Raw genomic sequence first — 57671 nt, forward strand, 5'->3', positions numbered from 1 at the left:
CAAACTGATGGAAAGCACTGCTCAGAACGTCATTGCCCTGGGCCCCCGACGCGCGTTGACCGGTCCAGCAGCCAGAGGAGACGATGAAGTTGTCACCTCGCAGGGCAAGGATGTTGCGGACTGGCACCCTGATGCTGGGGAGGTTTACCGAATTTTGAGCGACATGGCCCGGTCACTCAAAACGAGTGGCGTAACCAAATCTGATCGTTGAGTTTCGATAGTCAGTTTTCGAGAGATCGCATTGCCCCAGCAAGAACCAAAAGAAGATGGTGGAGCAGCGCGTGATCTAAAGGCCTGTTTCAATTTCAGTGGTTCCTCGTCGGCCTGGTCAAAATTCAGTGGTGTTTTCTAACTCAGCTATGTCGGAGTGTTCTGATCGGGGAACCGTTCTCTCGGGGCAGCTTTGCTGTTGACGTTCAGTACCTCTGTCGGGCCGACACTGAAAACTTTGCGGAATGTAGCGGAAAAGGCGCTGGTACTGCCGTACCCAAAATCCTATGCCACAACACCGACGGGCGTGTTTTTGGCAAACGCTTCCAAAACACTCCTCTGGGCCGGAACCTTCCAACATTCCTAGCAGGCTATTGACCCTCAAACTGTTTCAGGCGCTGCGTCAATAAAGTCCGACCCTAGGAACATCGGTTTTCAGACCGCGAGTTAACACAGGCTTTCGGTCCAAGAGCTTCTGCAAGCTCGCGCCAGGTCGCTGATTCCTGACGATCAAAGACGTTTGCGGGTGGGATATTTCCAAACTTCTCTTCAATGCTCAGCATGAGTATCAGGCTAAGGATGGAATCGAGAAACGGGTGTGTGTTGTCGGGATCAAAACCTGCGCGCGGGACCAACCCCTCGTGATCTGCGAAGTTTCGCAACACCTCAAGCATTGGGGACAGAGGTGACTCAGACACAGTAGCAGCCTTCGGTTGCCGCGTTGGCAAACCAGATGTGTCTGCCCCCCCATTTTCCAATATTGATCGAAGCCTTTTACGATCCAATTTCCCACTGGGAAGACGCGGCAGTTCCTCTGTGTGTACAAATCTCAATGGCGCGGCGGCGGGAAAGAAATTTTCGGTAATGGCCTGCCGCAATTCCTTTTCCAGAATGTCGACATCCTTGCGTTTGGTTTCAATGGCAATGGCAACCGCATCTGCCTCGCGAATTTGCGCGACGGTGACAAAGGCCCGCTCGATCCCTGCTACGTTTTCTGCGATTTCGGTAACGGCATTCAGCGACAGTCTACGCCCCCGGATGTTAACCACATCATCCACTCTTCCTAATACATCTAAACTCCCGTCAGGCAGAATGGTCACCCAATCATCAAGAAGAATGGGATCCTTGAGTGGATCAAAAACCGGCTCACCTGCCTGCAAATTCTTGAAATTGCCCAGGGTCCGGTCGTAGCCAACGGCCTTGACCCGGCCAATTTCGCCGGGTTGCAAGTCGTGACCGTCTGCATTGACTGCTTTTGCACCAGCCAAGAACATTCCACCCGGAGATCCCTGATACTTGGCAAAACCTTCGGCGGGAAGCTTTCCATGTGAAACTTCAATAAACTCCGAAGCGCCGTAGGTCGCGTTTAGTTCAGCTTTGGGAAAACGCTTCACTAAATCCCTGATGAGACGCGCGCGACTCGGTTCCCCCCAGGGGTAAAAGACGAACAATCCGGGCAAAAACTCGGGTGAGAAATCGGGGTTTTGCAACATACCGTGCAATACGCTGCACGGTGCGGATAAAGCTGTGGTGGACGTTGCGACCATAAGATCACAAAGCTGCTTTAGATCGGAGAACCCGGTGATTGGAGGCAGAACAATCGTGTGCCCCCCCACAAAAGCAGGCAGTGTTTCCAGCGCAGTTGCCGTGTCCCAACGCACAACTGTTAGCAAAGTTTGCGGCCGATCATAATCGAACACCCGCATCCGCGAGGCCATGCCCGCTGCCAGGACAACGCCTTTGGGCTCGCCCGAGCTGCCAGACGTGTAAACAACATAGGCGGGACACCGAAGATCAAGGGGTGGTAAAGCCGGGGCTTCGGCAAAACTGTCTAAAAGAAAGTCCAGAGCAGCTGCGTCGCAATCGTCGCCGATGATCACAGCGTTCACATTCTCAAGCTCTGGGTTTGAAGCTATCAAACGACTCCAAAGTGAAAACGTGACAAGAACCAAATCAGGGTCAAACGCTTTCAGGCGATCGACAAGCTGTTCGTTTGAATCCTCTGGCAGACCAACGCAAAGCAGACTTCCGGTTGCCGTCGAGGCCAGTTGCGTCACAATTGCCGCAGGGCTGGCCGGTAGCAGGCACAAAACCCGGTGTTGGCACCCAAATTTACGCACGGGGTCTGAGTGATTGGGGGCAATATCCTGAAAATGCAACAACATGCTGGACATGCGCAAACACAGGCTTGCCAAAACCCCATAGGTGATAAACCCAGACGCGGTTTGAATAGCGACATGGTCCGGGTCATGATTGGATAGCCAACACAACTTACTACGGCGCACCGTGTCGCTGCGCGTCCAGGTTTCCAAATCAACCAGTTCGCGCCTTGGCATTGCTCCTCCGTAAGCGGCGATCAAGTGCCGCTGAACCGGCATTTTCTGTGTCAAAACAAAGCTTCGGCAAGTGCGGGCCAGTTGCTGGGTAAGCCACAACCGCTGAACCAGATTTGAACCCGAACGAGGCGGCAGTTTGAGCGGGACGAGGTCAATGATCGGCACGCCATCCTCGTCAATCCATGTCGCAGCAAAGCAGACATCCGCACCGCTGGAAATCGCAAGTTGCGCCGGAAATCCGGGCAATTTGCCGGGGCGTAAAAGCCACGGTACCAACAACCGTTTGCCGGGGGCTCTTTCTCCGTCGAAGTATATTTGAAGCACTCCGCCCGCCCGCAAATGGTCCAGGTATCGGTTTGAGTAGGAATTGCGTTTCGTCACCCGCCGACCCGATAAAGTGATGTCGTAGCCTTCGCGACGCGCGGCGGTCAGAAAGTCCGAGGGTTCAGCAGGGTCGCCAACTTCGGGTGCAACCTCGACAAGTGTTTGTACCGGCTTCCCCATTCCCGCCAATGCGACTTGCAAACGTCTTGAAGCGAAAGTCAGGTTCTGAGAGTGAGGCGAGTACACTACGATCCCGTTGGCGTTTTCAGCATTTTTTTCCAGCCAGGATTTTGCCCGATCGGTAAGCGCAGAGCCGACACCGTATGCTACCCCTTTCGACGAGGTTGCATAGTCCTGATCTGCTGGAAATGCGGTGGGCATTGATTCTGGACCAACCACGCGCACACCCTGAGTTTTCGCCACCTCAATCAATGGATCATTTCCAAACGACACCCAACCCCTCGCAAGGCGTAACAGTTTGTCGAACAACCGCTTCTTGGCCGCGTTCCTTTTTGGCGGAGATATTCGACCCGACATCGCACGAGTAAGCGATGCTTCGACATGATAGGTTTTACCGTCTGAGATTGCCTCATCCAGCGCGTTAACCAGATGCTTTTCATCGACCCAATGCCAGTGTGACAAAATCACGAAACGCGCCATTGGTGGAAGGGGCGATGCAGAAATAATCAGCGTGGATTTGTAGCTGGCATCCAAACCATCGTTCAGAAAAACAACCAATGACAGGGCGCGCTGGGGATCCTTAGAAATGTCGCAAAGCAACGCATCGATATCTGAAGTGTTCCCTTCTTCGTTGGTTAAAAGGGCATTCACAATTTCCTGGTTGGCTGTTCGCCACTCCGTTTCAAAAGGTCGTTCAGAGCCGGGTTTTCCAACCGAAGCTTCGCCAGGACGGCCCGCCAGCCTGTGACCGCATTCCGAAATTGGATCCCCAGTCTCGTGCCTGATTAAGCGTGTCCGAAGCGGTTCATATTTCTCACGCAGTTCGGTCTTATTTTGCATCAACAATTTGCGCGCGCTATCGAATGCGCGCAAGCCAATAAGGCTTTGAACTCTTTGCACTATACGATCGGAGTTATCATCCGGCGTGCCGACAATCGCCTTGTTCACCACATTTGGGTATTGGTCGTTCAACGAGCCCGCTGCATCGTCAATCGCCTGTGACAATTTCCAACGGGGGACTTTTGCAAGACCCACATCCCGCATTGATTTCAGAACAAGTCGGCCCAGCCTTCTGCGCGGTGTTGCGCCAAACAAAAAAAGCAACCAACCGACTGCGCAAATCTGGTTTTGTCGTACCTGGTAACCGAAATCTGGGCTGGAGAGGTTTGAATTTGGGTATTCAGGCGAAGTCTCTGCTTGCCGATCCAAACCCACGGCAATTGCGCACAGGATTTTTTCTAACGTACTCGCGCTGCCATCATTCGGCGTCATCTGACTTTTCCTGCCCCAAATTAGCTGTTTGGTCGCGATCCCTTTTCAAACCCTTGGTTTCCACTTTGAAGCTAAGTCTTATTGCGTCGTCAGCCGGGGTCAAATGTGAAAAAAGCACAGACTGCGACCTACGACACCGGCTGGGGCCTTCTGCAAAGTGCATTGGGGCAAGGTAAGCTTTTCCCAGCCCCAACATTTTGCACGTATCAGTCGTTTTGTGCTTCTTAGACGAATAGGTTAGCGTCAAAAGGCGACCTACACTCCAGATTTAACCCGCGTCCACATGCGCGTCACGAAACGCTGCATCTCAGCGTCCCAAGGCATCTTCATATAGAGGTTCTTCATCCCTTCTTCAGACGGATAGAGGCCCGGGTCATTCAAAATCGCTTCGTTCAGAAACTCTTGCGACGCGAGGTTTCCGTTTGCATACCAAACATAGTTTGAAATAGCGGCCGCGTTTTCTGGCTCCATCAGGAAGTTGATGAACTTATGGGCCAATTCCGGATGAGGGGCATCCGCAGGGATCGCGATCTGGTCGAACCACATGCCCGAACCTTCTCGGAAAGCGCTATACTCAATTACAATTCCGTTTCCGGATTCGGCGGCCCGGCTTCGGGCTTGCAGGCCATCACCTGACCAGGCCATTGAAACGCACACTTCACCGGTCGCAAGGTCAGAGATATAGCCTGTCGAATTGAATTTCCTGACGTAAGGACGAACCGCGTTAAGAACCGGTTCAGCTTTGGCGATAACATCGAGATCGCGCGTATTCGGATCCTCTCCGATATAGGTCAGGGCAGCGGGGATAAGCTCGGACGGAGCATCCAGAAAATTCACGCCACAATCGGACAGCTTGGACACGTACTCCGGGTTAAACAGCAGCTCCATCGAATCCAGTGGGATATCGTCACCAAGCGCCTCGCGAACTTTTTCGACATTCACAGCAATGCCCGTTGAACCCCACATATAGTTAACTGAGTAGCTATTCTCCGGATCGAAGGTCGCGGTTCGTTGCTCGATAGCATCCCACAGGTTAACCGAGTTGGGCAGCTGGACTTTGTCGAGCGGTTGGAAGACACCGGCTTCTATCTGACGTTGCAAAAACGTGCCCGAGGGAAACACAACGTCATAACCAGACTTGCCTGCAAGCATTTTGGTTTCAAGCAAGTCATTGGAATCGAAGTTATCGTAGACGACTTCGACCCCCGTTTCGGTGGTGAATTTCTGCAGCAGAGACTCGTCGATATAGTCAGCCCAATTGTAAACATAGACCTTTTCCTCGGCGTACAGCGCGGTTGTGAAAAGCAAGGTCATCGACGCAGCCGTCAATATTGATTTCATTGTGTACTCCTAGGGCTTTGCAACATGTTCCCGGTGGGTTGTGAGAAACGCGGTCCACCCGTCTTATGGTCATGAGGCAGATCCAACAAGCCTGAAGTTAAAGCTGAGCCTTACCAAAGGACATATCCCCACCCCAGTTGGTGCGCCCCTTAAACAACAGGAATGTTGCACCCATAGCGTCAAACGATGTGGCGAGAATGAAGAGAAACTTGCCGCGATACTTGATCAGGTATTACTTGCCTCTGACTTCGGAGATGGTTGTCTCGCCGAGACGGTCGACTAGGCTTTGCTCGATCTCCTTCATGATACTCGAAACGCGACGGTGCAACGCATGTTCCACTGAACATTTGGGGGCATGGTCTTCTCTGCCAGAGGCGATCAGACTTTCGTCCAACGCAAGATACACATCCGCCAGGGTTATGCTGTCTGGTTCGCGTGCCAGACTCCACCCTCCTGCGTGGCCTTTTTCCGAAGTTAACAGACCCGCGTCACGAAGCCGTCCCAAGACGCGGCGTACCACCACCGGGTTCGTCCCTGAATGCTCGGCGATATCCGCAGATGTACGCTTACGATTCGGATCTCCGGCCATGTGGCCGAGCGTGTGCAGGGCGAGGGATAGGCGGCTATTGCGCTTCATTTGTCGTTCTTCTCCAGGCAGATATCACACGTAACAATAACTGTTGCATTCGTCTAGTAACTGCGTAAGTTACGTGAATCTCAATGCACCATTCGGAGCAACCCATGTCAGATACCCGACTTCCTGTCACCGTCCTTTCCGGCTTCTTAGGGGCGGGCAAGACCACCCTTTTGAACCGAATCCTGAACAACCGCGAAGGGCGTCGGGTCGCGGTTATCGTCAACGATATGTCCGAGGTGAATATCGACGCCGATCTGGTACGGGCCGATACCGAACTCAGCCGGACGGATGAAACTCTGGTAGAAATGTCGAATGGCTGCATCTGTTGTACCCTTCGGGACGATCTTTTGGAGGAAGTCCGGCGCCTCGCTGCGGAAGGACGTTTTGACTACCTGCTTATTGAATCCACAGGCATTTCCGAACCATTGCCTGTGGCAGCAACTTTCGATTTTCGGGATGAAGCGGGCGACAGCTTGTTGGACGTGGCGCGGCTCGACACCATGGTAACGGTTGTCGATGCGGTGAACTTGCTGAACGATTTCTCGTCCCACGATTTCCTACGAGACCGAGGCGAAACGATGGGAGAGGAAGACGAGCGAACTCTGGTCCACTTGCTTACGGATCAAATAGAATTCTCTGATGTAGTGATCCTGAACAAGGTTGATGATGCGGGGTCAGAAAAAGTTGGTGCGGCACGCAAGATCATCCGCAGTCTGAATGCAGATGCCGAGATCATCGAGACCAACCATTCGGAAGTTGCCGCAGAAAAGATCCTGGACACCGGCCTGTTTGACTTCGAGCAAGCCCATGAACACCCGATGTGGGCAAAGGAGCTGTATGGCTTTGCCGACCATGTGCCTGAGACTGAAGAATACGGGGTTGCGTCATACGTTTACCGGGCGCGACTTCCGTTCGTTCCCGAACGCATTTTGGACGTTCTCAACGGTGATCTGCCAGGGGTGATCCGGGCCAAAGGCCACTTTTGGATTTCGACACGCCCCGACTGGGTGGCTGAATTTTCACTCGCCGGTGCATTGTCCAGCGTCAAGCCACTCGGCACCTGGTGGGCATCAGTTCCCGAAGAGCGACGCCCCGCACATGACAGCGCCCGCGCCTATATGCAGGCCCACTGGCAAGAGCCGTGGGGCGACCGCCGTCAAGAGATCGTTTTCATCGGTGCTGGGATCGACTGGCAAAGTTTGAAGGCACGATTGGACAATTGCCTTATTCCAGCAGTTACGGCGGCAGGGCCGGACAATTTGCCGGACTTGCCGGACCCCTTCCCGATTTGGCGCCGGGCAGAGGATGCCGCATGAACTTCGTTAGAAAGCCCGTGAAAGACAAGGTCACCGGTGTGAGCTTCGCAGATGATCCGGCGGCACTCCGCACTTTTGCACAGCCAAACTGTGCCGCTTTGATTTGGCGCCGGCGAACCCCGCCGGATATGCAAAGCTGGCTTAACCAACTTGATCCCAAGGTTTTGCCAAGTGGGCGAGTCATTCTTCCACCAAGCGCCGTTAAGACGACCGTGGAGCAACTCTGCGATATCTCCGGCATGCCTAACGGGACTGAAAGAGCGTGGCTTCAAGATGATATCGCTTCTCTGGCCGACATTTTCTGTGAACTGATGAACGCCAACTTCTTGCGGCTGCGGCTGGATGTTGTCACCACCAATGCTTGCCGTAAATTTCATACCGATGCTGTCACCGCCCGGTTGGTCTGCACCTATCGTGGCACTGGAACACAATACGGCACCTCGACTGATGGAAAGGATCCCGCGCTTGTGTTTACCGTTCAGACCGGCGCTCCGATCCTGCTACGGGGAACACTCTGGCCCGAGCGCCCATCGTCAGGGGTGGTGCATCGCTCGCCTCCGATCGAAGGTACCAGTGAATCCCGTCTCGTCTTGGTTTTGGACCCAGTGGAAAATCCGGAAACCGAAGCATGAGACGTAACCTCGGGCAATGCAGCTTGCGCCGCAAGCATCGATCAACCGATCCGATGGATGTGTTTGACGGCCTTCCAGCCCCGTTGCGACAGTGGTTGTCAGAAGCTGCATTGCCATGGTCCCCGGTATCCGCGCGCCGCATCTGGTCAAAATCGCGGGCCAAGGGGCTTTCATCAGAAGAAACGCTCGTGTCACTCAGCCAGGCCGAAGCCCGAACGCTCGCGCGTGACCGGCAATCGACTGTTTTCAAATTAAATTCTCAAACATGAAGGAAAAAATGCCACCTCTAACACAGTATGCTGTCGCGACCCATGCGACACTGGGTGCCGCACTTGCAGCGAAAACGCATGCGGCAGACTTCGAAACCCTGAGCGTTTGAGTTCCGATCGAAAAGTTGTTGTTTCAAATCGTGATTGACATGGCCCCTAGTCTAAGACAAGCAAGGGCCAGATGGTTCCCGATGGTGCGCCCAAGGGATGAAAAGGGAATACGGTGCGGTTCGCCACTTTGGCGCCAAATCCGTGACTGCCCCCGCAACTGTAAGCGGTGAGCGACGCCAAAATCCACTGGTCATTGGGCCGGGAAGGATGGCCAAGCATCGACCCGCAAGTCAGGAGACCTGCCATCACATGTTCAACCAACCCGGGGCGGGGCGTCCTGGAAGGAGGCTTTGATGGCACGTCTGAAACGTGTGTACATGATCGGCACCTTCTGTCCGCGCTTGGCTTTAAGCGGAGCGGACTATGCCGGAAACACCTGACCATTTCCTTCTGATCTGCTCGACCTGTACCGGCGCATTGCCTGTTGATGTCATGCGCAATGCGTTGACCGGCAGGTTGCCAACCGGGTTCGCAGTGCGCACCGTTACCTGCATGGCGGGCTGCGCGCGACCAACGACCGTCGGATTTCAGGCCGCTGGCAAAGCTCAGTACCTGTTCGGCGATATTGAAACTGCAGAAGATGTCGACGCGCTGGCGGAATTCGCACATCAGTACCGCAACGTCGCAGACGGTTGGACCAACGCGACGGACCGGCCGCAACCACTATTTACAAAAACCCTTTCTCGTTTGCCTCGGATTCAATTGGGGGAACCATCATGACGACCTCATCTTTTCTGGTTGCGCGTGATCTCGAATATTATGCGCTCAATGGTGACGTTCTTCTGCAAGGCGTCTCGTTTGAATTGGCCGAGGGCGCGATACTGGCAATTGCCGGTCCGAATGGGGCGGGAAAAACCACGCTTTTGAACCTTCTGTGCGGGGCGGCTGAGATTGTATTGGGCAATGTATTGGTCAAGGAACGCAGCCTGAAAAATATGCCCGCAATGGAACGCGCCCGCATGATCGCTGTTGTCGGCCAGCAAGAACAACCGGATGGCAGGCTGTTGTTGCGGGACTATGTTGCCATGGGCCAGATTCCGATCTGGGCCGACCGTTCGGCGGATGAACATGCCAGAGAACTTAACAGAATCCTTGAGCTGACCGACCTTGGCGCGCTGGCAGACAAGCGCATGGCGGTACTGTCCGGGGGCGAACGTCAACGCGCGCATATCGCCCGGGCACTGGCACAGAACCCATCGTTGTTGTTCCTGGATGAGCCAACCAACCATCTCGATCCGGATGCCAAGGGTCGGATGCTGTCTCTGGTCGCCGAACTCGGCATCACGGTTGTGATGATTGTCCATGATCTTGTCATGATCCCGGAATTTGCCACCCACGTGGCGCTGATGAAATCAACGCGGCTGACGGGATTTGGCCCCGTGGCCGAAGTGCTGACCCCCGAGCGGGTCCGCGATACTTTTGGCGTTGAATACCTGTGCTTTCACCACGAAGGCCGCGTGATTCCAGCGCTGGATATCCGAAAATCCACAATCTCAACCTAAACCGAGGAACATTCCCCAATGAAACACATCTGGTCCGTGGCGCTGGTCACAGCCATGCAAGGCGGCGCGTCCGCCCACGAGGTCACCGTCGACAACTGCGGAGCGCCGCTGGTGTTCGAAGCCCAGCCCGAGCGTCTGGTTGTGCATGACATGAACATGACCGATATGGCCTTCGCGTTGGGCCTGCAGGACAAGATCGTCGGTCTGACCGGCATCACCGGCTGGTACAAAACCAGCCCGGAATTCGACACCCTGCGCGGCGATATCCCCGAACTGGCACCGAAATACCCAACGGTCGAAAACCTTGTTGCCGTGGAACCCGACCTGTTCTTTGCTGGCTGGTATTACGGCATGAAGCCGGGCGGAGATGTGACCCCGGATACGCTGGAGCCCTTTGGTATCAAGACCATGATCCTGACCGAAAGCTGTGTGCATCTGGACAAGGATCGCCCCGAAGCCAGCATGGACCTGCTGTTCAATGACGTCCTGCGCCTGGGTCAGGTCATGCACGTTGAAGACAAGGCCGAGGCGCTGGTCACGGGCTGGAAAGACGAACTCTCAGTGATCGAAGCGCAGACTGCCGACCTGGCGAAACCCCGCGTTTTCTTGCTGGACGGCCCGGCGGACGCGCCATTCACCGCAGGTAAGTTCGCCATCCCCGATGCTATGATTGCTGCCGCGGGTGGTGAAAACGTGACCCACGACATGGAAACAAGCTGGGGCCGAACCTCGTGGGAGGCGGTCGCCGCCGCAAACCCGGAATTCCTTGTGCTGCTTGATTATCAAACGGGCAATGGCGCTGCGGACACGTTCAAATTTTTGCAGGAACATCCAGTGATGTCGCAGACTGAAGCCGTGAAAAACGAGCGCTGGATCGGTTTGCGGTACGAGGAATTGACCCCCGGACCGGCAAATATCGAAGCGATTTCGAAAATGGCCCAGGCCATGCATCCAGGCCTCAACTGATATGGGCCGACTGGGCCTGACACTTGTGCTGGGGGCGGTCATGTTGGCCGCCCTCTTACTGATGTCCACCATCTATGGCACCACATCCATCCCTGTCACGGACACGGTCACGGCGATCTTGCTGGGAACGGGGCTGATTGAAGGAGAGATGTCGCCGCTGCACCGGATCGTCTTTGACCTGCGCCTGCCGCGCGCCTTGTTCGCGGCCGTGATCGGGGCTGGTTTGGGCATTGTCGGTGTGGTTTTGCAAACCACAACGCGCAACGACTTGGCCGACCCGTTTTTGTTTGGCCTGTCCTCGGGCGCGGCGGCAGGTGCCGTGTTCGTCATCACAGTGACCGGGGATATTCTGGGTTTTTGGACCTTACCGCTGGCCGCGTTTTGCGGAGGGCTTGTGGCGTCGGGTATCGTGCTGGCACTGGTTCACGGGTTGCGTACAAGCGCGCCCGAGAAACTGATATTGGCCGGTTTGGCCGTGTCCTTCTTGTTCTCTGCAATCACCAACTATCTAATTTTCGCAGGCGACAGCCGCGCCGCGCATTCGGTGATCTTCTGGATGCTGGGCGGTCTGGGCCTAGCCCGGTGGGAGACGTTCCCGCTGGTCTGCGCCGGATTGCTGCTTATTTTGGCCTACGCGCTCTATCGCGCCCGCTGGCTAGACGCATTGCTGACCGGAGACCTGACAGCTGCAACGCTGGGCGTGCCGGTGCAGGGGCTGCGGTTCAGCATGTTCTTTGTCGCGGCCCTTGCAACAGCTGTGTTCGTCTCGGTGGCAGGCGTGATCGGTTTCGTCGGCCTGATGGTTCCTCATATCGCCCGTGGGATCGCAGGGCCGTTGCACCGGCATCTATTACCCACCGCAGCGATTGTCGGGGCGGCCTTGCTGACAGGTTCAGATATTCTCAGCCGCCTATTGCTGGCTCCTCAAGAACTGCCCGTCGGGATCGTAACCACCTCAATTGGTTCCGTTTTCGTGTTCCTGCTTTTATTCAGAACGGCAAGAAACCAGAGGTAGCTTTCTAAGGCCGCCGACCACCCAACCCGGGCAAGACTAAAGCTTTTGCCCGGCCTGCTGAGGGATGCGCATTATTCCACCAACAATCCAATTTGTTTCAATGACCTCACAGATACGGAAAATTCTGTCTCGCGCTTGTCAGCGGGTGTGATCCAAATCGCGCGCAGGCTTACTAGTTCACTCGGATCGGCGCCTTTAAGTGTTGTGAACGCCGCGTGAGGTTACCTTGCGGCAAAGCAGGTCAGTGAAACAACTACGGGAGCCCGCTTCGACATGAATATGGCAGAGTTTTCAGGAGTAGCCTTTCAATTGCTTGAAATACTTACGTACTCTTTTGTCCTTTGTGTCGGCCTGGCGGCGCTTTGGGTTGTGGTTTTATATGTTCGCGACCGGACGCAAACCGAAAGCACGCTGCGCCGCAACTACCCGGTCATTGCGCGGTTCCGTTACGGGTTCGAACATGTCGGTGAGTTTCTGCGGCAGTATTTCTTTGCACTGGACCGAGAGGAGATGCCGTTCAACCGGGCGGAACGATCCTGGGTTTACCGGGCGGCCAAGGATGTGGATTCCACTGTCGCCTTCGGATCAAGCCGGGATTTGAAGCCGTCGGGAACCGTGTTCTTCGCCAACTGTCCATTTCCAACGCTGGAGAAAGACGCCGAGGAACCCGCCGAGGTCGAAATCGGACCTTTTGCGCGTCATTCCTATAAGACCAGTTCGATTTTCAACATCTCGGGCATGAGTTATGGAGCCATCTCAATCCCGGCGGTGCGTGCTCTGTCTTTGGGTGCAAAAAAAGCGGGGATCTGGATGAACACGGGCGAAGGCGGGCTGTCGCCATATCATCTGGAAGGCGGCGCCGACATCGTCTTTCAGATCGGAACCGGCAAATTCGGCGTTCGTAAACCCGAAGGCGGGTTTGACGAGGACAAGCTGCGCGAGGTTGCGGCGCATGATGCCGTCAAGATGTTCGAGATCAAATTAAGTCAGGGGGCAAAACCCGGCAAAGGCGGTATTCTGCCCGGCGTCAAAGTCACCGAAGAGATTGCCGAAATCCGGGGGATCGAACCCGGGCAGGACGCGATCAGCCCGAACCGGCATCCTGATATTGACAGCGTTAACGATCTGCTGGACATGATCGCCTTTGTGCGGGAAGTTACTGGCAAGCCGGTGGGCTTCAAGGCGGTGATCGGCGCGCAAGGATTCTTTGAAGACCTCTGTGCTGCAATTCTGCGGCGCGGTGTCGAAAGCGCCCCGGATTTCGTGACCATCGACAGCGCCGATGGTGGCACAGGCGCAGCCCCCATGAGCCTGATCGACAATATGGGGATGCCGATACGCGAAAGCTTGCCTCTGGTCATTGATGTGCTGAAGGCGCATGGTCTGCGCGACCGGGTCAAGGTCTGCGCCAGCGGCAAGATGATCAACCCGTCCGAAGTGGCCTGGGCCTATTGCGCAGGGGCCGATTTTGTCAACTCGGCCCGCGGGTTCATGTTTGCCCTAGGCTGCATTCAGGCATTGCAGTGCAACAAAAACACCTGCCCAACCGGGATCACCACTCACAATCCCAAGCTGCAATTCGGTTTGGATCCAACCAATAAATCAGAACGCGTGGCCAGCTATGCAATGAACATGAAGAAAGAGATCGGCATTATCGCCCATAGCTGCGGTGTGGCTGAACCCCGACTTCTCAGGCGACACCACGCGCGGTTGGTATTGGAAAACGGCCGCTCTTTACCGATGAGCGAGCTTTATCCCGAACCGCAACATGTGGCGGCGGCTGAATAACCCGCAATTGCTGTCTATAGTTCCCTTCAAACCCCATTTAGGTGAGTGTTTCCATGTCTGCCAAATCTACTCCGACCAAAGCCTCTGACCTGCTTGTTGCCGCCCTCGAAGCCGAAGGGGTCACCCGGGTTTTTGCCGTGCCTGGCGAAGAAAACCTTGATGTTCTAGAGTCTCTGCGCACGTCGTCCATCGAATTGGTGTTGACGCGCCACGAACAGGGCGCGGCCTTTATGGCGGCCACCTATGGCCGTTTGACCGGCAAGGCAGGTGTCTGCATGGCAACGCTGGGACCGGGGGCGACAAACTTCGCAACTCCGGCTGCATATGCCCATTTGGGGGGGATGCCCCTGATTATGATCACCGGGCAAAAGCCGATCAAGAAATCCAAACAGGGGCAATTTCAGATCATCGATGTGGTCGGTCTGTTTGATCCGATCTGCAAGATGTCCAAGCAGATCGTGCATGGCAACACGATCCCTGCCCTGATCCGCGAGGCGTTCCGCGTGGCCGAGGAAGAGCGCCCCGGCGCGGTATTGCTGGAACTGCCAGAAGATATTGCGGCTGAAGCCACCGATGCACCAGTTCTGCAGCCTCATCCGCGCCACTATGCTGTGGCGGATCATACGGTTTTGCAGGAAGCCGCTGAACTGATCCGATCGGCAAAGATGCCCCTGCTTTTGCTGGGGGCCGGGGCCAATCGCAAGGACGCGCGCAAAGCGCTCAGCCGGTTTGTGGCAGACACTCAGATCCCATTCTTTGACACACAAATGGGCAAAGGTGTCATTGATGAACGGTCTGAGCTGTTCATGGGAACGGCTGCGTTAAGCGACGGCGACTATCTGCACTGCGCCATCGACCGGGCCGACCTTATCATCAATGTCGGCCATGATGTCGTGGAAAAACCGCCTTTCTTCATGGAAGAGGGCGGCACCAAGGTGATCCATGTGAACTACAAGGCCGCGCAGGTCGATCAGGTCTATTTCCCGCAGATCGAGGTTGTCGGCGATCTGGCCAAATCAATCACGCGCCTGGCCGAAATCCTCGACGGTCCGCTGGAGTTTGATGACAGCTATTTCCGGCTTGTGCGCGAAGAGACGGAAAAACACACATCCGAAGGGGCCGATGATCCGCGCTTTCCGATCATCCCGCAGCGTATCGTTGCCGACACCCGCAAGGTGATGGGTGACAGCGATATAATCGCGCTGGACAACGGCATCTACAAGATCTGGTATGCCCGAAACTATAAAGCGTATGAGCCCAACACCGTGCTGCTGGACAACGCGCTGGCGACGATGGGGGCGGGGTTGCCCTCGGCGATGATGGCGGCGATGCAGTATCCTGACCGCCGGGTCATGGCGATCTGTGGCGATGGTGGATTCATGATGAACAGTCAGGAACTGGAAACCGCCGTGCGGCTGGGGTTGAATCTGGTGGTGACCGTGCTGAATGACAGCTCTTACGGAATGATCCGCTGGAAACAGGCTCATGCAGGGTTTGACGATTGGGGATTGGAATTCAACAATCCCGATTTTGTGCAATACGCCAACAGCTATGGCGCAACCGGCCACCGCGTCGAACGCACCGAAGACTTGGTTCCGACATTCGAGGCCGCCTTTGCATCGGGTGGCGTGCATCTGATCGACGTACCTGTCGATTACAGCGAAAACCAGCGCGTCCTGATCGAAGAACTGGAAGCCAAGGTATGCCTGATATGAGTACCAGCCTGGATGTCGTGAACCCATTCAGCCTTGAGAAAATAGGCGCGATTGACCTGCGAACATGGGACGAGGTCGAGCCGATGCTGGATCGTGCTCACTCTCTGTTTCGGGACAGGTCCGCGTGGTTGCCCGCTTATCATCGGATTGAAATTCTGGAAAAAACCGCTGCTCTGATGCGGGCCCGGTTCGACGAATTGGCGCATCTGATCGCCGATGAAGGTGGCAAACCCTTGATTGATGCGCGGGTCGAGGTGACGCGCGCCATAGATGGGGTGGGTTTGTGCATTCACGAGATCGGGCAGATGTCCGGGCGGGAAATCCCGATGGACCTGACCGCCGCCGGAGCCGGGCGCTTGGCATTTACGACCCGCGAACCCATCGGGGTGGTTGTGGCCACCAGCGCGTTCAATCACCCGCTGAACCTGATTGTGCATCAGGTCGCCCCTGCTGTGGCAACCGGGTGCCCGGTGCTGGTGAAGCCGGCCCTCGACACGCCTCTGTCCTGCAAGGTCTTTGTCGACATGCTGCACGAGGCTGGCCTGCCGCAGGATTTCTGTCATTTTGTAGCCTGCGACAATGCAGTGGCGGAACAGTTGATCACCGACCCACGCACGGCTTTCTTTACCTTCATCGGATCAGCCCGTGTGGGGTGGATGCTGCGATCCAAACTGGCACCGGGTACACGCTGCGCATTGGAACATGGCGGTGCCGCACCGGTGATTGTGGACACCGATGCCGATCTGGACGCAATGATCCCGGTTTTGTCGAAGGGCGGGTTTTACCATTCCGGGCAGGTCTGCGTTTCGACACAGCGGGTCTTTGCGCCAATGGATATGGCCGAAGAGGTCGCCACGCGACTGGCCGAGGCTGCATCTCAGCTAAAGGTTGGAAACGCCACTGATGAAACGGTTGATTGCGGTCCACTGATCCGTCCGGGCGAAGTTGACAGGGTTGCAGAATGGGTAGACGAGGCAAACGCTGGCGGCGCGCGCGTTCTGACCGGCGGTACACGGTTGGGGCCGACTACCTACGCGCCCACCTTATTGCTGAACCCTCCGGCGGATGCCAAAGTCTCGACGCTGGAAATTTTCGGACCCGTTATCTGTGTTTATGGCTATGAAACTTTCGATTGCGCAGTTGAGGCCGCGAACGCATTGCCTTTCGCCTTCCAGTCTGCGGTTTTCACCCAGTCACTGGATCGCGCGCTGACGGCGGTACGCACGCTGGATGCCACGGCGGTCATGGTCAATGATCATACGGCCTTTCGGGTTGACTGGATGCCCTTCGCAGGCCGCCGCCAATCCGGTTACAACACCGGCGGGATCAGATACACGATGCACGACATGACACAGGATAAAATGGCAATTATCCGGCTGCCTCAGGATAAGTGACGGCCCTGTATATCCCGGTTCTGGCTCCATTCACTGCAAGGTATCTCCCTTTCAGGTCAGAGGGCGTTGGTTGAATTGAAAATACACGCTCGAATTGGTTCAGTGCCAGTCCAACTGACGCGCCCTATTGTTTGACCCGTAGGGTAGTTAGGTTTGAAAAAGTGCAGCTGCTTTGCCAGCCGTATACGCGTTCATTTATTGCCGACATGACGCGCGCGGACAGTTTCCAAAAGGGGGCGCGGGTTATTGTATCGATCAATCGCACCGTTGCGCACAAAGTAACCACGATCGACATCGGCAAGGGTATCGCAAAACACCCGCGTGTTTTCAAGCATTGCGCTGGTTCCCATTGCCTCAAGGACCCGGGCGTTGGTTGCGTCATCATCCCTATGGGGAATGGCAGGGTTGTCTCCGGCGACGCGCAGATGCACCGATGCTTTCAAGCCGTGGGGCGTAACCACCCGATCTGCGGCTTCTAATCTATCCGCAACCGGCTCGGTGTTGCCCAGCCGGAACACAGCACCCACAAGCCCGCAGGAATTCGGAAGGGTCGCGAGAATTTCTATCTGGTGCCTGTCCTGTGTATCGAACCCGTGATTTATCACATGAAAATACGTACCATCAGCTTTGATATCCTCTTTCGTGCGCATCCGGGAAATGTAGATCGGCAAGCCGGTTTTTTCGTATGCCTTAGACAGCGCATCAACAGATCCCTCCACGTCGCGCCAATTCAACGTGATCTCCCAATCAAACAAGTTGTCAGCGACGGACGCGATCAAATTCAGGTGGTTTTCAGGAATACTGTAACCAAACAACGTGATGCGAAAACCAAGGTGTTTCAGAAGGCCAATCCGGGCGCGGCGCATAGGGTCCAGAAGATCATGCAGAGGGAGACGCACGTCCCGGATGCCCATCTCTTGCAGCGCCAGAAGATGATAGTCATTGCGAACCGGTTTGCGATCGAATTCGTCCAAGCCACCGCTGGGAGGCACCTCTGATATCTCCGCCCAATTCTTACGAAGGTCAAAGCCTATCAGTGGCCGGGTGTTTTCCCTTGGGTCAGGGGCCAAAGGCTGCAGATCGCCGGTTGGTTTTTCACCGGGTGCCAGCTCTGCTCCGTTGGTACGCACAAACTTCGTGACGTGGCCGTTTTCATAAACACTCACCAAAAAATAGCCCAGTTTCGCAGCGTCATTGCGACCGAATTCACTGCCTTCCGGTGGAATTGCCCTCAGCATTTCTGAATAGTCCTGCCGGACAAAACTGGTCGCTGGCGCCAGGTAAAAATCCGTCTCGCCGTAACGATCGTACCAGAAGTTGTGGGCGTGACCTGAAAACATGGCCTCGATCCCATGCTTTTCGAGCAGCCCCAACAGCCATCCCCTACCCGGCTGATCGGTATTGTCATAGTGGTCAAGTTCGTCGGGATAACACAAGTAGGCCGGGTGGTGCAGCATGAGCATAATTCGTTGCCCTTGCGCCGCGGCTAGCTCGTTTTCAACCCAACGTCTTTGATCCGCTTCATCCTGCAGCCCGGAATTGATCAATTGCGCGTTCAGCAGAAGAAAACGCACCCCACCCTTTTCGAAGCTGTGGTATTGGGCGCCAAACTCCTTTTCCCACGCTTCGATCATTTTGGGCGTGGTGGGGCTTGCTGGCCCGCCACTGATTGGCGTGTCGCCGATATCGTGGTTTCCCGGCAGCACATGGATTGGCATCGTCAGGTCCGACACAATTGCGCGGTAAGCTTCGGCGGCCTGCGCAAACAGCTCTCCAGTCTCAGGCACGGGGTGAAGCAGATCACCGAGGTGGACAACAAAGTCCACCTCTCTGCGGTTGATATCTGCGACTACAAAACGAAACCGGCGATTGGCGCGGGCGTTCACGGGAAAGGGCGAGTTGCAGCGATCTTCGTCTGGATTGACATGGGTGTCCGAGATCACCGCAAAGCTGTAGACAACGCGGCCCAGACCGGCCTTTCCCGTATTAACCATGATGTCTTCCTTGTATCTCGGGATTATCCACCAGTGGTCAGAACCGATGCCTGCCCTGTGCGTGAGGCACGAATGCGGGATCGGATCAGCACAAAGATCGACAACGCTGTCAGCAGCCAGAACAGCCAGCAAATCGCGTTTCTGACAAAAATTGAAAGACTCCCATCAGACAACAACAGTGACTGACGGAAGTTGTCCTCAAGAAGCGGTCCTAAAACGAAAGCGATCAAAAACGGCGCGACCGGGATATCAAGCCGCATCATGGCGAATCCAACAAGACCCATGCACAGCATTACCAAGATATCGAACAGGTTGTTGTTCACCGCATAGGCACCATAAACACACAGTGTAAACACGATCGGGTACAGAATGCGGTTCGGGATCAGCGCGACGCGGCTGAAGGTCTTGATCGCGACCTTGCCCACGATGAACAAATAGGCCGAGCTAAGCAGGATACCCATGAACAGCGCATAGATCATTGGCAGGTTTTCCGCGAAAAGAATGGGGCCCGGACGCAACCCATGGATCATGAATGCGCCCAGAATTACCGCCGTGATCACGTCACCTGGTACGCCCAAAGCCAGCAGCGGGATCATTGTCGCCCCGGCTACACCATTGTTCCCAGCTTCGGCAGCAGCGACGCCTTCAGGCTCACCCTTGCCGAAGTTTTCGGGGTTTTTCGAGTTTCTGCGTGCTTCGCTGTAGCTTAGGAAAGCCGCCGGGGCGCCACCAATACCGGGAATTGCCCCCAATATCACGCCGATGAAACTGCCGCGAACAACCGATTTCAGCGTTTTGCGGAAATCGGCAAAGCTTGCACCACTCCCCAATTCCTGACGCTGTGCCCCGGGTGGCCTTGCGCGCCGCGTCGCGCGATCCAAGATTTCGGGGATAGCGAAGAGACCAATCAGAACAGGAATAAAGTTCAGACCGGACATCAGCTCGTAGTTTCCAAAGATGAACCGGTTCGTGCCGTAGATCAGATCAAGCCCGACAGTGGCCAACATCAAACCCAGGCACGCAGACAAGATACCTTTGGTCAAGCTGGGTCCTGCAACACCTGCGATGATTGTCAAAGAAAAGACGATCAGCGTGAAAAACTCCGGTGGACCAAAACGCAATGCGAATGTCGCCAGAAAACCGGCGAACATGATCAGCGCTATGTTCGAGATCAGATCAGCCACACAAGATGCATAAAGCGCTATGTCCAACGCCTTTCGTGCTTGCCCCTTCTGCGCCAGCGGATACCCATCTAAAATGGTACAGGACGCTGCCGGGGTACCGGGTGTCTTTATGAGAATTGCCGTCAAAGACCCGCCATAAAGACCGCCCTTATACACTCCAAGCAGCAGCAGGATGCCGGTCACAGGCTGCATCGTAAACGTAAACGGCAGCGCCAGAGCCACGCCCATAGGTGTCGTCATCCCCGGTATCGCACCGATGATGGTTCCAATCAGAACCCCGATGCCGATCACCAGAATGTTTTCGAAGCTCAGGAAAAGCTGAAAGGCAGTGGAAATATTCTCGATCATGCTCAGCTCCTACTCAGCTAAACGTTTCGAATATGCCAAGGGGCATTGGCACACCTGCGACGTGCAAAAAGAACAGATAAAGAAGAATAGGAAGAAGGATGCTGATTGGAACGATGTAGTACCATTTTCGCTCACCAAAAAAGAGCATCATGGCAAGCATCAAAACAATCGAGCTGGCAACCACGCCCAGCGTCGTAAGCGCAAAGTAAAACAGGAAAAGTGCAAAGATCAAAATTACCGTTCGTAGCGTTCCCGGCAGCGTCTCCAACTTGTAGATTGCATCTGCTTCCGCGTCCTCATCCGCATCCACCTCGGGTGTTTTGAGGAAGTATGATTCCGCCACCAAACTCAGCGCGAGAAACACAACGGCGAAAGCAATGACGCGAGGCCAGAACTCGGGTGACAACGCCGAGATCTCGACATTGCCCGGAGAATCCACCCCTGACGGTATGAGTATTACGATTGTCAGAATCCCAAGGACCAAGAACAGTGCCCCCGCGAAAAAATCTCTCCGTTTTGATGGCTCCACGGTCAGTTTCCTCCCTTCAGCAAATTCAAATCCAACTTAGCGTTTGCGATGTTTTCGCTGAGCGATAACAGCCGAGCCGCGCCCATATGCGTCATCTCGCTGGATTTGATCTTGATTGGTTGCTGCAGATCCGACTTGAGGGTGTCGATCTGCTTTCGAAACGCTTCAAGGTAGATGGGCGATTGGGCCAGCGGCCCTGCAAGCAACACCAGTTCTGGCTGCAAAACCGTCAAATTTAGCGAAAAACAGTTCGCTGCCCGCGCGCCAAATTCTTCCAAAACCGATCTGTAATCGCCGTCCGTTTCGTCCGCGCCCGAAACGACCTCCCAGATTTTTCGCGCCCGGTCCCGATCGGAAAGCGCATTGAAAACGTCCGAAGAAAGCAATTTCTGCAACAGCGCTTTCCCGCCGCACAAATCTGACAACGTCACGGGCAGATTGGACCCCAACCCGTCGGTGATCCTAGCTTCGGTCAGAACACCACCAACCCGACTGATCCCACTATAGGGCTGCCCATTGATCTGAAGTCCGATACCAAAGCCAAGCGCGCAGTAGATCACTACCACGTTTTCAATGTTGCGTGCGGTCCCAAATGCAGCCTCGGATTGACAGATTGCAGCGCTCGGCGTTTCCAGCGCAACCGGAACTCCAAGCTCTTTCTGGACCAGATCCCGAACACCCACTTCGTCATCCCACCCAAGTGTCGGGGCCGAAATGACGGTGCCACGCGCCTTGTCCAGATTTCCTGCAATCGTAAGCCCAACACCAAACAACCTGTCTCTGTCAGGAACATGTTGTTCAATGAGCTTTCGGGCCTGATCACAGCATGTCTTCAGAAAGCCTTCGCCTTCGGACAGGCCTTCACCACCAGCATCCCAGGACGCAATTCTGTTGTTTGAAAGATCGGCCAGTGTAACGACCTGCTGATAGGCGTTGATACCTATTCCGATAACGTATCCACCAGTGCGGTCGACAGACAGTCTCTTGGTGCGCGGGCCCCGCCGCCCCTCTGATTTGGCGTCGCCAACTTCCTGCACCAAGCGCGCCTCGATAAGTTCGCGCGTGATCCGGGACACGCTTGCCGCGTTCAATTCCAGCTTGTCGGCAATTTGCGACCGGGAAATTGTACCAGACCCCAATATCTCACTCAGAACCCTTTGCCGGTTTCCGCGCCCGATTTCTTCCAGTGATGAACCTGCCATTTTGAGCCTCCCATTTCATATTGACTTAATTATTTACTTACTGCAAGTAATTTATTAAGGTGAATTCATTCGATTCAGGGAGACGCTATAAAATGAAACTGAAAAATACAGTAGTCGCTACGCTGAGCTGCCTTGCCCTGCTCGCAATCCCAACTGTGGCATCTGCGCAGGAATATCCAAGCAAGCCAGTAACATTGGTCGTTCCGTACGGCCCCGGCGGTGCCGCTGATCTGGCCGCCCGCACTATGAGTACAGAAGCCCCCGAGTATCTGGGTGAGAACATTCTGGTCGTCAACAAAACCGGCGCTGGCGGAGTCGTTGGCTCGACTCAGGTCGCAAAATCACGCCCGGACGGCTACACTTTGCTTATGGCGCGCGTGGGCTCTCAGGCCACGGTTCCTGCGATCAACCGCACAATACCGTACAAGTGGGACGACTTTACCTTTCTCGGCCTGATTGAAAAGAACCCGTTTGTCTTGGGCGTAAGTGCAGACTCGCCGTACCAAAACTTTGACGAACTGAAAGCAGCAATCGAGGGGGGCGAGCGCCTTTCTTATGCGTCTGCCGGAGTTGGCACTTTGTTGCATATGGCAATGCTGATCATGCTGGATGATCTTGGGGTAGATTCCGAAACCCTGATCCATGTGCCCTTCAAAGGGGGCGGAAAGGCGACCGCTGCCGTTGTTGGCGGGCACGCCGATTTGATCTTTCACAACCTTTCAGGTCTGTCCGGCGCAATTGAGAGCGATCAAATTCGCCCATTGCTGACCACCACGCCGGAACGGTTCTCAGCCATACCGGACACCCCGACCGCGCAGGAGCTTGGTCATCCAAATCTGGAAAATGTCGTCGGTTGGACAGGCGTATGGGGCCCAAAAGATCTGCCGGAGGACGTTGTAGCAAAATGGGTCGAAGTGCTGGGCGCGATTTCCGCCGATGCAAGCTGGGTTGATACGACTGAAAAGCTGGGCTCGGTCCCTATTGTTCTGTCGCCAGACGAAACAAAATCGTTTGTCGAGGGTCAGGTCAAAACCTTCAGTGACACCGCCGAAAAGCTGGGAATGGTAATTCAATAAGCAGCTCGGCGTCCCGGGCGGCCGCTCCTCCCCTTGGCCGCCCGGGACAATTTTCTTTCACATTTGGGAACCCACAATGGCACGTCCGAACATCCTTTTTATTCAGGCCGACCAGCTTGCAGCAAATGCGTTGAAAACATACGGAAACAAGACGGTGAAGGCGCCAAACATCGACCGCCTTGCGCAGGCAGGTGTCGTGTTTGAAAACTGTTATTGTAACTTGCCCATGTGTGGTCCGTCCCGCGCGTCGATGCATGCCGGAAAGCTGCCTTTCTCCATTGGCATGTATGACAATGCCAGCGAATTCCACGCCGATATTCCAACATTTGCCCATTACTTGCGCAGCATGGATTACCGGGTTGAAATGTCGGGCAAGATGCACTTTGTCGGCCCCGATCAGCTGCATGGATATGACAAACGCCATACGACAGAAATCTACCCGGCGAACTTTGCCTGGACCGTGGATTGGTCCAAAGGGCGTGAATACAAGCCCACGAACCTGACCATGGCACCCATTCTGGAAAGCGGCCCGGCAGTGCGCACCATGCAGATGGATTACGATGACGAGGTCGAATATCACGGCATTCAGGCGCTGTATGACCTGGCGCGCACGGGCGATGACCGGCCCTTTATGTTGACCGTTTCCTTTACCTCACCCCACTCTCCGTTCGTGATCGGACAGGAATACTGGGATCTCTACGACCATGATGAGATCGAGTTTCCAGCAGTGCCACCACTTGAGCTAAACGAGATGGATCACCTCAGCCGCAACTTACATTATTGCCAGTCGCGCCACGAATTTACCGTCACCCCCGAAGATCGTCGAATGGCGCGCCATGGGTATTACGGCATGATCTCGTATATCGATGATAAAGTCGGCCACCTTGTGGAAGTTCTAGAAAAGACGGGTCAGATGGAAAACACCATCATTATCCTGACCGCCGATCATGGTGAGATGATGGGTGAGCGTGGCATGTGGTTCAAACAACACTTTTTTGAATGGGCCGCCAGTGTACCTTTCATCGTCTACGCGCCAAATCGGTTCAAACCAGCGCGGGTGAAAAAAAATATCTCACTGATCGATCTTCTACCAACACTCACAGACCTTGCCGCTGACGGCGCGTTCCAGGATTTTGCGTCGCCCATAGATGGCCAATCCCTGGTCCCTGCCCTGAACGGAGACACATCTACACTGTCGGATGTCGCGATCTCGGAGTTTGCGGCCGATGGTTCAACCGGGCCCAGCCGAATGGTTAAAAAAGGGCCGTGGAAGCTCATGTGGCTCGAAGGTGAAGACACATTGCTCTATAATATCGACGAAGATCCCACCGAGGTGAGAAACCGCGCGAACGATCGTGACTGCACCGAGATCCGGGCCGAGCTTGAGGCTATCTTGTTCGACGGTTGGAATCCGGAGGAATTAAAAACAACCATTCGCGCCAGCCAGGTTCGCAGGCTTGCAATTCACAACGTGACGGGTGGGGATCCGACATATGTTCATACAGTTCGCCACGATGATGGTGAACGCTACATCCGCAATGCAGGGGCGGCAGACACCAAGGCGCGGGCGCGTCTACCTTACGTGGCTCCGGCAAAGCCAGATCAGGCGTAAATGCACCGCATGACTACACCCTTGTTGGCGCATGCACTGCGGGGTTCTTTTGCGTCGCATCTGCCTTCGGACCAAAATTCCGACCGAGCCAATTGAAATGGAACGCGCTGGCCACAGTAGATATCGAAGACAATCCGTTGATCCTTTAAAAGGACATCAGGGCTAACCGTCACAGATCAGCCCAAATTACACTTTGCTTTCCGGTGGCCGAAACCGGACGTTGCCACGCCTCTTTATTATTGGCGTCAGCGTCGTGGTTAGATGGGCAGAACATAAATGCGTCGTCCCGGATTCCTGGCCCGCAAGAATGTTGGAGCGCAAGTCATCCCTGTTGGTTAGGGAAGCACTGGCTAACAAAATGGCACGGATCGTCTGGGCGTTGATCGCGAAAAATTTGCAACAGAGCCCCCACCAAAGCCTTGGGTTTCCTTTCATAGTAGGTTCAGCAGTATCACTATTCTTATATCCTGGATTACCTCCCGGTCGCTTTATACGCAAAATTTATTGATTTTGCTCATTACTTTTACTTTACCATAATCCGACCGCCAAACTCGATGAGTACCGCTTTTCGGGATTGATATTTTTTTTGTCCGGAAATGAGATCTGAATACACCCATGACAGACCCCGCGTCCTATCTCCCTGCCTCCTCCCCTGCTCTGTCACCTGCAGATCAGGAGACGCTGGACGCTCTCTATGTTCGCGGAACTCTGTCCAACACCTTGCGGGTTTATGAGCGGGACTTACTCTACATCACCGCCTGGAAAGCGGCCCGCTTCGGCACCGTGCTGGAATGGTCAGAAAGCAACGCCACGGCGCCAGCCTAAATACTCGATCACACCCAGATGAATCAGGGGTGCGCCTTGCCCCACCGGCTGCGCTCGGGCTTTCTGAACCAGGTCGCGCTGGACGGCGCGCCGATCCAAGCCGCCATGCGGCAGTCCTTACGCCGGTCCGTGGCTCAGGTTCTGGCTCAGACTTACTATGATGATGTGGACACTGCAGAAAACCCGGCAACAGATCTGTTGGGATGACACGGCAAAAAAGAAACGCCGGGTTTCGACCCGGCGCTTCCTTGCCCAAGAATTCAGGTGTGAACCTTACCCGTGGGTAAGATCGTCTTCTTCCTGCAAATCGTCGATCAAGGTGGCAATCGCTTGTTCCAGCTTGGCCCGATCAACCCGTGTAAAGTCCAGATCATAGCGCAGCTCGATCCGCCCGCTCGAGGCCGAGCATTTCGCGACCCCTGCCCGCCCCGACACCTGAAATGTGGTTTTTGCCCGGCGCGTTTTACCAGCACCTGACGGTTCAGGCTTTTTCGTCGCGGTGCTATCTGCTTCTATAAACGTCCGCAAAATGGCAATTTCGCGCGGGCCGTCGCGATCCGGTTCGCTCATGATTGCGGTACTGACCTGTCGAACCAACCCGGGATTGGCGTCAAATTTTCGCTTTAATTCGACTCCCAAATTACGCGGAATTTCATTGGGGTGCATCAGCACCTTGTCCAACATCATCAGCAAACTGGCGAACGCGCGAATATAGCTGCGCTTGGTATAGCTGGCGGATTTGAACAGGACCGCAACGGCCTTGTCTACGTCAGCACAATCGTTTGACGGGTCTTCGGCGTACGCTCTGGCCAATGCACCCATCTCAGCAAACGAGATATCTTTGCGGATCAGGTTTTCATCTACCATGCGACGGTAACTGTCGTTAAGGTCTGCCGCTTCAGAGATACCTGCTGGAATACGCGCATAAAGCTCATCCCCCGTTTCCTCATGCAACGCACGATAGGCCGACAGGCGGCGCATGCCCTGTATCAGGTCGAACCGGCCATCCGCACGGCGTTCCAACCGGATGGGATTCGACAATCCGATATCCCGGATCGAGGCCTTCAATTCCTCCAACTCCGGATCGGGGCCGGGCTTGCGGTCACGGGTCAGTTTTTCGGTGACCACATCTGACAAGACTACATGTTCGGTCACCAAGCCATCCGACCGCAACCGGACCAGCTCATGCGCCAGACGATCATTTTCGGCACGAATTGTTTCTTCGGTCGATTGCTGGTCGCGCAACGCGTCCGCGTTTTCAGATATTGCGGTGGCCATCGGTCCGCGCCGCTTTTCCAGCACCTTGTCCGGAGCCTTGCCGACCGGAATGTCATCCATGGCCGGCATGTCGATGTCAAACATTCTGCGTTTACGGCTCATGCGTCATCCTCCAGCTTTTCCCAGGCCGATAGCATCACGTCCCGGAATTCTTCATATACATTGTCAAAGGTCGAGCGCGCGCGACGCCAGGTTTCGCGCGTCATCTCCCGGTAATCCATCTCATAGACAGAACTTAAGAAGCGGCCGGATTGCTCGACTGCGCGGGTCATCTCAACCGGGTGTTCGGCCACGTGGTCACCAAACACTTTCCTAAACGCATCGAACATCGCCAGGTGCAGGGCATTGCCCGGCTCGTAACGTGTCAGCAGAAAGCGCAGCTCACAAAAGGTTTTGGGCAAGCCGATCTTACCCGTGGGTAAGGTCTTGTCGAAACCATAAGCGAGGTCTTCCAACGCCTCGGCCAGCTGACCGATGAACGACGTGGTCGAGTCATATTCCCAGTAGCCGGGACCAGAGGGGACATAGAGCATGTCAGCTGCGAAAACGGCGTTCATGGATTGGTACCCAATCGCCGGGGGGCAATCGAATAGGATCAGGTCGTATGCATCATCCGGGATCTGATCCAGATAGCGCGATACGGCGGCAAAGAACGACCACTCGGGGTTCAGGTGCCGATACTGCGCGGAAGCAAATTCAACGAAGGCGGCGTTGGCACAAGACGGGATGACGTCAATAGTCGACCAAGAGCTTTGCTTGATGAAGTCCGCAATGCGCAAATCGCCCAGCCCCATATCGGTAATCGAGGGTGGCAATTCACGACGGGGCAGGGTGGTGCCGGATTCGGCGGCAGCAGGGCGGTTGTTCATCCGCTCGGTCTCACGGATCAAATCTCGGGCCATGATGCCCCAGACGGTGAAATCTTCGGTCACGTCGGTCAAACCCATCGAGTGGCTCAGCGTTGCCTGCGGGTCGAAATCCACCACCAGCACCCGGTACCCATCCAGCGCCGCGGCATGGGCCAGATGCAGAGCAACGGTCGACTTGCCCGCGCCGCCCTTGAAATTGGCCACCGCCGCCCGGATGGCGCGCTTGCCCACGGGGCGGGGTGGCATCAGGGATTTGCGGTTCACCTTAAGGCGGCGGCGCAGCTCGTTCACCTCTTCCAGGCTGAACCAACGCTGGCGGCCATCCGGCTCAACCTCACCACTGGGCAGTGACGGGTCCGCAGCCAGCTTGCCGCGAAAGGTCGACTGGTTGACGCGAAAGATCAGTTCGGACACCTCCCAGCTTGAAAAGCGGCGGAGGGTCTTTTCCATCTCGGGGCTGAAGGTCTGTTGGCGGATCCAGCCCTGCAATTTGAGGGACTGATTGCGCAATGCGTTCAGGTCTTCGTGCGTGTACATGCCTCAAGTCTCATTCTTTTGGACGCTATTTTATACGTTTTAACTATTTACGCTTGATTTGCGCTTTACGCAAAAGAAAATATGATAAGAGTGTAATCTTACCCACGGGTAAGAAAACAAGGCGTTACACCGCATGATCCGATTCGGCTGGCATCCGATTCGCCCCCAAGGGTTTCCAGGGCAGCGATCCAAGATTTAGGGGGGCGCTAAACCCTGAAATGCCCCATATAGGGGGTCAAAAGTGGATATTAAGGGGACACCTTAGACGTCCCCCATCACCAATACTTCACCTATTTTCATTTTTAAATTGAATTGGATTGGGGGCCGCAGCGATTCAAAATCAGACTCCGCTTGACAGAATCGTCGGTTTGGACGCTAATCAGGTCATCAAGACGAAAAGCGTTGGCAAACAGCGTATTATTGGCGGTATAACCCGTCTGAGGCAGACAGAGCGGTGAGAATAGGAATGCAGGTTGCAAAACCGGTAGGGCGAAATGCGCCTGCCATAAAATACGACATTCTATCAGCGTTGACAGTTTACGCCCTGTCTGGCGACAAACATCGCCAGCGCAGCATTTTACGCATCATTGCCTTGATCACCACCCGGTACAACTGGCGCAACAATGAGTTGTCGATTGGGCGGGAAGAGATCGCGCGTCTGTGGTCAGTAAACGAACGCACGGTGAAACGTGAAATGGCAAAGCTGCGGTCGATGGGCTGGATTGCGGTCAAGCGAGCCGCTGCGCGCGGGCGAGTTGCGGTGTATGAGCTGGACCTGAAACAGGTGATGCTTGATACTTCGGACATCTGGCCCACCATCGGGTCCGATTTTCAGGCCCGAATGTCGGATGATCCCGAACCGGACACAAATATCGTCCCTTTCAAAGTCAAACCTGCACCATTTGAACCGTCGGACGAGGAGGTCTGGACGCAGGTGCAAGCCATATTGCACGGGCGCGATCCTGAACTATGGGCGAGTTGGTTCCAACATCTGACAGAGGCTGATAGGGCAGGGGGGGTCGTCACCCTGATGGCACCGTCGCGGTTCATGGCGGATTACATCGCCCAAAAATGGTCCGCGCGGTTGTTGGCCGCCTACGGCCGGGTTGACCCCTCGGTGCGCCGTCTGCGCTTTGAAACCGCTGAATAGACAGGATTACTGACGCTTGAATTTTCGACTGCTTTGAAAGACCTGAGGGTATGAAAGATTTCAATTGTCCCAATTGCGGGTCTTTGTGCCCGATCTTATTGGACGCGGCCAAGGTCGTGACCTGCTCATCCTGTGGCTCGACACTGTTATTCAAAGGGGACCATATTGCGCTTGCGGGCTATCAGGGTGTCATGCATGACGCTGCTGCTGTTCGGGATCGGGGACACGGTCTAGCTGGGACGAGTTCTGCGGGACGTCTCAGAAAGGCGCGATCTCCTGGGTTTCGGTGGATGAGGGTGACGTGGTCGAACAGATCCGCATTTCCGACGGACGGATGCCAAAGTTCCGACCGCCTTTCAAACCGGGCGAGACGCTGGAGTATGAAAACAACTCCTACACGGTTACCGAAGTGGAACAAGCCGAGTGTATTGCCCTGCGAGGGCGGTTCGACGAGGAACTGCAAGTGGGTGAGACTTATGACCTCGTCAATGCCACGGGCGAAGACAACAGATTGCTGTCGGGCGAATTTTGGGGGGCAGGGTCGATGTGGTTTCAGGGGCGCTGGTTCGATCCGTTTGGCATAAAGATACAGCAGACATGACAAGGTTGCCCGAGCTTACCTCGATCAATTGCACCTCATGCGGTGCCGGGCTGGACGTTTTTGGCGGTGGTCGGGTAATGGTCCAAATCTGCGAATTTTGCGGATCAGAGCTGGACGCGCAGGACAGTTATAAGGTGTTGCGCAAGTTGGTTTTGTCGCAAACTTTGTTCCACCTGTCAGACTGAGTGTCGTTTTGGTAGCGCATGCTCAGATAAGACAGGAGCAGACCATGACCATCTCATTCAAAGGTGCGCACTTTCCGAAAGACGTGATCTAGTACGCTGTTTTCTTCTATCTCCGATGCGACGTGCCAAATCGGGATCTGGAGGAAATCATGGCGGAAAGAGGCGTTGAACTGGATCACGGGACGCTGAACCGTTGGGTGAGCCGATATGCCGGTTTTGTAGCTGATGCTTCGCGGCACAAGAAGCGTCCTACCGACCGTTCGTGGCGCATGGATGAGACCTATGTTAAAGTGAAGGGTGAGTGGGTTTACCTCTATGGCGCCATCGACAAACACGGCAAAACCCTGGACTTCATGCTATCCGAACGCCGGAATAAAGCTGCTGCAACGAAGTTCTTCGCTTGTGCGCTTGAGATGAAGGGTTTGCACGGAAGATTGTCATCGACAAAAGCGGCGCCAACACTGCTGGCATCAAAGCTATAAACAAGATTCTGAAAGGCTTTGGTTATCCGATACCGATCGAGATGGTGAGGCAGAAGTATCTCAACAACATCATTGAACAAGAACATCGATTCATCAAACGTCGGATCAGGCCCATGTTGGGTTTCAAGTCTTTCGATTCAGCTGCATCTGCCCTGGCTGGCATCGAGCTGGTCAACATGATCCGCAAAGGTCAATTCACACCCGGACTCTCCCCGTTTCAGCAGTATGTTCAACTGCTAGGATAATCAAACCGCCTGCGTTGCCTTCTCGTCCTTCAAAGGAATTTGCGACAGAACCGTTTCGGGGAATGGGGGTTTGTGCTGGCCTCACCCGCGCCACTGTCGGGGCGAAGTTTGGGTGTGCCGGATGGGCTGAGTTATCTGACACCCGAAGTCTGGCAGGCCGTACAGGTGTTTAGTGCCGCTATGGACCGCGTTGCGGGCGATCCACCAAACGATTTAAGCAACTTAGATTTCTGTGTTTTCCAGACCGGTTATGCTGGCCTCAAGCAATGTCTTCAGCTTTGAGCGCCATACTTCAGTCAGGGCGTCTTCGCGTGTCACCAGTGAGATGTTGCGAAACAACGGCTGCGGCTTACACGGCAGGACAAGAACCTGTTCAGCGCCATACCGCAATACGTCTGTTTTTGGTAAAAGCGCGTATCCGATGCCGTTTTTAACGCAGTTTACGATGGCTTCGATACTATCAAGGATAATCACTTCCTTCGACTTCAATTGCATCTGATCACGGTATTGGGCGATCAGCTTGCCAATGCCCGACGACGGAATGAAATGCAAAAAAGGGTGTGATCCGGAAAGTCCGCTTAGTCCTTTTACCTTGCTGTCCAGCGGTGCCGCGATCACCATTTCCTCACGGATCACGGTTTCGCAGCAAAGATCATATGTCGCGTCTGCGATTTCAGTTACGATTGCGGCATCCAGTTGACCGTTCCGGACCTGTTCGCACAAAGTCTCTGACAATCCGGTGCTGGTTCTCAACATTGTTTTTGGAGCCAGTTGTTCTGCCGTTCCAAGAAACAGAGGCAGGATGCGAGCAGCAGCAGAAGGGACAAACCCGACCCGATACGTTCCGGTCAGTTGATCGGTAGGCACACATCTTGATTTCAGAACTGAGTAGGCATCAACTATTGTCTTGGCGTCCTGAGCAACCCTCACTCCGAGTGGCGTCAGTTTGGGCGGCCGATACCGGCGGTCGAACAACGCTGTGCCAAGCTCTTCTTCCAGCGATTTCATCTGCATGCTGACAGCAGACAGTGTCATGTTGCGCACTTCTGCGGTTCGAGAAAATGAGCTGTGCTGCGCAATCGCAACCAGTGTTTCAAAAGCTGAAATCTGCATAAATTCAATAAAACTTAATTTAAAGGCAAAGTAAATTCGATTGAAAATAACATGCGAGCTCTCACATAATTGTGAACAGAGAGGATCACCCAATGCTTGACCAAGGAACAAAGACGTATCAGGAAATCGCCCGCGAACTTGCTCCAGGATTTGCGGACCGGGCCGGTCACTGGGACGAAACTCGCACCTATTGTTGGGAAAACGTACGTGAACTGACTGACGCAGGGCTTATGGGCATGACAATCCCGCCCAGGTTCGGAGGGCTCGGCGCCTCATACCTTGACGTGGTTTTGACCGTCGAAGAAATCGCCAAGGCCTGCGCGTTGAGTGCCAGGATTGTCGTCGAGGCCAATATGGGCGGCATCAGCGCGATCATGGCCTATGGAACAGATGAGCAACGGGATTTTGTGGCCCCGCTTGTCCTGTCCGGGGACAAGCCCGCGATCTGTATAACTGAACCCAACGCCGGCAGCGCGGCGACCGAGATGCAGACAACGGCCCGGCGTGTTGGCGGGAAATATCTGATCAACGGCAGCAAACACTGGATCACGGGCGGCGGCGTTTCGAAGCTTTACCTAATTTTTGCGCGTGTTCTGGATGAGGACGGAACCGATCTCGGGATCACCGGTTTTCTGGTTCACTACGATCCTGAAAACGGTATCGCCCCCAAAGGGTTCGATGTGGTCGGTCGCGAACGGACCATGGGGCTGTGCGGCATGCCCGAAACTGAGCTTCGTTTTACCGATCTGGAAGTTGATGAGCGTTTCGCGCTGGTCACCCCATCGGGAATAAAACGTGGCTTTGCCGATCTGATGACCGCTTATAACAGCCAGCGTGTCGGGGCGGGAACGGTAGCCATGGGAATTGCAGCCGGTGCGCTGGAGCACTCAAAAAGATATCTGCGTGAGCGTCATCAATTCGGCCGCCCGTTGCAGGAGTTTCAGGGTCTTCAATGGATGTTTGCAGACATGGACACGGCGGTCCATGCGTCCCGTCTGATGTTGCATGAAGCCGCTGGATCCCTTGGTTCGACTGGGTTTCCCGACATGGCAATGGCAGCCAGGGCAAAAGCCTTTGCGTCTGAACAGGCGATCAAAGTCGTCAACGACTCCTTGCAGATATTTGGTGCGCGCGGATACGGCGCGCAGGAGCCAATCGAGCGCATGTATCGCGACGTGCGCATGTTTACCATCGGTGGTGGAACTGCGCAGATTCTGAAAACACAGCTTGCAGGTAGTTTGTTGGGCATTAAAACGCCACAGACCAGAGACGGGTACGCGAAGCTGGCCAGGGGTTGATAGCCTCAAGCCGCTGCGATTGCGCGTATTGATCTGTTCATTCTTGGATTGTTTTTTAGGTCTAAGAGCAAGTCTTCCAACTCTGGCTGTTTGAGTTCTTTCGCAGTTCCTTTCGGTGAAAGCCAGTGCCTTTTTCTTTCGTGCCTTTCCTTCCACCGGGCTTCACCTTATCGATGTAGAGCGGGTAGACGGTGGCTTTCACTTGGACACTGGTACCGTCGTTAAAAGTCTTAGCGTTCTCAAACTCACCGATCGGCTTGCGAGAAACTGTATCTTCCACACCAGCCTCCGCCAGCGCTTCAATTCCTACCGTGCACCAGTCTTGCTCGCCGTCCATCGGCCAGCCCTTGGGCATGATCCAGCGTCCTGTGTAGCGCGACGTGATAAGAAGTACTTGGGGGCGACCGCCGAACAATTGCAGAGGCAATGCTGCAACTTGTTTAGTACGCTGAGCCGTTATGCTTCTCGCCCTACGCAGGAGGTTGAAGTGAAGATGTGACCAACCCTTTCCGATTGCGACTGGAAGAAACATAATAAACGTCACGAATTAGCAATGCAGAATTCACTGGTTGTCGATATGCCAACCCATGCCTAAATCCGACAGATGCCTTTGAACCCGCCCAGGGTAATCAGATACGATTGCATCCACGCGCAGGTCGATCATCCTGTCTATTTCTTCGTGCTCATTCACCGTCCAAACGGCAACACATAGGCCCAGATCTTTTGCGCGCGCCACATTTTCAGCCGTTACATCCGCGAAGTACGGGCACCAAAGCGAACCGCCAGCTTGCTTGACCAAATAGGGAATTTCATCACAACGACCACGAAAGTCAGGGCAAACCGCTTTCGAGGAATCCTCCCCAACATCATCCGCGTTATCTGGAAGCTGTGTAAGGTAAGAAGACGGCATATCAGGAGCTTTTCGCTGACATTCCTCCAGAAGGTTCCAGTCAAAACTGTGCAGTACTGCGCGCGACGAAAGACCTTTGCCGCGAACTTCCTGTAGAACTCGCCCGACAAAGTTCTCCCTATGAAGCGGATCATGGGCCACGTCAGGATCCGACTTCAGTTCGAGCATCAGATAGGCATCGCCGTATTTTGGTTCACTCACCAATTCTAGCAAGTCCATCAGCCTTGGGACTCGAACGCCTTCCAATTGGGCCTGGTCTGGAAAGCGTTGGCCATAGGCAGAATGCCCGTCTAACCGTCCAATATCGAATTGCTGAATCTTTTCGAAAGTCAGTGACGAAACCTTCGGTTCCTCCCCGGTCAGAAACAGGCCATCTGCGCCGCGAAAGCTCGGTGCGTGCAGACGATGATTATGGGTTATGACCGGCACGTCATCCGCCGTCAGGACAACATCAAACTCAAGAAGCGGGACACCGATAGACAGCGAGAAATCAAAACCAATCATGCTGTTTTCGGGCAAAACGCCTCTTGCCCCTCGATGTCCCACGACCCGGATCAGGTTTTCGCCACCACGGAAGGCTTCGACTTGAGGAAACGTCATTAGCCGCCCAGCCTTTCACCAGTTGATTGGTCAAACAGATGCATGTGCTCTGGGGCGACCGAGAACCGCAAGTTCGGATGCCGGCCCTCGATCGGATGGACTCCCGGAAGGCTTATCGTGATCGCTCCGCCGACTCTCGCTAGTTGACCGTGCAACAAAGTGTTGGCCCCTAACGGTTCCGCCATCTGAATCGCCGATTCCAGCGGACCATTATCATCCAACAGCAGATGCTCTGGGCGTATCCCCAGCTTCAACGCGGTATCGGGACCTGCAGAACGGCCGACCGCAATTTCACCGATCTTGATCGTCCCGTTTTCACGCTGGGCGTCAAACACATTCATCGCAGGGCTGCCAATGAACTGTGCCGCGAACAGAGTTCTCGGTGTTTCGTAGACCTCTAACGGCGTTCCAATCTGCTCGGCGATGCCACCATTCATCACGATCATCCTGTCGGCCATCGTCATGGCCTCGACCTGATCGTGGGTCACATAGAGCGCCGTGATCCCCAGCTTTTCCTGGAGTTCGCGAATTTCCAGACGCATCTGAACCCGCAGCTTGGCATCTAGGTTCGAAAGCGGCTCATCAAACAGGAAAACTGCTGGCTCGCGGACAATGGCCCGACCCATCGCCACCCTTTGACGCTGACCGCCTGATAGTTGTCTGGGTTTGCGATCCAGCAAGGGTTCCAGCTGCAATAGTCTGGCGGCCTCGGTCACTTTTTGATCGATTTGATCTTTTGGCAACCCGGCGATCTTCAGCCCGTAACCCATGTTCTGACGCACCGACATATGCGGATAAAGCGCATAGTTCTGGAACACCATGGCGATGTCGCGATCCATCGGCTCTTTCTCGTTGGCCCGTTCTTCGCCAATCCGGATTTCGCCGGATGTCACGGTTTCCAGGCCCGCAACCATCCGCAACAGCGTGGACTTCCCGCAGCCCGAAGGGCCAACGATTACAATGAACTCACCATCCGCAATGTCGATATCGATGCCATGGATGACGTCCGTCGGGCCAAAGCTCTTTTTGACGTTCTCAAGGGTTACTGTTGCCATTTCTTACTTCTCGCTATCGACAAGGCCGCGGACAAAGAGCTTTTGCATCGACACCACCACGATGACTGGCGGGATCATTGCCAGAATGGATGTGGCCATGATGACTGGCCATTCGGCCACATCATCGCCAGAAGGGAACATCTGTTTGATACCCATCACAATGGTGTTCATTTCAGGGTCGGTGGTTATCAAAAGCGGCCAGAGATATTGGTTCCACCCATAGATGAACAGGATCACGAACAACGCTGCGATATTGGTCCGGCTCATCGGCACCACGATATCGATGAAGAACCGCATCGGCCGGGCCCCGTCCACGCGGGCAGCTTCGGCCAGTTCATCCGGGATCGTCAGAAAGAACTGCCGGAAAAGAAATGTTGCCGTGGCCGAAGCGATAAGAGGGAAGATCAATCCGTAATAGCTGTTGAGCATACCGAACCCGGCAACAACTTCGAACGTTGGAACGATACGCACCTCGACCGGTAGCATAAGCGTCAGGAAGATCAGCCAAAAGAATGTTGTCCGCCCGGGAAAACGGAAATAGACAATCGCAAAGGCTGACAGCAGCGAGATGATTATTTTGCCAACGGCAATCCCGATGGCCATCACCAAACTGTTGAACAGCATCGTTGCAACCGGGACATTCACGCCGGAAAACAGCGCGGCCTTGTAGTTTTCCCAGAACTGATCACCCGGCACCAACGGCATGGGCGGTGTCACGATTTCCGGTTGGGTTACGGTCGACGCGACAAAGGCCAGCCAGATCGGGAAAAAAATGATCAACACCCCGAGGATCATCATGGCATGGGTCAGCCAGATCCCCATCCCGCGTTTTTCGACCATTCCGTGTTGTTGGGCTGCCATCAGTAGTGCACCCTTTTTTCCACGTATTTGAATTGGATGACCGTCAGCAGGCCGACGACGATCAGCAGGATGACCGATTGCGCCGAAGACGAACCCAGATCCTGTCCCACGAACCCATCCGAGAAGACCTTGTAGACCAGAATGGTTGTTGCCTGTTGTGGTCCACCACCGGTAATCGTGTGGATCACGCCGAAGGTTTCAAAGAAGGCGTAGACAACATTAACCACCAGCAGGAAGAACGCGGTGGGTGACAAGAGCGGCAGCACTATGGTGAAGAACCGGCGCCAGAAACGCGCGCCGTCGATCGCGGCGGCCTCAATCACGGACCTTGGAACTGACTGCAATGCCGCGAAGAAAAACAGGAAGTTATAGCTGATGCGCCCCCAGGCCGAGGCGACAACAACCAGCCCCATGGCCTCGGTTCCGTTCAGGACATGGTTCCAGTCATAGCCGAGTTGGCCGAGGTACCACGAGACGACGCCGACGCGTGTGTTGAACATGAACAGCCACAGCACGCCTGCAACAGCGGGGGCAACGGCGTAGGGCCAGATCAGTAGCGTCCGGTAAACGCCCGATCCTTTGATCAGGCGGTCCGCGATGACCGCCAGAAACAACGCCGGGATCATCGAGCAGAGAGTGACAAGCGTTGAAAACACCGCTGTCGTCACGAAAGAGGCTCGGTAGAATTTATCGCTCAGCAGGAATTCAAAGTTACCGAGACCCACAAACTGGGACGACAGCCCAAAGGGGTCAGGTATGAATAGAGATTGCCAAACAGCCTGCCCCGCCGGATAGAAAAAAAATACAGCGGAAATGACGACCTGCGGGGCGATTAGCGCCAATGGCAACAGCCAGCCGCGAAAGGTGACGCGTTTTTCCATCCCTATAAACCACCGAATATAGAAAATGCGGGCCCGAAACAGGCCCGCATCGAGTTACGACTTATTGATTGGCGGATTCGAACCGGCGCAGCAGAGCGTCACCTCGCTCTTTCGCGCTGTCCATCGCTTCCTGAGCGGTTTTCTCGCCGGACCAGACGGCCTCGAGCTCTTCGTCGATGATGCCGCGAATTTGGTCGAACGACCCCAAACGCAGACCTTTCGAATTTGCGGTGGGCTCTTTCGCCGTCATCTGGATCACAGCGATATCGGTTCCCGGGTTTTCGTCGTAAAAGCCTGCGGCACGCGTGGCTTCACCAGCTTCGGCCGTGATCGGAAGATAACCGGTGTTCTGGTGCCACGCCGCCTGAACGTCCGAAGACGACAGGAAGCTGAGGAATTCGCCGACGCCTTTGTATTCCTCGGCGTTATGACCTTCCATCACCCAAAGGGACGCACCGCCGATAATGGTGTTCTGCGGCTCGCTTGTGACGCCTTCCCAATAGGGCAGCGGGCGAACATCGAATTCGAACTCGGCTTCGGAGCTGATGCCAGCGTAACCGGCCGAACTTTCGGTAAACAATGCGCATTCGCCAGCCCGGAAGTTTGCACCACCTTCATTTCTGCGTCCGGTATAGATGAACTTGCCATCCTTGGCCCAGTCACCCATTGCTGTCAGGTGTGCGACCTGCGCCGGACCGTTCAGCATCAGCTCGGTATCCAGACCGGCAAAACCGTTGTCCTGCGATGCGAACGGAACGTCGTGATAGGCCGACAGGTTCTCGAGGTGAATCCAGCTTTGCCATGCAGTCACCAGCGGGCAGTCCTCGCCGCCAGCCTTAAGCTGCTCAAGTACGTCGCCAACCTTTTCCCAGGTCGATAGATCTGTGTCCGGATCAACACCCGCCGCTTCGAAGGCATCGCGATTGACCCACAGAACCGGTGTGGACGAGTTGAAAGGCAGTGAGAGCATTTCTCCGTCCGTTGTAGTATAGTACCCTTTGACAGCGCCAATGTACGCGTCAGGATCAAACGACGCACCGCTTTCAGCCATCACTTCATAGACGGGTTTGATCGCACCTTCGGCCGACATCATCGTAGCCGTGCCCACTTCGAAAACCATTAGAATGTGGGGCTGCTCACCGGCGCGGAAAGCCGCAATACCCGCGTTCAGAGTTTCCGAATAATTGCCTTTGTGGCTTTCGACCACGACGAACTCATCCTGGCCGGCGTTGAACTCTTCAACCTGCGCTTTAACTAGCTCACCCAGTCGGCCGGTGAAGGCGTGCCAGAACTGAACTTCAGTTTGGGCCATCGCCGCCACGGGGGACAACGCAGTAGTTACGGCGAGAGCGCCGAGAAATTGCTTATTCATGATTCCTCCCATGCATCAGTGTTGATGCTTCGTTGAATACCGACCGCAACGCGTAATCAGCACACATGACGATTTCACGACGTTAACGTTACAAATTTATAATTCAAGCATTTAATTTTTGAGAAAAACATAACATTACATTATAAAACAACTAAGCAAACAACGAACCAGGATCAAAGTATGAGTCAAACTTTGAGGATCCGCCAATTGGAGGCGCTCATGGCAGTTTCCACAAACGGATCGGTCACTGCTGCAGCTACGGATCTTGGGATAAGCCAACCTGCGGTCAGCCGACTGCTTTCCGATCTGGAAAAATCGCTTGGCTTTCAACTTTTTGATCGCCGTGAAGGTCGCTTGGTGCCTTCGCAGGAGGTGCGTTATCTGCAACCCAGCGTAGAGCGCGTTTTGGAATTGATGAAGCAGATCTCGGACGTTAGTCAAGACATAACCCAACGCAAAGCGGGACACATCCGCATCGCATGTTTGCCCGGGTTCGCCACCAGTCACCTTCCCAACGTCATCGCCACGTTTTTACAAGATCGGCCAGGTGTAACCATGACGATCGAACCTGACAGACCGGAACGCATTCTCGAGTGGATGATCGGTGAGCAATATGATTTCGGAATCACAGATAACTTTAACGGGCATCCGGCCGTCGAAAGCAGAGACATCGATGTCCGTACAGTTTGCGTGTTTCCTACTGGACATGAATTGGAGCACCTCTCCGAGGTGACACCTACGGATCTTGCAACCGCCAAGATTATTCACACACGGCGCGACAGCAATTTTTTTGGACAGCTTTCAAAAGCCTTTCAAAGCGCCAACGTCAAACTGAATTCCCACATCGAAGTCAGGCAGTTCACGGCGGCATGTGAATTGGCTGTAAAAGGTGTTGGGATTTCCGTGGTCAGCGAGTTGGACGCCGTCCAATATGCAGACAAGGGATTGAGCTACCGACCGTTCAAACCGCTCTTGTCACATACGCTTTCCCTTGTGCGTCCGATTTTGAAGCAACCGTCACTGGTGACGCTAGAGTTCATCGAGCAGTTCCAAGAGAGCCTAGCCCCGTTCAAGGCAGGTAAACTCCATCACTGATTGTAGGGCGGTAAACGCTAACGTTCGCTGCCTGCAGGCCTAACATTTTCTATCTTCATAGCTTGAAACCAATTCTTGAGCATTTGGAATAGCCCCCAAGATCGACCTCGCCTTATCAACCACAGTGGCGAAAGACCGAGTAGTTTTGCCGTTGAGCTTGGATAATTTAGCTCCTAATCCTAGGACACTCTAGCGCCCGCTTCGTCCCGCATTTGGTGAGTTCATAACACTCTGTATATTGCCCGTGCAGCGAACGGCAGTAATGTGGGCTGCAAACGCAGCATTCGAACATAGCGCTCAAGGTCGGCAATGGGCCGACTATACCCGTCCGCTCTTAGGCGATTGCGGAAGACACAGCAATGAAGCGGATATCAGATCGATCCCCCCAAGAAGAGGTCGGATAGTAAGATGCTAACCCAATTGAGGCGTGTTCTTTCTAGGCGCGCGAGAGAGCTTTAACCCTAGCACTGCAATCAAGACGTATGGCCAGATGAAGAGAGCGATCTGTCCAATTGTGGAAGCTGATCGCTCTTTCTCCTTCTCAATTTCGTCGGTAATTTCTCCGCTTTTGGACCGAACATCGTCGATTTTTTGTTTGAGGACGGTTTGTGCCTCTTCAAGGGCAGTGATGTGCTCTGCCATAGAAAATTCGCCGCTAAAGACCGCAGACGCTGTTCCTATCGTCACGCTATACCCGCCGAGCTGTACCAAACGTTGGGATATTCCTCTCTCTTTCAGCACGGTTTGCTCGATATCGCCGAACCTTGTCGCCAGCGGATAGTTTTCGACAAAAATGGCCCGCTCTTGTTCGATTCTCGTTCTTGCTGCAGAGCACATTTGTTGAGCAAATACGCGCTCCATTTCTTTTTGATGGTCATCAATGATTGCATCAACACCAGAGGGCTCATCTAGGCCGAAGTCGGTAGCCCCAAAGTTAAAGCCGCTTCCAATTAAGCATGCGTCCAGTTCTGCTGCGTTCAACTCGATTTGAAGCGAACGAAACTCGGCAATTTCACGACTAATCTCGCGAACTGACTGCTCTTCGTTCTCTCGGATGAATCGGGCCGCGCCCGTTCCATTTTCGACATCGATCTCAAGCCGATCCACGGTCGACTGAGAGTCCTCTAGCTGAGATCTTAGTTCGGCCAGGTCTCGATACCCGAGAAACTCTGTGCGCTCCACTGACTGCGCGTAGAAACTGCGCGTAGAAATAGAGACAAGCTCCCAATATAGCCGATGTGTAGTAAGTTCGGTCGACGGCTTCTCCGTTCAGAGGGTTGGTTTTCGAGATCGCGAGAGAAGCCACAAAAACTGAAACGGCGACAATCACTAACGCAGTTGGGCTTCCCCCAAATAACGCGGTAAGTAGCGCGCCCATACCAAGAATTACTGCGACAAAAGCAATGCAATTTCGATAGTGAATCATGAAATTTCCTTGCTTAAAGCTCTTTTTCAAAACGAATTCGTGTGGTCTTTACCTGCGTGGTATTCGCGATGTTATTTTGACGGGAATGTGCGACTGTGTCATCATCTGAAACTGGCGATAGCCTCGCGAAAACGACTGCAAAGTCCGCTGTGAGCCCGCAGTCTAGAGTTTCGCGACCACCAATTTCGAGCATATAGAGCGAAGGTCGGCAATGTGGGTTGCTGGCGCAGCATTGAGCAACACCACTAAACGGTAGCTAAGAACCGCCTTGTTGGTGCGGATGGTTTTCCACGAGTCAGATAGTGCGGTGCATCCGAGGTCTGGAAAGAGCACAATCTGCCGGATGCTGCGCCTCGAACGAATGTCCGCTCAAAAGCTATGAACGATACCAACGCTCATGACCTGCCTAATGAAAGTTAAGGTCGATTAACTCGCAGATTTGGCGTGCTCAGCTGCCGTATCGGCGAAGATTCCAGCGAAGTCCGTCGCTTCGCGTTCCGTCTGACCGCCACTTTTCAGGAAGGCCTTGATAATCGTTTGAGTCTTTCGATTCAGCTGCATCTGCCCTGGCTGGCATCGAGCTGGTCAACATGATCCGCAAAGGTCAATTCACACCCGGACTCTCCCTGTTTCAGCAGTTTGTTCAACTGGTAAGATAATCAACCCGCCTGCGTTGCCTTATCGTCCTTCAAAGGAATTTGCGACAGAACCGTTTCGGGGAACGGGGGTTTGTGCTGGCCTCACTCGCGCCACTGTCGGGGCGAAGTTTGGATGTGCCGGATGGGCTGAGTTATCTGACACCCGAAGTCTGGCAGGCCGTACAGGTGTTTGGTGCCGATATGGACCGCGTTGCGGCCAAGCCCAACACGCTGCAGACCCATGTGCTGGCGGGGTACTACTTAGACGGGTGGGACTATTGGTTCCGCTGAACTGCGGCCCATACCGGACTTTGTGATCGCATTTTTCAGATGGTCACTTGAAGTCTTAGAAAAATTAGTATACCGCCGCATACAATTCGATACCGGCAGTGGTCAGCCCGCTGAAAACCCGGTAGGCACCCACACGAAACGCTAACAGCCGGAACAGCCATGAGCCTTTATACAGATTACCTCAGCGAGATCGAAACCCGCAAAGGACAAGGGCTGCATCCTAAGCCCATCGACGACGGCGCATTGGTGAAAGAGATCGTCGCCCACATCAAGGATGTGGCAAGCGAACACCGGGACGGGGCGCTGAACTTTTTCATCTATAACACGCTGCCTGGTACAACCAGCGCTGCCGGTGAAAAGGCCAAATTCCTGAAAGAGATTATTCTGGGCGAAGCTGAGGTCGAAGAGATCTCGGTTCCTTTCGCGTTTGAGCTGCTGTCGCACATGAAAGGTGGTCCTTCGGTTGAGGTTCTGCTGGACCTGGCACTGGGTTCGGATGCCTCGATTGCGGATCAGGCCGCCGAGGTGCTGAAATCGCAGGTCTTCTTGTACGACGCCGATACAGACCGTCTCAAGGCGGCCTATGAAGCTGGAAATATTATCGCGAAGGACGTTCTGGAGAGTTATGCCAAAGCAGAGTTCTTTACCAAGTTGCCAGAGATCGACGAAGAAATCGAAGTCGTAACCTATGTCGCGGCCGAGGGTGACATCTCGACCGACTTGTTGTCGCCGGGCAATCAGGCGCATTCGCGGGCTGACCGGGAGTTGCACGGCAAGTGCTTTATCTCGGATAAGGCGCAGCAGGAGGTCGAAGCACTGAAGCTGCAGCACCCCGACAAGCGTGTCATGCTGATCGCGGAAAAAGGCACCATGGGTGTGGGCTCGTCCCGGATGTCGGGCGTGAACAACGTGGCGCTGTGGACCGGTAAGCAGGCCAGCCCCTACGTGCCATTCGTCAATTTCGCGCCGATCGTTGCGGGTACCAACGGCATTTCACCGATTTTTCTGACCACCGTGGGCGTGACCGGCGGTATCGGTCTGGACCTGAAAAACTGGGTCAAGAAGGTGGATGAAGACGGCAACGCGATCCTGAACAATGACGGCAACCCGATCCTTGAAGAGAAGTATTCGGTCGCAACCGGCACGGTTCTGAAGATCAACACCAAAACGCAAAAGCTTCTGAGTGAAGATGGCGAAGAACTGGTTGACGTGCCTTCGTCCTTCACTCCGCAAAAAGTAGAGTTCATGAAGGCCGGCGGATCCTACGCCATCGTCTTCGGCAAGAAACTGCAGGCACTTGCGGCCGAGACGCTGGGTGTTGAGGCACCTTTGGTGTTTGCACCGTCGAAAGAAGTCAGCCACGAAGGTCAGGGCCTGACCGCGGTCGAGAAAATCTTTAACAAGAATGCCGTGGGCTCAACCCCAGGCAAGACCCTGCACGCCGGTTCGGACGTACGTGTGAAGGTCAACATCGTCGGTTCGCAGGACACCACCGGCCTGATGACCATGCAAGAACTTGAGGCGATGGCCGCCACCGTCGTGGCACCCAGCGTTGATGGAGCCTATCAGTCGGGTTGCCATACCGCGTCGGTCTGGGATGCCAAAGCTCAGGCAAATACGCCTCGTCTGATGAAGTTCATGAACGACTTCGGCCTTGTCACTGGTCGTGACCCGAAAGGGGTCTATCACTCTATGACGGACGTAATCCACAAGGTGCTGAACGATATCACCGTGGATGACTGGTCGGTGATCATTGGCGGCGACAGCCATACCCGGATGTCCAAAGGCGTGGCCTTTGGTGCCGACTCGGGCACTGTGGCACTGGCGCTGGCCACCGGCGAAGCCTCGATGCCGGTTCCGGAATCGGTCAAGGTGACCTTCAAGGGTAAGATGGCTGAGCATATGGATTTCCGCGACGTGGTGCATGCCACCCAGGCGCAGATGCTGGAACAGCATGGCGACAACGTGTTCCAGGGCCGCGTGATCGAAGTGCATATCGGTACGCTGTTGGCAGACCAGGCGTTCACCTTCACCGACTGGACGGCCGAGATGAAGGCCAAGGCTTCGGTCTGTATCTCGAATGACGAGACCCTGATCGGTTCGCTGGAACTGGCCAAGTCGCGCATCCAGATCATGATCGACAAGGGTATGGAGCATGAAAACGGGATGCTGCAAAAGCTGATCGACATCGCTGATGCACGCATTGCCGAGATCAAGTCGGGTGAAAAGCCTGCTCTGACACCCGATGACAACGCGAAATACTTTGCTGAGGTTGTTGTCGATCTGGATCAGATCGTCGAGCCGATGATCGCCGACCCGGACGTCAACAATGCCGACGTGTCAAAGCGTTACACGCACGATACGATCCGTCCGATCTCGTATTACAATGCCGAAAAACATGTTGATCTGGGCTTTGTCGGATCGTGCATGGTGCATAAGGGTGACATCAAGATTGTCGCCCAGATGTTGAAAAACCTGGAAAAGGAAACCGGTAAGGTCGAATTCAAGGCTCCGCTGGTGGTTGCGGCACCGACTTACAACATCATCGACGAGTTGAAGGAAGAAGGCGACTGGGAAGTGCTCGAGAAATACTCGGGCTTCGAATTCGACGACCTGTTCCCGAAACAGAAGGCGCGCACCGAGTACGAAAATATTCTCTATCTTGAGCGCCCCGGCTGTAACCTGTGCATGGGCAACCAAGAAAAAGCCGCTAAGGGTGATACCGTTCTTGCCACGTCGACCCGCCTGTTCCAGGGCCGCGTCGTGGCAGATGCACCGGACAAAAAAGGCGAGAGCTTGCTGGCATCGACTCCGGTTGTTGTCCTCTCAGCGATTTTGGGCCGGACGCCGAAGATCGAAGAGTACAAATCCGCCGTGGAAGGCATCGACCTGACAAAGTTCGCACCGCCCGTCGTGCCGGAAGGGACCAAGTCGGCCCATTTCTAAGTTCTGCACGGCCGGTTCACCTGTCGCAGGTTGGGCCGGCCCGCTTCTTTACCAGATATGACGTCCGGGATGCTCGGCTAGCTCAGTGCGGGTGCGCGCTCAGGAACAATGTCGTGCAATCCGGGCCAAGCAATAGAAGTGTCGCACAGAATCAGGAAGTGCCTGACCAGTCCGCCCCGCAAGCGCCGGTCAAGAACCCATCGCTTAGGCGCAGGGCGGGGTCCTCAGTCGTGATCGCTTTTGCAACACCGCCTTGGGGCAAGGTCTGATCCAGACGCTGGCGGTACAGTATACAAAGTTTCGCAAACCCCTTGGATTGTGGCGACAGACGCAAGGCTGACACTCCGACCCAGCGCAATTGGTCAATTTGATGGTCGGTGCAGGCATAGCTGTCGGATAAGGTCTGTACCCCGTTCATTGCCATGAAGGGCCTGCCGTCGCCGGTCAGAACCTCGAGCCCGTCGGGGTCGTCTTCGCAAGCGAATTGGCAGTTGTCCTTGGTGCGCCCATGTAGGCGAGCGTGATAGCAGCGGCCAGAGATGGCAAGCGGTAACCGGCCGTGACCCCAGACCTCGATCGCGATATCCAGGTCATTGGCAACCCGCGTCAATGCCTCAACTGATGCCAGGGGCAATTCCGGCGGCAGACAGACTCGATTTGCGCCGCGGGCTGCCAGCCAGTTCAGCGTGCCTTCATTGTAGACATTAACCAGCGGTCCTACCGTGAACGCGCAGCCCTTGGGCAGATGGGCCAGGGCGGTCAAATCATTGACCTCGACCGTCACACCCATTTCGGCCAGTTCGGCGGTCAGTTTGCGTTCGCGTTTCAGCGTGATCAGCGCAAGACTGGTGAGGGAAACCTGTTTCCCGGCCTCGATCAACGCGGCAATCGCATCGGGGATGCGGTCCTGGTAGAAGGGCAGGCGTTTGGAACAGACCAACTCGCCGATCACCACACGATCGACCGGAGACTGGGTCAGGTCCTGATAAAACCCGGTCCAGAAATCGGCGGGCCAGAAGAACTGGCTGGGCCCGACTGTCAGTTCCATCGCGTTATCTCCATGTTTTCTTGTAGGCGCCGGTTGTCATGGCCTGCCCCTCGGACAGGCGGGCCAGCATGGCCTCGGGCATCGGGCGCCCGGCCTCAAGCGCATCCACCGCCGCGCGGAAATTGCGCACCACTTGCGCGACATAGGATTTCGACCGTTGCCGCCCTTCGATCTTCAGCGCCGTAACGCCCGCTTTTTGCAATTGCGGGATCAACTGCTCGGCGTTCAGGCTGACAGGATCTTCGAACAGATGTCCGGTTTGGGATCCTGCGGTGAAACATCCCTTGCACAGGGTGGGGTAGGGGGCCGGTTCCCCCTTATCGACCCGGTGGATTAGATAACCGCCCAGACGCGCATCCAGAACGCCCTGATCTTCTGAGTAATCCACATGGCTGGCGGGTGAGCAGACCCCGTTCATATTTGGTGACAACCCGGTGGCATAGGAAGAGAGCGAACAGCGCCCTTCGGCCATCACGCACAGGCCGCCGAAGACGAACACCTCAGTCTCAACCTCGGTTTCGGCATTGATGGCGGCAATCTCGGGTACGGACAGAACGCGTGGCAGGACCACACGTTTGACGCCAAACGTGTCTGCATAGAAATTGATTACATCGGCATTGGCAGCGGCGGCCTGCACAGACAGGTGCCGTCGCAATCCAGGGTGGGTACGGGCGGTGTGGTCCAGCAGTCCAAGATCGGCCAGGATCACCGCGTCTACGCCGCAAGTTTCGGCATCTGCTACGGCGCTGTGCCAGATCGCCTCATCCCCTGCGCGCGGGAAAGTATTGATGGCAACCAGCACTTTTGAGCCGTGTTGATGGGCGAAACTTACAGCATCGCGCATTTCGCTGCGATTGAAATTGAGGCCCGGAAAGTTACGGGCGTTGGTTTCATCGTTGAAACCGCAATAGACCGTATGTGCCCCCGCCTTAACAGCTGCCCGCAAGGCGGCAGGCGTTCCTGCCGGGCAGACGATTTCCATCACCATACTACTGCGTCCTCGGGTCGGGTCAGGCAGAGGCCGGTTTGACGCTCGGCCAGGGCAATCAGCTGCTGTATCGGACGCGCGAATGGCCCGGAAAGTCTGGCCGCTTCCTGCGCCAGGTCCAGTTCGGCATCGTCCACGGCATTGCGCAGGGCGAGGGCGGCGCCGGTATCGCCCTCAACCACCAGATCGCGCGAGAAAAACAGCGCATCGCCATCAAAGGCCCCGTGTACCAGACCAAGCAAGGCCGCAAGCGGACCCGAGATCCGGGCCACTCCTTTCCCCCGACCGCGAGTCAGGGTCACCTTTGGTCGACCATCGTTGGGATTGAGACACAGAACAATCGGCAGGTCGACCGGGTCGAGTACAAAATCGGTCTGCCTGTATTCGCCCAGGCGCTGAAACAGGCCGGGTGAGGTGCGGGCGATCTTGCGCGCAAAAACCGTCAGCGACAGGGACAGGGGTGCAAGCGGTACCAGCCGCAGCGCCGCCGCCAGAGGGGCGGGGCAGTGCGGTATTGTTATGTGAGGATCGGACAAACTGACCTCCGGCGGTTTAGCAGGTCCTGCTGTCGTAGGCGGGTGCAGGTGCCCGTTAATTGACTGTTGTCAATTCTGCGCGACAAAATCGTTGTTAGGGGAAGGGCAGATTACCGGAGCTGTCCCATTCGCACCTTACCGAAATTTCCCACCCTTCGTGATTTTCTTGGTTGGAGCGAAAGCACCGGCCAATTCCAGGCGGTGTCCGAACCCATCTCTTTGCGCCACCAGATGACGGCCGTGCATCGCGCTGTTTTGGAAGCACAAGGGCCGGTTCTGCGGTTTGATCACCCGGTAACGGCGCAGGGCGACCGATTGGATTTTCCCGTCGTAGTCAATCTGTTCGGCACAGCCCGGCGTGTCGCCGCCGGGCTGGGCGTTACGCCAGATGGCCTGGATGAATTGGGGTCCTTTCTGGCGGCGCTGCGCAGCCCCGCGCCGCCGGATGGGTTGCGCGATGCCCTGTCACGCTGGCCGATGCTGAAGGCGGCGTTGGCAGCGCGCCCAAAAACCGTTCGGTCGGCGGCGGTTCAGGATGTTGTCCACACCGGGACAGATGTCGACCTGTCTGCATTGCCGGTACAGACCCATTGGCCGGGCGATGCCGGGCCACTGATCACATGGCCCGTGGTGGTGACCCGCCCGTATGACAGCGATGCCGGGGATGTCAGCCGCTACAATGCTGGCATTTACCGTGTGCAGGTTCTGGACCGGAGCCGATTAATCATGCGCTGGCTGCCTCATCGCGGCGGGGCGGGGCATCATCGCAGCTGGGTTCAGCGTGGTGAAAAAATGCCTGTGGCCATCGTTTTGGGTGCTGATCCGGCAACGCTGTTGTCAGCGGCGTTGCCGCTGCCGGAAACCGTGTCAGAGTTGAGTTTTGCAGGTGCCCTGAACGGCACACGACCCCGGATGATACCTGCCATATCTGTGCCACTGTTGGTGCCGGCCGACGCCGAGATTGTGTTGGAAGGCTGGGTTTCCCCGACCGATACCGCCCCCGAAGGACCGTTTGGCGACCACACCGGATACTACAACCCAGCCGAGCCGTTTCCTGTGATGCATGTCACCGCCGTGACCCATCGTGAAGCACCAGTCTACCTGTCCACCTATACCGGTCGCCCCCCGGATGAACCTGCCATCATCGGCGAAGTGTTCACCCGACTGTCTTTGCCTACCATCCGCGCGCAGATACCCGAAGTGCGTGACCTCTGGCTGCCACCTGCCGCTTGTTCGTATCGCATGGCGATTGTCAGTATAGACAAACGCTATCCCGGACAGGCGCGGCGGGTGATGATGGCGCTTTGGGGGATGTTGCCGCAATTTAGCTATACCAAGATGATCGTGGCTGTGGATGACGATATCGATCCTTCTAACTGGGACGACATCGCCTGGGCGCTGGCCACCCGCATGGACCCTGTGCGCGATGTGATGTTGCTGGAGAATACTGCCATGGATTACCTCGACTTTGCCTCGCCCCAACCCGGATTGGCGGGCAAGATGGGCATCGATGCCACCAACAAGATCGGCTCGGAAACCTCGCGCGAATGGGGTGAGGTCATGCGAGCTTCGGATGTCGATGCGGCCTTTGCTGCTGATCTGTTGGGCCGGATCATGCCGGGGTTGAGCCAATGAGCGCTGCCCGTGTCATATTGGGGGTATCCGGTGCATCGGGCGCAGCGCTAAGCCTTGCTGTGGCGGGCAATTTGTCGGGGTTGGGAGTTGAGATTGATCTGGTCGTCAGCCCGGCGGCCAATCTTACGTTGGCGCAGGAATGCGGCGCGGATGCGTTGGACGATCTGTGCAAGCTGGCCACCCGACACCATGCCACCGGCGACGTCGGGGCAAGTATCGCTTCCGGCTCAGTCTCGGTTGCGGGCATGATTGTTGCGCCTTGTTCGATGCGCACGCTTGCAGCGATTTCGTTGGGTCTGGACGACAACCTGCTGACCCGAGCGGCCAGCGTGCAGCTTAAGGAACGCCGCCCTTTGATCCTGCTCACCCGCGAAGCGCCGTTGACGTTAGCGCATCTGCGCAACATGACATCTGCAACGGAAATGGGGGCCGTGATCATGCCGCCTGTGCCCGCCTTTTACCTCAAGCCGCAAAATTTGAATGACGTGATCGATCAGATTGCTGCGCGGGCTGTTGATTCCCTGCGTTTGAGTTCCCCCACCGCCGCGCGCTGGAATGCGGGTGCGTGAACAGGGCGCGATTTGGATGTTAGGGAACCCATAATTCTGCCACTATGGTGCAATCTATTGGCGAGTATTGGTTTTTTGGGATTCTCTTATTGTGAACGCTCTTTTTCCTGACATTTCGGCAGCACCAGTCAAAACACCCATTTTTAATGTTGAGACCGAATTGAATGGCGCCGTTCGGGCAGAGCTGCGCCAATTGGAGGCCCGCAAGCAGTTTGCGCTGAACATGCTTTTTGCCCTGGCCTTGAGTGTCTGGGCTGCCATTTTCCTTGCTGAATCCGTGGGCACTTTCTTTATTTCATGGCATTCGAATCTGGGCCTTTCGGCGGCTGGTGAACAACCTTGGACCGCGTTGTTCGTCGGGCTGCTATGCTTGTTCTTTGCGCGGTCGAGCGCGTTGAAAGCAGGCAGTTTCTGGGCGATCTGGACGGGCCGCGCGCCTGTTATTCTTACTCCAACTGAGCGTGTGCCCGAGGCGGTGACTTATTCGATTGAGCAAGATCACGTTACCGCACAAGAGAAGGATTTCACTGAATCTTGGCATTTTGCGCATATCTCTAGACTTGAACGCAATGGGCGGTTCGTGATGTGGCGCAGCCCCGATATGCGGTTGCTTTTTATCCCCTTGCCGACCGAGCAAGATGCCCAACACCTGCTACGCAAACTCAAACAGGAAAGCCGATCGGGCAAAGGCAGTTTTGCGCTGCAAGACGCACCGGATGCGGCGTTGGTGCAGAATATCTCGGCCCGGGACGCGGTTGAGGCGCTTGAAGGAGTCGCAAGGAAAACAGGAACCAAATGCCCCAATAGGTTGGATTCTGTTTTCAACTATTTGACCTTCTTGATCCTCACCGGGTTTGCTGCGCTTGGCCTGTGGTCCCTTGTTTCGGGTAATACCGTGCAGGCAGGTTTTCCGCTGTTCAATCAGCTGTGCGTCGTGCTGTTGGTCACCGCACTGATGGCGCATGCATCGTTTTTTCGAAAGCATCTGCCCCGTCTGCGGTATCTGCACTTTGCTCGGTACGGGCTTGTGCGCGGCATCGCCTGGGGACCGACCGCCGTGACCTGCGACACGTCAGGGTTAGAGATCTGGCGGGAAGGCAGGGTTTTGCGCATCGGCTGGAACATGGTGCGCGCGGTATACTGCGAAAATTATCTGACTGTTGTTGAGCTGACCGACGATCAGGTTTTCGTCATCCCTGAAATCCCCTCGGCGACAAATCTGTTGGCTGCCCACCGTACATCGCGAGGATTGGGCGCATGGGATGGCGCCAGACATGCCACGGTACCGAAACAGGGAAAAAAGAAACGGTGGTGGTCGTTCCTGATCAGCGGCGTGGTCTGGTTGGTTGTTTTCGTGACGATCTTGGGATTCATCGGCTGGCTTCAATCCAAACCCGCCGCAGCCGAGATGCTGCGAAATCCAACCCTGCCTGCATGGTACGAAGAGGTTTCGCCACAGGATCGACGGGCCGCTTTGGCAGCAGACAGATCCGTGAGCCAACCCCTGTTTGATGAGAAAATGCGGGTCGAAGAGGCCGGGTATGAAATCGTCAGACAGGGATTTTTTGTTGTTCACGACCGGTCCAGTCTTGAGGATTTCGGTGAGGTTCGCCTGACGGTGGATCCGATTTTCGAACGCGCCACATTGCATCGGCTGCGGATACATCGGAAGGGAAAGACATTTGACCAACTCGACTTGCCGTTTCGAGAATTGAGTCTGGAGCGTGAACTCAAATCCGGCGTGATGCAGGGCGATATAGAATATTTCGGCCAGATCTCCGATCTGCGCGTGGGGGATGGCCTTGAGATCATCTGGTCGAAAAAAGCGACAACACCGGTTTTTCCTGATCAGTTCCACTATTGGGCAGACAAGCCCAGAGTCAGCAGTTGGACGGAGAGGCGGATAAGCATCGACCTGCCAGCGTCGACCCGTTTTGGTCTAAATCATACCGAAGACTTCTCGATCAACCGCTACGAAGCCAATGGGCGCACGGTCTTGTCGTGGGCCTTTGGCGAGATTGAGGAGGAAGACGGAAACCTGCATGCGGCAGAGGCCTGGGATGTCTCGAATGACGGGATGCAGCTGTCCACGTTTCTCGATTGGGGGCAGATCGCACAGCGCTTTGCGACAGATTACCGACCTCGTCCTGATCTTTTGCCCGATGATCTGATCGCGATACTTGAAGAGATCGCGGCGCAATCGGACGACCCCGAATGGCGCGCGACCCAGGCCCTGCGGCTGGTTCAGGACCGTGTGCGGTATTTCAGTGTTTCCATCGGGGAAGGCGGTTGGATACCCCGTACGCCGAATACGGTCTGGTCCACAGCTTACGGGGATTGCAAGGATAAGGCGCTGTTGCTGATTTCGATGCTGGCGCATCTGGGTATTCAAGCCGATGCGGTCATCGTGGATCATGAAATCGGACCTGCCTTGCCACGCATGTTGCCGTCGCCCTTTGTTTTTGATCATGCGATTGTTCGCATTCGCGATGTACAGGGCGATTGGTTTGTTGACCCCACCGACTTGTTGCAGGGCGGAGTCGGCCGGGCCATTTCGCTGACCGATTTCACCTGGGGGCTGCCGCTGTCACCGGACAGCACCGAACTGGTCGAGATTGTGCGGCATCTTCCAGCTGAGCCCACGTCCGAAGTTCTGCAAGAGTACACTTTGTTGGATGAAGGTCCGGTGGCTGCCATTCTGGATGTGACCGAAACCTGGCGCGGTGTGAACGCAGATTACAGGCGGTGGCTTTTTGATCGTCAGGATGAGGAAAAGCGGCACAAGAATTACGAAGATTGGTATGCGGATCGCTTTCCCGGTGCCACGCATCCCGATGCGATGGTTGTTGAGGATGATCTTGACGCCAACGTCATTCGGCTGGTGCAGCGATATTCCCTGCCGCGCGACGGGTTCGAAGAAGATGGCCTTTGGACGGACCTGAGCCATTTTGGCTATGTGGTTTCGGATCAGCTTTACGAGCTTGATGATGACGCGGCGTTGGCAGGGCAATCGCAGGTTAATAATCCGATCCACGCTGTACACACAGTGGTCATGCGCAATGTGCCGGCATCCTTGAACCAACCGGTCGGTTACAGCTTTGAAAACCGCTTTGTCGATTTTGAAACCAAGGGCGAGTGGAACGAAGCTGAGGCGTCCTTGCGCTATGAGTGGGTCCTGAAAACCAAGAAAACCACACTAAAACCCGGAGATGAAGACGCCTGGCGTGAGGCGGCTGATTACGTTGAAAATCATGACATTTACAACGTCAACCTGCATCAAAACCTGTTCGGCCTGGAATTGGATAAGCCGGTCTATCTGGGGATGAACGGAACCCAGCTGATGGTTCTTCCCCTGCTTGTGTTGGTGGCCATGATGATGTTTTTGATGTTCCGCAGCGGTGTCAGAGCTGAAGTGGCAGCCAGCCGCGCAATGATGGACGCGGACCGGCGCTAACGCCCGCCCCGCCCTTGTTATCCCTCTTGCCGGGAAGACAGGATCCAATCCCGCACAATCTCGGCCTTTGGTGTCAGGGGGCGAGTTTTGGACCACACCAGATAAAACCCCTTGCCCGTTTTCCAGGCCCATTCAGGACGCGCCGCCAGCATGCCCTGCCGCACCAGCGGAGCTACGACATGATGCCAGCCAAAGGCAAAGCCCTCGCCCGCCATCGCGGCCTGCAAAACCAAGGCATAATCGTTCAGCCGCAGACCGGTACGAGGGGTGACCTCGGCGATGCCAAAGGTGCGAAACCACTGTTCCCATGTGGGGCGTTCACGGACCGGCTCCTCTAGGTGAATAAGCCGTTGATTCAGAAGGCCGGGCACATTCTTGAGCGTGACGGCGGCGGCCATGACGCGAGGTGAAGCGACGGGATAGATCACCTCATCCGATATCAAATGCGCGTCGCAATCGGGCCAATTGCCATCGCCCAACCGCACGGCAAGGCTGATAGTTTCCACATTCAGGTCCGGCTCGCGATCGCTGGATTGCAGGCGCAGCTCAATATCGGGATGATTTTGCTGAAACGATGCTATTCGAGGCATAAGCCAGTAGTTGTTGAATGCCGAGGAAGCGCTGAGTGTCACGTGATCATTGCTGGCAAATTGCCGGATCGAAGCTGCAGAATGCGACAGCAGCTCGAACGCGCGGGTGACATCTGAAAACAGACGGTTTCCTGCATTGGTCAAAGTGATCCTGCGATGGCTGCGCCGAAACAATACGACGCCAAGTGAGGTTTCCAATTGCTTGATCGAGGCACTGACGGCGGGTTGCTGCACATTCAACTCCTCTGCCGCTTTGGTGAACGATCCCGTGCGTGCGGCAGCTTCGAAGACGACCAGATGGCGAGGAGAGGAGAGGAGGGACCAGGGTTTTTGCATAACTTCAGGTTATGCTAAACATCAATATTTTCAACCGTCACAGAGATGTGGTTGAGCGCTATGGTTCTTGAAGAAACATGGCGATGAGGGTTTCAATGGCACGGCGCGCTCGGACATCCAGAAAACGGCAGGACACACATATCGCTGTGCCCGCCTCACCCTTTATTCAGCGCCAGGCCCCGTTTTACGATCTGCTTGACGAGGAGCAGGTCGTTCGTCTGGAACGTCAGGTGGATTGGTTTTTGCAGGACGTCGGCATCGCCTTTCGTGACGACCCCGAGGCGCTTGCGCTATGGAAGTGCGAAGGGGCACAGGTCGACGGTGATATCGTGCGCGCCCCTGCAGATTGGATTCGCGCCCTTTGTGCCAAGGCACCGCGTGAGTTTACTCAGTTGGCCCGCAATCGGGATCGATCGGTTGTCATCGGCGGTCGAAATCAGGTTTTCGCTCCGGTCTATGGCGCCCCTTTTGTGCGTGATCTGAAAGGTGGGCGGCGTTATGGCGATCTGAACTCCTTTGAAGACCTGGTGCGCCTTACCTACCTGCACCCAAACTTGCATCACGGGGGTTTTGTGACCTGCGAGCCGTGTGATGTTCCAGTCAGCAAGCGGCATCTGGATATGTTGCTGGCCCACATGACGCTAAGCGACAAACCGCATCTGGGCGCAATTACCGAGATGAGCCGCGCTCAGGACAGTGTCGACATGGCCGAGATCGTATTTGGCGCGGATGTGATGGCGGAAAACTGTGTCATCATGGGCAACGTGAACACCAATTCACCGCTGCTGGTGGATCGGGTGGTGACGGAATCCGCGCGGGTCTACAGCAGCCGGGGGCAAGGTATGATGGTGGTGCCGTTCATCCTGTCCGGGGCGATGGGGCCGGTGTCGACCGCCGCCTCGGTGGCCCAGGCATTGGCCGAGGCGATGATGGTCTGTGCATATATTCAACTTATCCGTCCCGGTGCGCCTTTTGTACTGGGGAACTTCCTGTCTTCGATGTCGCTGAAATCCGGCGCGCCGACTTTTGGCATGCCCGAGCCGGTGATCTCGAATTATGCGATCGGGCAACTCGCGCGACGCGTGGGCCTGCCTCTGCGCTGTGGCGGATCGCTGACAGCGTCCAAGATCGAAGATGCGCAAGCCGCGTATGAAAGCGCGGATACGATGCATTCGACCATGTTGGCCGGGGCGAATTTCGTGCTGCAATCGGCGGGCTGGCTGGAAGGTGGACTGTGCGCCGGCTTCGAAAAGCTGATCATGGATGCGGACCGGCTTGGGTCTTATCAAAAGGTTCTGGACCTGGGGCTGGACACATCAGACGAAGCGCTGGCCAGTGACGCCTATGAGGAGGTTGGTCCCGGCGGTCATTTCCTGGGCTGCGGTCACACCATTCGTAATTATCAGGATGCGTTCTATGAACCCGCGCTCAGCCACAGTGAAAACGTCGAAAGCTGGGAGGATGAAGGTGCCAAGGACATGCGCACGCGGGCTTATGAACGCTGGAACCAGATGCTGAAAGATTATGAGGCACCTCCCATCGACGTGGCGTTGAAAGAAGAGTTGGAGGCATTCGTTGCCAAACGCAAAGAAAGCTTGCCCGACGCCTGGTACTAAGTTCCCCGACCTTTCACCTATGCCGGTCAACCAAGGAAAACACGTATGCCCGAGATTCAAAAAGACGAAACAGCCACCGGCAAACCGTTGCCGTCCCACGCCAAGGTCGTTGTAATTGGTGGCGGTGTCGTTGGCTGCTCGATCCTGTTTCATCTGGCCAAATTCGGCTGGAAGGACGTGGTGCTTCTGGAACGAGATGAGCTGACCTCGGGTTCAAGCTGGCATGCGGCGGGGCAGATTCACACGATCAGCTCGGACCCGAATATCAGCCGTCTGCAAAGCTATACCATTGATCTGTATAAAGAGATCGAGGAGACCTCGGGCCATTCGGTTGGATTGCATATCACTGGAGGTTTCTACGCGGCCTCGACCAAGGAGTGGTACGACTATCTGAAACGCGAGCGGTCCAAGGCGCGCTATATGGGCCTGCATCAGGAGTTCATTTCTCCGTCCGAGTTGGCCGAACGGCACCCGCTGGTCGATCCGAAACACTACTATGCAGCGCTGTGGGATGATCAGGACGGCGATCTGGACCCGTCGGGGGCGACCTATGCATTTGCCAAATCTGCGCGCGTTTATGGTGCGCAGTATTTCACCCATTGCGGTGTCACCGCGATGTCGCAGCGACCCGACGGCTCGTGGGACTTGAACACGCCCAAAGGTCAGATCAATGCCGAACACGTGGTGAATTGTGGAGGGCTGTGGGCGCGCGAGGTCGGGCATATGTCTGGCATTCACCTGCCGGTTCAGCCAATGGAACACCATTATCTGATCACCGAGAAAATCCCTCAGATTGCTGAGCGGATGGAGATCATGGGAGAGGCGGGGCGCCTGCCCGCCGGGATCGACTATGAGGCCAACATCTATTTCCGGCAGGAACGGCAGGGGATGCTGCTGGGCACGTATGAACCGAAATCAACCCCTTGGAAGGTGAGCGGCACGCCGTGGGATTTTGGGCATGAGCTGCTGCAACCTGACCTTGACCGCATTGCCGATCGGCTGGAGATGTCGTTTGAACGCATTCCTACCATTGGTGAGGCTGGGATCAAGGATATGATAAACGGTCCCTTCACGTTTGGTCCTGATGGCAACCCAATGATCGGCCCGGTGCCGGGGATGAAGAACTATTGGGTCGCAGTGGGCGTCATGGCGGGCTTTTGCCAGGGTGGCGGCGTCGGCCTGACCATGGCTGAATGGATGATCGACGGAGAGCCTTCGATCGACGTCTGGGCCATGGATGTGGCGCGGTTTGGCGAGTTCGCAACGCCAGACTGGGGCACGATCAAAT

47 protein-coding genes, 2 pseudogenes and 1 riboswitch (2 of these 50 cut by a window edge) are annotated in these 57671 nt (G+C 55.4%); of the genes and pseudogenes, 28 read left to right on the forward strand and 21 right to left on the reverse strand.

Going from position 1 to position 57671, the window contains the following annotated elements:
• Positions 1–211: the end of a Rossmann-like and DUF2520 domain-containing protein gene (locus ACR0AJ_RS16225; protein WP_480639204.1), read on the forward strand. Its footprint begins 644 nt before the window's first position; the window shows 211 of its 855 coding nt (coding positions 645–855); its start codon lies beyond the left edge, outside the window; the stop codon is at positions 209–211.
• Positions 212–629: 418 nt separating this feature from the next.
• On the opposite strand, the gene ACR0AJ_RS16230 is transcribed toward ACR0AJ_RS16225, so the two are convergent.
• The 3 genes from ACR0AJ_RS16230 to ACR0AJ_RS16240 form a co-directional block, all read right to left on the reverse strand.
• A complete protein-coding gene (locus tag ACR0AJ_RS16230; protein ID WP_480741348.1) occupies positions 630–3701 on the reverse strand; it encodes a class I adenylate-forming enzyme family protein in 3072 nt (1023 codons plus the stop codon).
• An 876-nt stretch (positions 3702–4577) separates the two neighbouring features.
• Positions 4578–5663: a polyamine ABC transporter substrate-binding protein gene (locus ACR0AJ_RS16235; protein ID WP_170351189.1), complete on the reverse strand. Its 1086-nt coding sequence runs from the start codon at positions 5661–5663 to the stop codon at positions 4578–4580.
• 232 nt (positions 5664–5895) lie between these two features.
• Positions 5896–6300: an RrF2 family transcriptional regulator gene (locus ACR0AJ_RS16240; protein WP_170351190.1), complete on the reverse strand. Its 405-nt coding sequence runs from the start codon at positions 6298–6300 to the stop codon at positions 5896–5898.
• Positions 6301–6404: 104 nt separating this feature from the next.
• Between ACR0AJ_RS16240 and ACR0AJ_RS16245 the strand changes: the two genes are divergently transcribed.
• From ACR0AJ_RS16245 to ACR0AJ_RS16290, 10 genes are all read left to right on the forward strand, one after another.
• On the forward strand, positions 6405–7616 hold the full coding sequence (locus ACR0AJ_RS16245) for a GTP-binding protein (RefSeq protein WP_170351191.1): 1212 nt from the start codon (positions 6405–6407) through the stop codon (positions 7614–7616).
• Positions 7613–8248: a DUF1826 domain-containing protein gene (locus ACR0AJ_RS16250; protein ID WP_480741349.1), complete on the forward strand. Its 636-nt coding sequence runs from the start codon at positions 7613–7615 to the stop codon at positions 8246–8248. Before ACR0AJ_RS16245 ends, ACR0AJ_RS16250 begins: the two co-directional genes overlap by 4 nt.
• Positions 8245–8517 (forward strand): DUF6525 family protein, encoded by a 273-nt coding sequence (locus ACR0AJ_RS16255; protein ID WP_170362608.1) that lies wholly within the window; start codon positions 8245–8247, stop codon positions 8515–8517. The genes ACR0AJ_RS16250 and ACR0AJ_RS16255 overlap by 4 nt, the downstream gene beginning before the upstream one ends.
• Positions 8518–8682: 165 nt before the next feature.
• A riboswitch (cobalamin riboswitch) is annotated at positions 8683–8889 on the forward strand.
• Between the two features lie 102 nt (positions 8890–8991).
• Complete coding sequence (locus tag ACR0AJ_RS16260) at positions 8992–9348, forward strand: DUF1636 family protein (RefSeq protein ID WP_480741351.1); 357 nt, start codon at positions 8992–8994, stop codon at positions 9346–9348.
• Positions 9345–10130 (forward strand): ABC transporter ATP-binding protein, encoded by a 786-nt coding sequence (locus tag ACR0AJ_RS16265; protein ID WP_480741353.1) that lies wholly within the window; start codon positions 9345–9347, stop codon positions 10128–10130. The genes ACR0AJ_RS16260 and ACR0AJ_RS16265 overlap by 4 nt, the downstream gene beginning before the upstream one ends.
• Positions 10131–10148: 18 nt before the next feature.
• Positions 10149–11096, forward strand: a complete 948-nt coding sequence (locus tag ACR0AJ_RS16270) for an ABC transporter substrate-binding protein (protein WP_480741354.1) — start codon at positions 10149–10151, stop codon at positions 11094–11096.
• A 1-nt stretch (position 11097) separates the two neighbouring features.
• A complete protein-coding gene (locus ACR0AJ_RS16275; protein ID WP_480741356.1) occupies positions 11098–12111 on the forward strand; it encodes a FecCD family ABC transporter permease in 1014 nt (337 codons plus the stop codon).
• A gap of 273 nt (positions 12112–12384) precedes the next feature.
• Positions 12385–13899 carry an FMN-binding glutamate synthase family protein gene (locus ACR0AJ_RS16280; RefSeq protein ID WP_480741358.1) on the forward strand — a complete coding sequence of 505 codons (1515 nt, stop codon included), beginning with the start codon at positions 12385–12387 and terminating at the stop codon, positions 13897–13899.
• Between the two features lie 53 nt (positions 13900–13952).
• A complete protein-coding gene (locus ACR0AJ_RS16285; protein ID WP_170351197.1) occupies positions 13953–15614 on the forward strand; it encodes an acetolactate synthase large subunit in 1662 nt (553 codons plus the stop codon).
• Positions 15611–17008: an aldehyde dehydrogenase family protein gene (locus ACR0AJ_RS16290; protein WP_480741359.1), complete on the forward strand. Its 1398-nt coding sequence runs from the start codon at positions 15611–15613 to the stop codon at positions 17006–17008. The genes ACR0AJ_RS16285 and ACR0AJ_RS16290 overlap by 4 nt, the downstream gene beginning before the upstream one ends.
• 191 nt (positions 17009–17199) lie before the next feature.
• Here ACR0AJ_RS16290 and ACR0AJ_RS16295 read toward each other — a convergent pair whose 3' ends face one another.
• The 4 genes from ACR0AJ_RS16295 to ACR0AJ_RS16310 are packed head-to-tail and all read right to left on the reverse strand — an operon-like array spanning position 17200 to position 22265.
• Positions 17200–19002 (reverse strand): metallophosphoesterase family protein, encoded by a 1803-nt coding sequence (locus tag ACR0AJ_RS16295; RefSeq protein WP_480741361.1) that lies wholly within the window; start codon positions 19000–19002, stop codon positions 17200–17202.
• A gap of 23 nt (positions 19003–19025) precedes the next feature.
• Entirely contained in the window at positions 19026–20534 is a 1509-nt protein-coding gene (locus tag ACR0AJ_RS16300; RefSeq protein ID WP_170379504.1) for a tripartite tricarboxylate transporter permease, read from the reverse strand.
• Positions 20535–20547: 13 nt separating this feature from the next.
• Positions 20548–21063 carry a tripartite tricarboxylate transporter TctB family protein gene (locus tag ACR0AJ_RS16305; RefSeq protein WP_480741363.1) on the reverse strand — a complete coding sequence of 172 codons (516 nt, stop codon included), beginning with the start codon at positions 21061–21063 and terminating at the stop codon, positions 20548–20550.
• Positions 21064–21065: 2 nt separating this feature from the next.
• Positions 21066–22265: an ROK family transcriptional regulator gene (locus tag ACR0AJ_RS16310; protein WP_480741365.1), complete on the reverse strand. Its 1200-nt coding sequence runs from the start codon at positions 22263–22265 to the stop codon at positions 21066–21068.
• A gap of 92 nt (positions 22266–22357) precedes the next feature.
• Here ACR0AJ_RS16310 and ACR0AJ_RS16315 point away from each other — a divergent pair, with 92 nt between their 5' ends.
• The 3 genes from ACR0AJ_RS16315 (at position 22358) to ACR0AJ_RS16325 (ending at position 25985) form a co-directional block, all read left to right on the forward strand.
• Positions 22358–23341, forward strand: a complete 984-nt coding sequence (locus tag ACR0AJ_RS16315; protein ID WP_480648369.1) for a Bug family tripartite tricarboxylate transporter substrate binding protein — start codon at positions 22358–22360, stop codon at positions 23339–23341.
• A 76-nt stretch (positions 23342–23417) separates the two neighbouring features.
• Positions 23418–24953: a choline-sulfatase gene (gene betC / locus ACR0AJ_RS16320; RefSeq protein WP_170351204.1), complete on the forward strand. Its 1536-nt coding sequence runs from the start codon at positions 23418–23420 to the stop codon at positions 24951–24953.
• Between the two features lie 861 nt (positions 24954–25814).
• Positions 25815–25985: a site-specific integrase gene (locus ACR0AJ_RS16325; protein ID WP_254440255.1), complete on the forward strand. Its 171-nt coding sequence runs from the start codon at positions 25815–25817 to the stop codon at positions 25983–25985.
• 66 nt (positions 25986–26051) lie between these two features.
• Here the strand turns inward: ACR0AJ_RS16325 and ACR0AJ_RS16330 are convergent, their stop codons facing one another.
• Both ACR0AJ_RS16330 and ACR0AJ_RS16335 read right to left on the reverse strand, forming a co-directional pair.
• Positions 26052–27158, reverse strand: a complete 1107-nt coding sequence (locus tag ACR0AJ_RS16330; protein ID WP_170351205.1) for a ParB/RepB/Spo0J family partition protein — start codon at positions 27156–27158, stop codon at positions 26052–26054.
• The gene (locus ACR0AJ_RS16335; protein ID WP_170351206.1) at positions 27155–28462 is read right to left on the reverse strand and encodes an AAA family ATPase; all 1308 of its coding nucleotides are present in this window, start codon (positions 28460–28462) and stop codon (positions 27155–27157) included. Before ACR0AJ_RS16335 ends, ACR0AJ_RS16330 begins: the two co-directional genes overlap by 4 nt.
• 466 nt (positions 28463–28928) lie before the next feature.
• Between ACR0AJ_RS16335 and ACR0AJ_RS16340 the strand changes: the two genes are divergently transcribed.
• From ACR0AJ_RS16340 to ACR0AJ_RS16355, 4 genes and pseudogenes are all read left to right on the forward strand, one after another.
• Positions 28929–29612, forward strand: a complete 684-nt coding sequence (locus ACR0AJ_RS16340; RefSeq protein WP_480664019.1) for a DnaA N-terminal domain-containing protein — start codon at positions 28929–28931, stop codon at positions 29610–29612.
• A gap of 286 nt (positions 29613–29898) precedes the next feature.
• The gene (locus tag ACR0AJ_RS16345) at positions 29899–30213 is read left to right on the forward strand and encodes a DUF4178 domain-containing protein (RefSeq protein WP_480664021.1); all 315 of its coding nucleotides are present in this window, start codon (positions 29899–29901) and stop codon (positions 30211–30213) included.
• Complete coding sequence (locus ACR0AJ_RS16350) at positions 30210–30398, forward strand: hypothetical protein (RefSeq protein WP_174818681.1); 189 nt, start codon at positions 30210–30212, stop codon at positions 30396–30398. Before ACR0AJ_RS16345 ends, ACR0AJ_RS16350 begins: the two co-directional genes overlap by 4 nt.
• 44 nt (positions 30399–30442) lie before the next feature.
• Positions 30443–31125: pseudogene (locus ACR0AJ_RS16355) on the forward strand (IS6 family transposase).
• A gap of 222 nt (positions 31126–31347) precedes the next feature.
• Here the strand turns inward: ACR0AJ_RS16355 and ACR0AJ_RS16360 are convergent.
• On the reverse strand, positions 31348–32331 hold the full coding sequence (locus ACR0AJ_RS16360; protein ID WP_480664023.1) for a LysR family transcriptional regulator: 984 nt from the start codon (positions 32329–32331) through the stop codon (positions 31348–31350).
• Here ACR0AJ_RS16360 and acdA point away from each other — a divergent pair.
• Positions 32331–33536, forward strand: coding sequence for a 3-sulfinopropanoyl-CoA desulfinase (acdA, locus tag ACR0AJ_RS16365; RefSeq protein ID WP_170351211.1), 1206 nt, complete (start codon positions 32331–32333; stop codon positions 33534–33536). The genes ACR0AJ_RS16360 and acdA overlap by 1 nt on opposite strands.
• Positions 33537–33597: 61 nt before the next feature.
• Here the strand turns inward: acdA and ACR0AJ_RS16370 are convergent, their stop codons facing one another.
• The 6 genes from ACR0AJ_RS16370 to ugpB form a co-directional block, all read right to left on the reverse strand.
• Positions 33598–33891 carry an NUDIX hydrolase gene (locus ACR0AJ_RS16370; RefSeq protein ID WP_480741368.1) on the reverse strand — a complete coding sequence of 98 codons (294 nt, stop codon included), beginning with the start codon at positions 33889–33891 and terminating at the stop codon, positions 33598–33600.
• Between the two features lie 207 nt (positions 33892–34098).
• Entirely contained in the window at positions 34099–35046 is a 948-nt protein-coding gene (locus tag ACR0AJ_RS16375; RefSeq protein ID WP_170351213.1) for a glycerophosphodiester phosphodiesterase family protein, read from the reverse strand.
• Positions 35046–36101 (reverse strand): sn-glycerol-3-phosphate ABC transporter ATP-binding protein UgpC, encoded by a 1056-nt coding sequence (ugpC, locus tag ACR0AJ_RS16380; protein ID WP_170351214.1) that lies wholly within the window; start codon positions 36099–36101, stop codon positions 35046–35048. The genes ACR0AJ_RS16375 and ugpC overlap by 1 nt, the downstream gene beginning before the upstream one ends.
• Before the next feature lie 3 nt (positions 36102–36104).
• The gene (gene ugpE, locus ACR0AJ_RS16385; protein WP_170351276.1) at positions 36105–36941 is read right to left on the reverse strand and encodes a sn-glycerol-3-phosphate ABC transporter permease UgpE; all 837 of its coding nucleotides are present in this window, start codon (positions 36939–36941) and stop codon (positions 36105–36107) included.
• 20 nt (positions 36942–36961) lie between these two features.
• Complete coding sequence (ugpA, locus tag ACR0AJ_RS16390) at positions 36962–37843, reverse strand: sn-glycerol-3-phosphate ABC transporter permease UgpA (RefSeq protein WP_170351215.1); 882 nt, start codon at positions 37841–37843, stop codon at positions 36962–36964.
• A gap of 61 nt (positions 37844–37904) precedes the next feature.
• Complete coding sequence (gene ugpB / locus ACR0AJ_RS16395; protein WP_480741369.1) at positions 37905–39215, reverse strand: sn-glycerol-3-phosphate ABC transporter substrate-binding protein UgpB; 1311 nt, start codon at positions 39213–39215, stop codon at positions 37905–37907.
• 180 nt (positions 39216–39395) lie between these two features.
• Here ugpB and ACR0AJ_RS16400 point away from each other — a divergent pair, with 180 nt between their 5' ends.
• Positions 39396–40310 carry a LysR substrate-binding domain-containing protein gene (locus ACR0AJ_RS16400; protein WP_170351217.1) on the forward strand — a complete coding sequence of 305 codons (915 nt, stop codon included), beginning with the start codon at positions 39396–39398 and terminating at the stop codon, positions 40308–40310.
• 411 nt (positions 40311–40721) lie between these two features.
• Here ACR0AJ_RS16400 and ACR0AJ_RS16405 read toward each other — a convergent pair whose 3' ends face one another.
• Positions 40722–41417: a hypothetical protein gene (locus ACR0AJ_RS16405; RefSeq protein WP_170351218.1), complete on the reverse strand. Its 696-nt coding sequence runs from the start codon at positions 41415–41417 to the stop codon at positions 40722–40724.
• Between the two features lie 855 nt (positions 41418–42272).
• Between ACR0AJ_RS16405 and ACR0AJ_RS16410 the strand changes: the two are divergent.
• The 3 genes and pseudogenes from ACR0AJ_RS16410 to ACR0AJ_RS16420 all read left to right on the forward strand — a co-directional run.
• Positions 42273–42395: pseudogene (locus ACR0AJ_RS16410) on the forward strand (IS6 family transposase); the annotation flags it as partial.
• 72 nt (positions 42396–42467) lie between these two features.
• Complete coding sequence (locus ACR0AJ_RS16415) at positions 42468–42665, forward strand: hypothetical protein (RefSeq protein ID WP_480741371.1); 198 nt, start codon at positions 42468–42470, stop codon at positions 42663–42665.
• 159 nt (positions 42666–42824) lie between these two features.
• Positions 42825–45611 (forward strand): bifunctional aconitate hydratase 2/2-methylisocitrate dehydratase, encoded by a 2787-nt coding sequence (locus ACR0AJ_RS16420; protein ID WP_480741372.1) that lies wholly within the window; start codon positions 42825–42827, stop codon positions 45609–45611.
• Positions 45612–45762: 151 nt separating this feature from the next.
• On the opposite strand, the gene ubiV is transcribed toward ACR0AJ_RS16420, so the two are convergent.
• From ubiV to ubiT, 3 genes are read right to left on the reverse strand one after another with little or no spacing between them, the layout of a single operon-like run.
• Complete coding sequence (ubiV, locus tag ACR0AJ_RS16425; RefSeq protein ID WP_480706546.1) at positions 45763–46659, reverse strand: ubiquinone anaerobic biosynthesis protein UbiV; 897 nt, start codon at positions 46657–46659, stop codon at positions 45763–45765.
• A gap of 4 nt (positions 46660–46663) precedes the next feature.
• Positions 46664–47641 (reverse strand): ubiquinone anaerobic biosynthesis protein UbiU, encoded by a 978-nt coding sequence (ubiU, locus tag ACR0AJ_RS16430; protein ID WP_480741407.1) that lies wholly within the window; start codon positions 47639–47641, stop codon positions 46664–46666.
• Positions 47641–48183: a ubiquinone anaerobic biosynthesis accessory factor UbiT gene (gene ubiT, locus ACR0AJ_RS16435; RefSeq protein WP_170551017.1), complete on the reverse strand. Its 543-nt coding sequence runs from the start codon at positions 48181–48183 to the stop codon at positions 47641–47643. Before ubiT ends, ubiU begins: the two co-directional genes overlap by 1 nt.
• A 126-nt stretch (positions 48184–48309) precedes the next feature.
• On the opposite strand from ubiT, the gene ACR0AJ_RS16440 reads away from it, so the two are divergent.
• The 3 genes from ACR0AJ_RS16440 to ACR0AJ_RS16450 all read left to right on the forward strand — a co-directional run bounded on the left by ACR0AJ_RS16440 (position 48310) and on the right by ACR0AJ_RS16450 (position 53841).
• Positions 48310–49818, forward strand: coding sequence for a UbiD family decarboxylase (locus ACR0AJ_RS16440; RefSeq protein ID WP_480741409.1), 1509 nt, complete (start codon positions 48310–48312; stop codon positions 49816–49818).
• A complete protein-coding gene (locus ACR0AJ_RS16445; protein ID WP_480741374.1) occupies positions 49815–50387 on the forward strand; it encodes a UbiX family flavin prenyltransferase in 573 nt (190 codons plus the stop codon). Before ACR0AJ_RS16440 ends, ACR0AJ_RS16445 begins: the two co-directional genes overlap by 4 nt.
• 160 nt (positions 50388–50547) lie before the next feature.
• Entirely contained in the window at positions 50548–53841 is a 3294-nt protein-coding gene (locus ACR0AJ_RS16450) for a DUF3857 domain-containing transglutaminase family protein (RefSeq protein ID WP_480741375.1), read from the forward strand.
• Positions 53842–53858: 17 nt separating this feature from the next.
• Here ACR0AJ_RS16450 and ACR0AJ_RS16455 read toward each other — a convergent pair whose 3' ends face one another.
• Positions 53859–54767: a LysR substrate-binding domain-containing protein gene (locus ACR0AJ_RS16455; RefSeq protein ID WP_480648347.1), complete on the reverse strand. Its 909-nt coding sequence runs from the start codon at positions 54765–54767 to the stop codon at positions 53859–53861.
• A 95-nt stretch (positions 54768–54862) separates the two neighbouring features.
• Between ACR0AJ_RS16455 and ACR0AJ_RS16460 the strand changes: the two genes are divergently transcribed.
• Both ACR0AJ_RS16460 and ACR0AJ_RS16465 read left to right on the forward strand, forming a co-directional pair.
• On the forward strand, positions 54863–56383 hold the full coding sequence (locus ACR0AJ_RS16460; protein ID WP_480648345.1) for a trimethylamine methyltransferase family protein: 1521 nt from the start codon (positions 54863–54865) through the stop codon (positions 56381–56383).
• A gap of 45 nt (positions 56384–56428) precedes the next feature.
• Positions 56429–57671 carry the 5' portion of a GcvT family protein gene (locus ACR0AJ_RS16465; RefSeq protein ID WP_480741377.1) on the forward strand. Its footprint extends 1226 nt past the window's final position, so the window shows 1243 of its 2469 coding nt (coding positions 1–1243); the start codon lies at positions 56429–56431; the stop codon falls past the right edge of the window.

The organism is Ruegeria sp. CJ9 (genome assembly GCF_056536625.1).

Excerpts from the sequence above, each read along its gene's own strand:
- ACR0AJ_RS16235 (WP_170351189.1), bottom strand. The coding sequence starts at position 5,663 with ATGAAATCAATATTGACGGCTGCGTCGATGACCTTGCTTTTCACAACC.
- ACR0AJ_RS16240 (WP_170351190.1), bottom strand. The coding sequence starts at position 6,300 with ATGAAGCGCAATAGCCGCCTATCCCTCGCCCTGCACACGCTCGGCCAC.
- ACR0AJ_RS16245 (WP_170351191.1), top strand. The coding sequence starts at position 6,405 with ATGTCAGATACCCGACTTCCTGTCACCGTCCTTTCCGGCTTCTTAGGG.
- ACR0AJ_RS16250 (WP_480741349.1), top strand. The coding sequence starts at position 7,613 with ATGAACTTCGTTAGAAAGCCCGTGAAAGACAAGGTCACCGGTGTGAGC.
- ACR0AJ_RS16255 (WP_170362608.1), top strand. The coding sequence starts at position 8,245 with ATGAGACGTAACCTCGGGCAATGCAGCTTGCGCCGCAAGCATCGATCA.
- ACR0AJ_RS16260 (WP_480741351.1), top strand. The coding sequence starts at position 8,992 with ATGCCGGAAACACCTGACCATTTCCTTCTGATCTGCTCGACCTGTACC.
- ACR0AJ_RS16265 (WP_480741353.1), top strand. The coding sequence starts at position 9,345 with ATGACGACCTCATCTTTTCTGGTTGCGCGTGATCTCGAATATTATGCG.
- ACR0AJ_RS16270 (WP_480741354.1), top strand. The coding sequence starts at position 10,149 with ATGAAACACATCTGGTCCGTGGCGCTGGTCACAGCCATGCAAGGCGGC.
- ACR0AJ_RS16275 (WP_480741356.1), top strand. The coding sequence starts at position 11,098 with ATGGGCCGACTGGGCCTGACACTTGTGCTGGGGGCGGTCATGTTGGCC.
- ACR0AJ_RS16280 (WP_480741358.1), top strand. The coding sequence starts at position 12,385 with ATGAATATGGCAGAGTTTTCAGGAGTAGCCTTTCAATTGCTTGAAATA.
- ACR0AJ_RS16285 (WP_170351197.1), top strand. The coding sequence starts at position 13,953 with ATGTCTGCCAAATCTACTCCGACCAAAGCCTCTGACCTGCTTGTTGCC.
- ACR0AJ_RS16290 (WP_480741359.1), top strand. The coding sequence starts at position 15,611 with ATGAGTACCAGCCTGGATGTCGTGAACCCATTCAGCCTTGAGAAAATA.
- ACR0AJ_RS16295 (WP_480741361.1), bottom strand. The coding sequence starts at position 19,002 with ATGGTTAATACGGGAAAGGCCGGTCTGGGCCGCGTTGTCTACAGCTTT.
- ACR0AJ_RS16300 (WP_170379504.1), bottom strand. The coding sequence starts at position 20,534 with ATGATCGAGAATATTTCCACTGCCTTTCAGCTTTTCCTGAGCTTCGAA.
- ACR0AJ_RS16310 (WP_480741365.1), bottom strand. The coding sequence starts at position 22,265 with ATGGCAGGTTCATCACTGGAAGAAATCGGGCGCGGAAACCGGCAAAGG.
- ACR0AJ_RS16315 (WP_480648369.1), top strand. The coding sequence starts at position 22,358 with ATGAAACTGAAAAATACAGTAGTCGCTACGCTGAGCTGCCTTGCCCTG.
- betC (WP_170351204.1), top strand. The coding sequence starts at position 23,418 with ATGGCACGTCCGAACATCCTTTTTATTCAGGCCGACCAGCTTGCAGCA.
- ACR0AJ_RS16330 (WP_170351205.1), bottom strand. The coding sequence starts at position 27,158 with ATGAGCCGTAAACGCAGAATGTTTGACATCGACATGCCGGCCATGGAT.
- ACR0AJ_RS16335 (WP_170351206.1), bottom strand. The coding sequence starts at position 28,462 with ATGTACACGCACGAAGACCTGAACGCATTGCGCAATCAGTCCCTCAAA.
- ACR0AJ_RS16340 (WP_480664019.1), top strand. The coding sequence starts at position 28,929 with ATGCAGGTTGCAAAACCGGTAGGGCGAAATGCGCCTGCCATAAAATAC.
- ACR0AJ_RS16350 (WP_174818681.1), top strand. The coding sequence starts at position 30,210 with ATGACAAGGTTGCCCGAGCTTACCTCGATCAATTGCACCTCATGCGGT.
- acdA (WP_170351211.1), top strand. The coding sequence starts at position 32,331 with ATGCTTGACCAAGGAACAAAGACGTATCAGGAAATCGCCCGCGAACTT.
- ACR0AJ_RS16370 (WP_480741368.1), bottom strand. The coding sequence starts at position 33,891 with ATGCCCAAGGGCTGGCCGATGGACGGCGAGCAAGACTGGTGCACGGTA.
- ACR0AJ_RS16375 (WP_170351213.1), bottom strand. The coding sequence starts at position 35,046 with ATGACGTTTCCTCAAGTCGAAGCCTTCCGTGGTGGCGAAAACCTGATC.
- ugpC (WP_170351214.1), bottom strand. The coding sequence starts at position 36,101 with ATGGCAACAGTAACCCTTGAGAACGTCAAAAAGAGCTTTGGCCCGACG.
- ugpE (WP_170351276.1), bottom strand. The coding sequence starts at position 36,941 with ATGGTCGAAAAACGCGGGATGGGGATCTGGCTGACCCATGCCATGATG.
- ugpA (WP_170351215.1), bottom strand. The coding sequence starts at position 37,843 with ATGGAAAAACGCGTCACCTTTCGCGGCTGGCTGTTGCCATTGGCGCTA.
- ugpB (WP_480741369.1), bottom strand. The coding sequence starts at position 39,215 with ATGAATAAGCAATTTCTCGGCGCTCTCGCCGTAACTACTGCGTTGTCC.
- ACR0AJ_RS16400 (WP_170351217.1), top strand. The coding sequence starts at position 39,396 with ATGAGTCAAACTTTGAGGATCCGCCAATTGGAGGCGCTCATGGCAGTT.
- ACR0AJ_RS16420 (WP_480741372.1), top strand. The coding sequence starts at position 42,825 with ATGAGCCTTTATACAGATTACCTCAGCGAGATCGAAACCCGCAAAGGA.
- ubiV (WP_480706546.1), bottom strand. The coding sequence starts at position 46,659 with ATGGAACTGACAGTCGGGCCCAGCCAGTTCTTCTGGCCCGCCGATTTC.
- ubiU (WP_480741407.1), bottom strand. The coding sequence starts at position 47,641 with ATGGAAATCGTCTGCCCGGCAGGAACGCCTGCCGCCTTGCGGGCAGCT.
- ACR0AJ_RS16445 (WP_480741374.1), top strand. The coding sequence starts at position 49,815 with ATGAGCGCTGCCCGTGTCATATTGGGGGTATCCGGTGCATCGGGCGCA.
- ACR0AJ_RS16455 (WP_480648347.1), bottom strand. The coding sequence starts at position 54,767 with ATGCAAAAACCCTGGTCCCTCCTCTCCTCTCCTCGCCATCTGGTCGTC.
- ACR0AJ_RS16460 (WP_480648345.1), top strand. The coding sequence starts at position 54,863 with ATGGCACGGCGCGCTCGGACATCCAGAAAACGGCAGGACACACATATC.